Genomic DNA, 57331 nt, shown 5'->3' with positions numbered 1-57331 from the left:
TAATCCCAGATCACTGATAAGGGGTTGCAAATGGTGTGTCGATTCGGCAGCGGCATTTAAGGCAATCATAAAGTGGTATTTGTTTTCAGGAGTCTATTCAGTTTTTAATCTCAAATAGATTCACTGAACTGTTCCGGTTAAATAAAAAAAGCTATCTCGATAAAGATAGCTTTTTTTGATAAAATATTCTAGGTTTTCTTTAAATTCCTGTGTAATTGCTAGGAGTTATCTGCATTAATTCTGCTCTAACTGCGTCAGAAACTTCTAAAGTTGCAATGAAATTATGAATCGCATTTTTATCAATTGCTTCATTAGTTCTTGTTAAACCTTTTAGAGCTTCGTATGGGTTTGGATAAGCTTCACGACGTAAGATTGTTTGAATAGCTTCTGCCACAACTGCCCAGTTTTTTTCTAAGTCTTCAGCAAACTTGCTTTCGTTTAAAAGTAATTTGTTTAAACCTTTAAGAGTAGCTTCAAAAGCAATAATAGTATGTCCAACCGGTACACCAACATTACGCAAAACTGTACTGTCAGTTAAATCACGCTGTAATCTTGAAATTGGAAGTTTAGCCGCTAAATGTTCGAAAATAGCATTAGCAATTCCTAAGTTTCCTTCAGAATTTTCAAAATCAATTGGGTTTACTTTATGAGGCATTGCAGATGAACCAATTTCTCCTGCTTTGATTTTTTGTTTAAAATAATCCATTGAAACATACGTCCAGATATCACGGTCTAAATCGATAATGATATTGTTGATCCTTTTTAAACCATCAAAAAAAGCAGCAAAATGATCGTAATGCTCAATTTGAGTTGTTGGAAAAGAGTGGTGTAAGCCTAAATCAGTTTCAACAAATTTATCACCAAATTTTTTCCAGTCAATCTGCGGGTATGCAACATGGTGTGCATTAAAGTTTCCGGTTGCACCGCCAAATTTAGCAGCAAACGGAATATTGAATAACAAACGCATCTGCTCTTCTAAACGCTCTACAAAAACAAGAATTTCTTTTCCTAAACGAGTAGGAGAAGCCGGTTGTCCATGTGTACGGGCAAGCATCGGAATATCTTTCCATTCAACGCTTAATTCTTTTAGTTTAGCAATTAAAGCTACTAAAGACGGCATATAAACTTGTTCAAAAGCTTCTTTTGTAGAAAGAGGAATTGCAGTATTGTTAATATCCTGAGATGTTAATCCGAAGTGAATGAACTCTTTGTATTGAGACAAACCTAATTTTTCGAAAGCATCTTTAATAAAGTATTCAACCGCTTTTACGTCGTGGTTGGTTACTTTTTCTGTTTCTTTAATCCAAAGCGCATCTTCAGTAGAGAAATTTTTGTAGATGTTTCTCAAACTGTCGAATAAATCTGAATTTACGCCAGAAAGCTGTGGTAAAGGAATTTCGCATAAAGCGATGAAATATTCAATTTCAACTAATACACGGTATTTTATTAAAGCTTCTTCAGAAAAGAAAGGTGCTAAATTTTGAGTTTTATTTCTATATCTTCCGTCAATTGGCGATATAGCATTCAATTCGTTTAGAGTAGTCATTGTTATGTTGTTTTTCGAAAGGTGCAAATATAAGTGATTGTTAAAACTTCTGAAAATTACTGAAGCTTTATTATGCCTTAACTTTCAATTTAAATCATGGTTTTGAAGATTTTATCCCAAAAAGTAAAATAAAATCCAAAATTATGAGCTTGATTCTTGTGATGATCGGAATGAAATTTTGTCGTAGAAATCCATTTTGTAAAATAACTTTTGTACCAAAACGCTGGAAAAAGATCTTTTTCGATATGACCAAATATGCCGTACATTAAATTCAGGAACAAATAAATTATAAGACTTATATAATTGAAAGGGAAAATAGAAATCAAAATGAGCCAGATAAAACCAAAACCGAAAGTTTCTACAGGATGAAGTACAAATAAACTGTAAACATTGGTATCGACATGGGTATGATGCAGTTTGTGAATTGGATGAAACCATTTTAAAGTATGTGCCAGATAATGAAAGCAGAACATAAAAAAGTCCATTAAAATAACCAGCAGTAAAGTGTCAAGAATAATAGAAATTATATTGTGAGAGAAATCAATTTTAATTATTTCTAATTGATACAATTCAAAACCCAGAACTGTAATTAATATGTTGCAAATGAGAGTAGATATAACCCATTTTTGATCTTGGCGGCTTAAAACAGTATTTTTAGGTTCAATTAGTTTTCCAATTAAAACAGCAATCAATAACAAACTTATATTTTCGAGAGAAAAAATAAGAAACTGAGCCAGGAAATGTAACTGACCTAATTGCTGTAATAGAGATTCTACATTCATGACAGATTTTCTAACTCAAACAATTTTGTTCTCATTTCTGCAACACCTTCTGTAGCAGTTTTAGCGATAACTTCAACTTTGTTTTGAATATTTGGGATAGAAATAGGTTTGGGGTCAATATAAAAAACCGGAGTAATACTGTATGTGTACGAAATTAAACCTGCAGCTGGATAAACCTGAAGCGAAGTTCCAATAACGGCAAAATAATCAGCATTTTCTACAATTGGGATGGCTTCTTCTAAAGCAGGAACCATTTCTCCAAACCAAACAATATGCGGACGTAATTGATGTCCGTTTTCATCAAAATCACCTGTAAACAAATCATCCTGCCAGTCTAAAATCAGATCAGGATTTCGGGTGCTTCTTACTTTTAATAATTCTCCATGTAAGTGCAGTACTTTTGTGCTTCCGGCACGTTCGTGCAAATCGTCGACATTTTGGGTGATAATATAAACATCAAAATCTTTTTCTAATTCAGCCAGAATCTGGTGGCCTAAGTTGGGCTGTACTTCTTTTAACTGCTGACGTCTTTTATTGTAAAAGTCCAAAACCAGATCCTGATTTTTTTGCCATCCTTCTGGAGTTGCTACTTCCATAACGTCATGTCCTTCCCATAAACCATCGCTGTCGCGGAATGTTTTAATACCGCTTTCGGCACTAATTCCGGCTCCGGTTAAAACCACAAGTTTCTTTTTCATTTTGAAATTTATTAAAAGATAAAAATAACAATTTCGAAAATGTAAGACATCTTTACAGCGTTCTTTTTTTAATAATTTCAGACATCATAAACCGTAATTCTACTTATTGTTTGGGCATTGCAAATTATCTAGTTTTAACGTCTCAATTAAGAAAAGAAATTTCTAAATGCTTTTAATACAATTTACAGGATTATCGGGTTCGGGAAAAACGACATTGGCAGAAAATGTTCGGCATTTATTAATTGAAAATAATTATAAAGTCGAAATCATTGATGGTGATGTTTACCGAAAAACAATCTGTAAAGATTTAGGGTTTTCTAAAGAAGACAGATGTGAAAATGTGAGACGTCTTTTTAATGTGGGACGAAATTTTGTTGAAGAAAATACCATTGTTCTCATGTCTGTCATAAATCCGTATGAAGATATTCGAAACGAATTGCGAAATCATGAGTTTGTAAGAACTGTATTTTTAGATTGTTCAGTCGATAATTTAATTGAAAGAGATCCAAAAGGATTGTACAGAAAAGCATTATTACCAGACGGAAATCAAGAAAAGATTAAAAACTTTACCGGCATAAGTGATGTTTTTGAAATCCCGCAAAAAGCCGATTTAATTCTTAAAACTGATTCTGAATCGGTGATGCTGTCTACTCATAAACTTTACGAATTTATAGTTTCTGCTATTTCGTAATCTGCATAAAAAAATCAAATTTATAATTTGTAAAATTTTGCTGATGTATTCGGCTTTTAAATTCTTATAAATTATATATTTACAAGACAAAAGCCACAATATCAAATTTAATCTTTAGAGTATATGAATCCTTCGTCAAGCCAGCTTCCGATTACTTTTTCAATAGATAAATTACAGCAAGAACTCGCCTTATGTGAGAGCGAATTGTGGACGCCGCATTTTAATACCCATCGTTACGAAGGAAACTGGACCAGTGTTGCTTTAAGATCACAGTCGGGTTTGGTAAACGATATTACTTCTTTTCCAAACAAAGAATATCAAAATACGCCGCTTTTGGACCACTGCGTTTATTTTAAAGAAATTATGGATTGGTTTCAATGCGAAAAAGAAGCTGTACGACTGCTTCGTTTGGGGCCGGACAGCGAAATAAAAGAACATGTTGATAATGATACGTCTTATGAAGATGGATTTTTTAGAATTCACATTCCTATAATAACCAATTCACAAGTCTTTTTTTATGTTGATCATAAATTGGTTCCTATGAAAATGGGGGAGTGCTGGTATGCTAATTTTCAACTGCCTCATAGTGTAGAAAATAAAAGTTCAGAACCAAGAATTCACCTAACGCTTGATTGTATTCGAAATGAATGGTCTGACAAATTGTTTGCCGAAATGGGTTTTGATATTCATGCTTCGACAAAAAAAGAATATTCAGAAGAAATGAAACGGCGAATGATTGAGGAGCTTTCCCTGCAAGAACCATCAGAAATAAATGCTAAAATTATTGCAAGTCTTCAATCAAAATAATCATCATTAAAATGGAAAATATAAATCATCCTCTTTTTAATTGGATTCCGTATAAGTTAATTGAAAAAGATAACCAAGTTTATTTTGAATGGCTTTATGTGTCTGATATAAAATTTGCAGAGCCTTTTTTTGATGAAACTATTTCCAAATGTAAAAGTCATCAATATAATTCTAAAATAATAAAAGCGGCAAGTTCTGTTGAGAACCTGATAGAATGGTCTCAGGAATTAGAATCGGTTGAATTAAAATCGCTGGTTTTTCATGTTTCCCGTTGTGGTTCGACTATGTTGAGCCAGTGTCTGGCAACTTCATCTGAAAATATTATGATTTCTGAAGGACCAATTTTTGACCAGATTTTAAGAAGCGATAATTTTGGTTTAGAGAAAAAAGCGGCTCTTTTAAAAGCAGTTCTAAAATTTCTGGGACAAAAAAGATTTCCGGAACAAAAGAATTTAATTTTAAAACTCGATGCCTGGCATATTTTTAATGCAGGATATTTAAGAACTATTTTTCCTGAAATTCCTTTTGCACTGCTTTACAGAAATCCCGTTGAGGTTTTAAAATCGCACCAAAAGTTAATGGGAATGCACATGGTTCCTAATTTAATTCCGCCCACCGTTTTTGGAATCACCGCTCAGGAAATGGAAGGGACAAATTTTCAGCAATATGGAGCTTTGGTCTTGGAAAAATATTTTAAGGGTTTTCTGGATTTTTATGAAACAGATGAAAATGTTACGCTTTTGAATTATAATGGAGGAATGGAAAGTGTTATCGAAAAATTCATATCGTTTATTCATGTCGATTATAGTCTTGATGAACGTCAAAAAATGTTTGAACGTTTACAAAAGCATTCTAAAGATGGAAATGTAGTTTTTAAAGGAGATTCTTTTAAAGAAGAAGCGCTGGAAGTTGATTTTGAAAAAGTTAACCGATTGTTTGAGAATTTAAATAATATACTTTTGGAGTACTCAGAACGTTGAAAATGCAAATCAATTTTCATTTTGTTTATTTCTAATGTATTTTTGCGCCAAATACATACAAAATGATTGATTTAGATTACCTGGCATTTCTTGAAGATATATTAACAGATAACCGAAAAGAGAAATTTCTAAAAGTATTAGAAAATCGTACGAAGCATTTTACCATTGCTGTCGAAGATGTTTACCAAATGCATAACACGAGTGCTGTAATGCGCAGTTGTGAAGTTTTTGGAATTCAGGAACTTAATATTATCGAACAGCGTTTTGGAAAAAGGATCGATAAAGAAATCGCTTTGGGTGCTCAAAAATGGGTTGACATAAACCGATTTGATACTGTCGACGGCTGTATTTCGTCTTTAAGAGATAAAGGATATCAAATTATTGCGACAACGCCGCACGAAAATGACTGCTTGATTCAGGATTTTGATATTTCAAAACCAAGTGCCTTATTTTTTGGAACTGAAAAAGATGGTCTTTCGCCGGAAATTCTTGAAAAAGCAGATGGTTTTCTTAAAATTCCAATGGTAGGGTTTACAGAGAGTTTGAACATTTCTGTTTCGGCTGCAATTATCATCCAAAACTTAACCAACAGATTACGAAATTCAGATATCAAATGGAAACTGTCTGATGAAGAAATACTGCAAAAACGTCTTGACTGGGCTAAAAATTCAATTAGAGATATTAAGAGAATCGAAGCACGTTATTATCAGGATAACCCAAGATAAATTGCAAGATAAAAATTAGCCGTAAATTCGAATTTATGAATTCGAATTTACGGCTAAAAAAACTTAGAACCGTAGTTCTTCAGTACCTTAGCACCTAAAAACTACAAAGTATAATTCAAATTAATGCTCCATCTGTAATTGGCTTCCATATTGCCATTTGAAAGATTCTGCTGAATAGGAAGCATTGCATTTATACCAATAGAAAAACGGTCTTTACCTGCTTCGATGCCAAATTTTCCAAACAAAATATCTCCGGCAGTATTGGGTAAATCTAAATTGTACTGTTTATTAGTCTGATAGACTTCTCCTGCAAGACCTGCCTGCGGCACAATCTGGAAATCATTTGCATTAAACAAATAAAAGAAAGTACCGGCATAATTAAACTGATCGCCGTATTGGTAATTTTTAGTGTTTTCTGTTTTTAAGATATAATTTACGGTTGTATTTAAACCAAGATTTTTATGTTTAATAACATATTCTGTTACTAAAGGAAAATCCCAGCTTCCGGTTCCTAATTGAAAACTCTGGTTTATAGTTCCCAGGTTGTTAATTTCTTTGAATTTTCCGGTTGGTATTTTAACTCCCCCGCCAACATTTAATTTATGAGTAAAAACGGTGCTGTCTTTTTTAGTTTCATAAACCGTATAAAGTCCCATAATTGTAATGTCTCCTAATCCTTCAATACTTTGCGTTCCGGCAGTTAATTCTCTTTCATGAAAATGATACGGAACCAAAGCCGAAATCTGAATTTTCTCAGTAATTGGAATTCTTGCCCAGGCCTGAATGGTATTAAAGTTTTCATCTATCCACGGAGAATTAGCAAAAATTCCGTCACGGCTTGTGTAGCTTTGTTTGAAGTATCTTAAACCTACAAAGTTGTTGTTTAGCATAGAACTGAAACCCATACTTCCGCCGCTTGCAGAACATCCGCAGGCATCACAGTCAAAATCTTCCATCATTTCTAAACGATGAAAAGTGAAAGCAGAAATACTGTCTTTTTCAGTAAAACTAAAGACTGAAAAGCCAGCCAAAAGAAAACATGTTACGATTAATTTTTTCATTTTAATTATTTTTTTGCCTCAGATTTTTGATATGATTAAGCTTTGTATTTTAATCTGTGAAATCTGCGACTGTATTTTTATTCTAATATTCAGCGAAACGTTTATCTGTCAAATACTGCGTATCAGTCAGTGTTTTCAAAAAAGCAATTATCTGCTGTTTTTCAGTTGCAGAAAGCGGGATTCCAAATTTTCCATTTTGTTTTAAAATAGGGTCTAATGTTGGAGAATCCTCAATACCGCTGGCATAATGATCCAGAACACCTTCGAGAGTTCCAAATCTTCCGTCGTGCATATACGGACCCGAAACTTCTACATTTCGTAAACTTGGCACTTTAAATTTATAATAGTCAGATGCAAGCTCTGTAACTTTATATCTTCCTACATCATTAACAGCCGGATTTACTGCTAAACCATTATTCCTAAATGAATTGTCGGTTTGTAAATCAGTAGCATGACACGAAGCGCATTTTGATTTAAATAAATCGTATCCTGCCTGTTCTTCACTTGTAAAAGTACCGCCGGCTTCGTTTCTTCTGTATTTGTCAAATTTTGAATTTGATGAAACAACCATAACCATAAACTGCGAAAGGGCTTTCAGCATATTTTCGGTTGTGATTGCGCCATCGTCAAAAGCCTGACTAAACAATTTTTGATATTCTTTATCAGCTTTCATCATTTTTAAAATGGCATTTAAATCGCCATTCATCTCAATAATACTTGTAAGCGGAATAATTGGCTGTAAATCTAAATGATCTGCTGCGCCATCGTACATAAAAATGTTTTGGTACGCTAAATTTTGAATTGACGGCGTATTTCTTGTTCCTTGTGCGTCGTTTACTCCGTGGCTTACGGTGTGTCCGTGATGCGTAAAAGCATTGGCTTGTATATGGCAGAAACCACAAGAAACAACTCCGTCTGAAGCTAAACGACCGTCATAGAATAATTTTTTTCCTAATTCGAATCCTTTTTCTGTAGGTGGATTTAGTTCGATGTTATAAGCCAGAGCAGGAAAGTTAGATGGTACTTTAAATTCTAAAGGTACATTTACATATTCTTCATCCTCATTATTAGAACAGCTCCATAACAACGGAATAATCAGCCATAGAAAATATTTTATTTTCAACATGATTTTTGAGTTTTTAAGAAGCACAAAAGTTCTGGTTTAGCCCTCCCGATGGCAATCGGGATACGCGGTATCCTTTTGTGTTTGCAGCAGCAAACGCAAAAGATAAAGCGGATAGCGGGAAGTGAGTTCTTAAGAACTATAACTTTTGTGCTTCTGAAAATAAATTTAGTCGTTATGTACGTGGTCTACTCTAAACATAGTATTGAAGTTTTGAGTAATTAAAGGTAAGTTTGCACCACCCATAATCATAGCGCCCATTCCGCCTGAGTTGTTGTCAGAAAGTTTGATTTTGTTTGTACCGTCGATAACTTTAGAAAGATCTGTAATGATGTGAACAGCAGGAGTAATGTTAGTACGAACCAAAGCTTTAGTAGGGAAATCTATAGTTACTTCAGTATAGTTGTAGTCAGTTCCAGTTTTTCCGGTATGAATCATAAATGGAGTTGCAGTTGTAACAGTAGGCGAAGTAAAAGTTCCTTCAAGAGCAAAGAATTTGTAACCTGCAGCCCAAGACCACATCATACCTGCAGCATCTGCCTGTGCAAGAAAATCTCCCTGACCAGCAGCTCCTAATTTCCATTGTTCTTCATCAACTCCAATTCCAAATTTTACTTTTACGTAATCTCCGGCAGGAATATCTGTTAGTTTAAACTGCTGTCCGGCTGCAGTAGATTCGTCAGCAATAAAATAGCTTTTGCTTTTTGGGTAAGTAAAAGTGCTTCCGTCAGCTTTTGTAAAAACTACATTGCTTACAATATATTTTACAAGGCTTATTTTTAATACTTCATTGTTAGAAGTTGTGTTTCCCTGAGTGTTTAAAATAAGGTCGTTTGTTCCGTAAGCGTTGTCAAATTTTAATGTAATATTTCCGTTTCCTGCTGCTTCTTCGTTGTCATCGCTTGAACAAGAAATTAATGATAGAGAGATTGCTGCAATAGCGAAAGCTTTGTATAGTATGTTTTTCATTTTAAGGATTTTTATATAAAAATTTAAATTTAAAGTATGCGTAAACGCTTTTTCATTGATTTTAAAACAATGAAAATTGATTTCAATAAAATTGAAATAAGAATTTAAAAAATTATATAAAAAGGGAAGGCGGATGAAAAGCCGCAATTGAAACAGAAACTGGTTTTTTGTCTAAAAACGAAAAGTTTCCGGTTGTTGTTTCAACAGGTGCAATTAATTTGTATTGTGCAGTTGTTGTATTTTGAATGTAAACAATCTCTGATTTCTCTTTTAGATTGTCCTGCATTTTCTTTTCGTTATCAGCGTATTTTTTTAAGCTTTTTTGAAGTTCACATCGACCGTTACATGTATTAAAAACCTGTTTGCGCTGCACACAGATAGTTTTTACAATTTCATCCTGATTGATTTTAAAAGAAGCGTAAACAAAGAAATTGCCAAAAGATGGCACCAGAAGGATACAAGAAAGTAATATGATAAAAAACTTCTTCAAAGGTTGATTTCGTTGTTTCGACTGCAAAAATACGTTATATTCATTTTAGAACGAATTTATTTTTAAGTTTTTTTTAGCGCTTTTTTTATTTTTTTTAATGTTTTGTAAATGAATGTAATTTGAATAAAAAAAACCGACAAGCTTTTGAAACTTGTCGGTTTTGAATATTTAATTTGATTATCAGTCTGAAAACTCCGACTGAAAACTGAATACTAAAAATTATTATTTAACAAGAACCCAAGTTCCTGCAGCGATAAGGCTTTCAGCTTTTTTAAATTTCATTGTTTCTGTTTTACCAGTTGCAACTTCCTGAACTGTAACAGTATCATTTCTGTTGATTTTTGGCATATCTCTAACGATAGTTTCTGTAACCTGACGCTGTTGTGTTTCTCCAGCTTCACGATTAATACTTTCGCTGTTTGGTATTTCGTCTTTACTTAATTGTAAATTTTCTTTTGGACGAGCTACTTCTCTTGCTTCGTGAATTTCAGGAACGTTTTGAGCAGGTAAATCACCTTTGAATAAGAATGAAATAACTTCTTTGTTAACGTTGTCAAGCATTCCTCTAAACAAGTTGAAAGCTTCTAATTTGTAAATAAGCAATGGATCTTTTTGCTCGTGAACGGCTAATTGAACAGATTGTTTCAATTCGTCCATTTTGCGTAAGTGTTTTTTCCAAGCTTCATCAACAATAGAAAGTGTGATGTTTTTCTCAAAATCAGCGATTAATTGAGCACCTTCGCTGTCATAAGCTTTTTTCAAATCTGTAACCACATTCAAAGTTTTGATTCCGTCTGTAAATGGAACTACAATTCTTTCAAAATGATTGTTTGGCTCTTCGTAAACTCCTTTGATAATTGGGAAAGCTTCTCTTGCGCTTCTTTCTGTTTTTTCAGTGTAGAAAGCTAAAGCTTCTTTGTATACTTTTCCAGTAATTTCGATGTCATTTAATTTTATGAAATCAGCTTCTGAAATTGGAGATGTGATTCCGAAATAACGAATTAAATCAAACTCATATCCTTTGAAATCATTTGTTACTTTACTGTTGCTTACGATTAATTCGCAAGTATCATAAAGCATATTCGCAATATCCAGTTTTAAACGCTCTCCAAACAATGCATGACGACGACGTTTGTAAACTACTTCACGCTGAGAGTTCATTACGTCATCATATTCTAATAAACGTTTACGAACACCAAAGTTATTTTCTTCTACTTTTTTCTGAGCACGTTCGATAGATTTAGTCATCATAGAATGCTGAATAACTTCACCTTCTTTTAATCCCATTCTGTCCATTACTTTCGCAACTCTTTCAGAACCGAATAAACGCATTAAGTTATCTTCAAGAGAAACGTAGAATTGAGAACTTCCCGGATCTCCCTGACGACCAGAACGACCACGTAACTGTCTGTCTACACGACGAGAATCATGACGCTCTGTACCCACGATTGCTAAACCTCCCGCAGCTTTTACTTCTGGAGATAATTTAATATCGGTACCACGACCAGCCATGTTTGTTGCAATTGTTACAACTCCGGCTTTACCAGCTTCTTCAACGATTTGTGCTTCTTGCTTATGCATTTTAGCATTCAATACGTTGTGTGTGATTCCTCTCATTTTAAGCATACGGCTTAATAATTCTGAAATCTCTACAGAAGTTGTTCCAATCAATACAGGTCTTCCAGCTTGCGATAATTCAGTAACATCTTCGATAACTGCGTTGAATTTTTCACGTGTTGTTTTGTAGATGTAATCTTCTTTATCAATTCTTGCAATGCCGCGGTTTGTCGGAATTTCAACAACATCTAATTTGTAAATCTGCCATAACTCTCCTGCTTCAGTAACCGCTGTACCCGTCATACCAGCCAGTTTGTTGTACATTCTAAAGTAGTTCTGTAATGTTACAGTAGCAAAAGTCTGCGTTGCAGCTTCGATTTTTACATTTTCTTTAGCTTCGATCGCTTGGTGAAGACCGTCTGAGTAACGACGTCCATCCATGATACGACCTGTCTGCTCATCGACAATCATAATTTTGTTGTCCATGATAACATACTCTACGTCTTTTTCGAATAAAGCATACGCTTTTAAAAGTTGAGTAAGAGTGTGGATACGCTCGCTTTTTACTCCAAAATCTTGGAATAATCTTTCTTTAGCTTCCGCTTCAGCGTCTTTGTCTAATTTTTGTTTTTCAATCGCAGCGATTTCTGTTCCAATGTCTGGTAAAACGAAGAAATCGGCATCAGTATCTCCAGAAAGGTATTTAATACCATTGTCTGTCAATTCTACCTGATTGTTTTTCTCTTCAATCACAAAGTATAAAGCTTCGTCAACTTTATGCATTTCGCGATTGTTGTCCTGCATATATTGATTTTCAGTTTTTTGAAGTAATTGTTTAATTCCTTCTTCACTTAAAAATTTAATTAATGCTTTATTTTTAGGTAAAGATCTGTAAGCTCTTAATAATAAGAAACCACCTTCTTTAGTATTTCCTTCTTTGATTAATTTTTTAGCTTCGGCTAAGAAACCATTTGCTAACTGACGCTGCTGTGCAACTAAGTTTTCAATTTTTGGTTTCAATTCGTTGAATTCGTGACGATCTCCTTGAGGAACTGGTCCAGAAATGATAAGCGGTGTTCTGGCATCATCAATTAATACAGAATCGACCTCGTCGACAATGGCAAAATTGTGTTTTCTCTGCACTAAATCGCTAGGAGAGTGTGCCATGTTATCTCTTAGGTAGTCAAAACCAAATTCGTTGTTGGTTCCGTAAGTGATATCTGCGTCGTAAGCTTTTTTTCTAGCCTCAGTACTTGGCTGGTGATTATCAATACAATCAACAGATAAACCGTGGAATTCGAATAAAGGTGCTTTCCACGTGCTGTCACGTTTTGCTAAGTAGTCATTCACTGTTACTAAGTGAACTCCGTTTCCAGTTAAGGCATTTAAGTAAAGAGGAAGTGTAGCAACTAAAGTTTTACCTTCTCCCGTTTGCATTTCGGCAACTTTACCTTCGTGCAGTACCATACCACCAATTAACTGAACATCGTAGTGAATCATGTCCCAAGTGATGTCTTTTCCGGCAGCATTCCATTTGTTTGCCCAAATAGATTTTTCTCCGTCAATAACGATATATGGTTTTGTTGCAGAAAACTCACGGTCTTTTGCAGTAGCCGTAACTTCGATATGAGCGTTTTCTTTGAAACGACGAGCCGTTTCTTTTACTACAGAAAACGCTTCCGGAAGAATTTCCAATAAAGTTTTTTCAGAGATTTCATAAGCTTCTTTTTCAAGAGCATCTATCGCATCATAAATATCTTCTCTTTTGTCGATATCTTCAATTTTTTCAACTTCGGCTTTAAGAGAAGCAATCTTAGCATCTTTATCTGCTCTTGCTTCTTTAATTCTTTCTTTAAAGTATGTTGTTCTTGCTCTTAATTCGTCGTGAGACAAACTCATTAAGCTCGATTCGAAAGTTTTAATTTTGTTTAGGTAAGGCTGCAGGGCTTTAACGTCTTTTTGAGACTTATCACCCACAAATACCTTAATGATGCTGTTTATGAAACTCATAATTTATTGTATTTCTATAATTATATAATGTGTATTTGAACCAAAAAAAAAGCCTCTGTGATGAGACTTTTTCCTTTGGTTTATTTTTTAATATTCATCCTCATTCCAAAGATAATCTTCGTCTGTTGGATAATCAGGCCAAATTTCTTCCATTGATTCATATATCTCCCCTTCATCTTCGATTGACTGAAGGTTCTCTACTACTTCTAATGGAGCACCAGCTCTAATAGCGTAGTCTATAAGTTCGTCTTTGTTAGCAGGCCATGGCGCATCACTTAAATAAGATGCTAATTCTAATGTCCAATACATCTGTTATCTGTTTAGTTTGTGCAAAAATAAATTTTTTACTGAAAAAGACAAGTAAAATTTGATTTATTTTAATAAAATTTAAGAACGTCTTTACTAGTATGCAGTTTTCAGTGCCAGTTTTCAGTTTAAAAACTGAAATTTGCTGCTAATTGCTATATTTTTTTAGTACTCAGTTTTTGTGTGAGTTTGCAGTCTGAAAACTGAAAACCGTGACTGTTTACTTACGCGGAATCCATTTCACTTCCTCCGCTTTAAGGTCTGAGGACAACTTTCGTGCCAAGACAAAAAGATAGTCAGAAAGTCGGTTTAAGTACATAATTGCGATTTCAGGAACGTGTTCATTATGACTTAAATGTACTGCCAAACGCTCTGCGCGACGGCATATACAGCGAGCTATATGACAATGTGACACGGTAGGATGACCGCCTGGTAAAACAAAATGTGTCATTTGCGGAAGGCTTTCTTCCATTTTGTCTATTTCATTTTCAAGCAATTCAATATCAGAATCAATTATTCCGAGATTTTTTAAACGAAGCTCTCCGTTTTTTAAAACTTCTTTTTCCTGCGGTGTTGCCAAAATGGCGCCTACAGTAAAAAGACGATCCTGAATTTCTATTAAAATAGTTTTATAATGCGAATCGATTTCCTGATCGCGAATTAATCCGATATAAGAATTAAGTTCATCAACAGTTCCGTAACTGTCAATTCTAATATGATCTTTAGGAACACGCGTGCCTCCAAAAAGTGCTGTTGTTCCTTTATCGCCTGTTTTGGTGTATACTTTCATTTTTTAAAGATGCTAAGGTTCTGAGATGCTAAGATTCTAAGGTTTCTCTACTTTTGAATTAACCTAAAATCTAGTTTTTCTTTTTCCGATTAAACAATTAACCAAATAAACGGTTAAACAGATCTACTCGTGTCACTTTCAATTAAACCGTCTCGTAAACGAATAACTCTGTGCGCATACGCAGCAATATCTTCTTCGTGGGTTACCAGAATAACAGTATTTCCTTGTGCATGAATATCTCCAAAAAGTTTCATGATTTCTACAGAGGTTTTACTGTCCAGGTTTCCTGTAGGTTCATCGGCTAAAATAATCGAAGGTTTGTTTACCAGGGCACGGGCAATGGCAACACGCTGGCGCTGACCTCCTGATAACTGATTGGGCTGGTGGTCCATTCTATCAGCAAGATTTACTTGTTTTAAAACCTCGGTGGCTCTTACATTTCTATCTGATTTTGAATATCCGGCATAAATCATTGGCAGTGCAACATTGTCCAGAGCTGTTGTTCTGGGTAAAAGATTGAAGGTTTGAAAAACAAAACCTATTTCTGTATTACGTATTCCGGCGAGTTCATCATCGCGCATTTGGCTGACATCTTTTCCGTTCAAAACATATCTTCCGGAAGTAGGCGTATCCAAACAACCCAATAAATTCATTAAAGTTGATTTTCCGGATCCCGAAGGCCCCATTAAAGCGACATATTCGCCTTTGTTGATTTCTAAATTAATTCCTTTTAAAACATATACAGTTTCATTGCCCAATATGAAATTTCGTCGTATGTCGGTTATTTTAATTAATGGATCTGCCATTTTATTTTACAATTTTGGATTTAAAAGTACAAAACACTTTTCAATAAAAATGATAAGTAGTTTAGAATTGGATTTTGTTACAAAAGCTTTTTTATAGATATGTGCCAAAAAGAATATGTTTTTTAAGCTATAAAATAGTTACATGATTTTGGTTGAGTTTTGTATAATTGTCATTATTTTAAGAGTTTTATAGTATTAAGATGTTTTTTAGTTTAAAAACGTGTTAATAATGTAAATTGTTCGGGTGGGTATTTGGTACATTTGATTAATTAATTAAAACAATCAACATTATGAGAAATATAAAAATAGCTGCGGCAGTTACATTATTAGTATTAGGATTAACATCGTGTAAAGATGAAAAACAAGAGAAAGCTCAAAAAACAATCGACTCTTATGTAGCCTACGTCGATTCTGTAAAAAATGTTTCAGCAGATAACTTAAAAGAAAACTGGAAAAATGTTGAAGCAGAATATGATAGAAAATCTCAAGAAGCTCAAACAGCGCTGGCAGATCTTAAGGATAATTCGGCTGCGACCGAAAAAATAAACGCCAGCAAAATTAAATATGAAGAGTTTAAAAATGAGATGACCACCGTTTTTGCCCCTCCGGCTCCAAGCCCAAAACAACAATTAAGAGATGCCTTATTTGGTGCTGGAAAAATTGGTGATGATATGAATTTCAGCTGGGTAAATGCTAAAAATATTCACAGCGTTTATCAGCAGTTCGTTCACACTGTAGAAAATAATAAAGATAAATATTCAAGAGAAGACTGGGATGAAGTTAAACTGATGTATGAAGCACTTGACAGCCGTAAAAATACAGTTGAAAAAGAAGGTCTTACAGCAGAAGATAACAGAAAAATTGCCGGTTTAAAAATCAAATTTGCACCAATGTATACTGTTAACAGAATGGGTGCTAAATCTGAAGAGAATAAAGAAGCTAAAAAATAAAGTTTAAATTTTTATTGAAATGAAAAAGACGATCAGAAATGATCGTCTTTTTTTTATGCTTTTAATGTAAACTTATACTTGTCGATTTTTATATACGATTTCATTCCGTTAGGAATGTTTCGTAGGTAGAAAGAATAGAGGTGGGCGCGATTTACGTTCTGTAGGAACGTTTGATACGCCAGATTTTAATAACCAAACGTTCCTACGGAACGTAAAACGATGAAAAAAATATAATTTTCTACCAATGAAATGTTCCTATGGAACAAAAAAATGTGTAAAATAAAATGATGCTGCTTTGACTTTTGCGACAGTTGCTTTTTATGTTTTAATGAAAGATAATTCTAAAATTTATTTGCCAATTAATTTTTCAAGTTTTGCCATCATTTCGTCTTTTTCTTTCAGCATACGCTCATATAAGGCAATTTTTTCATCATGCAATTGAATAATCTTTTCAATTGGATTGTAGTTGTTGATTATTAATCCAGTTGCGTAATCATGGGCATTGAACGTACTTGCAATAATATTTACTGCTTGCTCTTCATCAAAATTTTGAAAAGCTTCAATAGGAATTTTTAAAGAATTAGAGATTTGTTTCAGCAGATTGTCTTCAATTACCTCTTTTTGTTCGAGCATAGAAATTTTTTTCTGGTTCCAGTCTTCTCCCAAATCATAAGCGAGTGCTTCTTGTTTAATGCCAAGCATTTCTCTGAATCGCTTTACGTTTCTTCCCTGATGAATTTTCTGTTCCATAATGAGTGTCGTTTTTCTTGAGGTTCAAAGATAAACCTATCTGTACTAAAAAATCTGAATTTCAAAGATAAAAAAACATCTTATAAAACATCTTTTTTTGTCAGATATTATATCTAAATTTAGAATGGTTTATCTTAATTTGTTTTCTTAAATGTTCAAGTGAAAGGAAGTAATTTTATGCTCTAATTACAAAATGTTCTTTTTCCTGCTCGTATCTAAAAAATACAAATCCCCATTGAAAAGTATCGATTGTAACTTTTACTTTTGGGTGATTTTTGATAATCTCCCAAGCTTCTTCCATTTCTGGAGACCAATGAATGTCATCGAAAATCAAGACGGAATCGTTGTTTATTGTTGGAAGTAAAAGATTAAAATACTCTAAAGTTGCTTTTTTAGAATGATTGCCATCAAAATATATCAGATCGTAAATCTTAGAGTTGAGATTTTCTGAAATCAAAAAAGATTCAAATTCTGAAATTATGCTTTCGACATTTTTACAATCAAATTCATCTAATTGATTTTTGGCAGTACCTCCAGTCTGCGGGCAGCCTTCTATTGTAGTAACTTTTGCATTTGTGCTGCCAAGGGCAAGGGCAGAAGTTGCCAAACCCAGCGAAGTACCTATTTCTAGAATGTTTTGCGGCTTAAAATAATTCGTAACACGAAATAATAATTCGGCACGTTTTGGAGAAATTCCGGCAGTTGATGCGATTTTTGAAATCTGCCTTTTGTTTGATTTAAAAACTTTTGAACCAGCGCCAAAATCTGTTACTTCAATGAAATTTTTATTTTCAAGAAGTGAATTTCTGTAATTCGTTAGAATTTGATATTCTGGTTTTGGCTTTTTATCATAAAAACATTTCGTAAGTAAATTAAAAACAAAAGGCGAATGTACGCCGTGTTCGTTTGTAGAATGCCAAAGAAAATTTAAATACGATTTGATTTGAAACAACATGCGGGTTTAAAATATGATCTTAATTAACAGAAACTAAAGTAATTTCAAATATCAGTACGGCGCCTCCGGGAACAGTTTTGTTTCCATTGCTGCCGTATCCTAAATGAGCAGGTACAAAAAGCTGTATTTCGCCGCCTGATTTTAAAAGCGGAATTCCCTCTTTCCATCCCGGAATAAGAGTACGAAGCGAATATGAAACTCCTTCTGTACTTTCATCAAAAACTTTCCCATTAGTAAAATAACCTTTGTAAATAACGGTAATATTAGAATTTAATGTAGGATGTCCGTCGTTTTCATTTTCTTCTGTGTTTTCCCCTTCACCTGTGTTTTCTTCCTCGCCTGGATTTTCTCCTTCGCTTTCACTTGAACCTTCTTTGGTAATAATGTAGTATAAACCAGAATTTGTTCTTTGTGCAGTTAAATTATTCTGAGCTAAATAATCAACAATCTCTTTCTCATTTTCAGCAGTATAATCTTTGACTTCATCTTTGTCTTTAGAACAAGAAATAAAAAGTGTTAATGAAAGTAAAGCAGTTAAAAGTTGTTTCATATTTTATCTTTTTAAAGAGCTAATTTAATAAAATTAGTTTTCAGTCGCAGTTGCAGTTTTCAGTCTGTGTGTTAACTGCGACTGAAAACTAAATTATCCTTCAATCTTTGCAGAAAGTTCGAACCATCGTTCTTCTTTTAAATCAATTTTATTTATGATATTTTGAAGCTCGTTTGCTTTTTTCTCAATATCAGCATCGGCTACTTTTCCATCAGAGAATAACTGTTCGATTTTAGCTTTTTCAATTTCTAAATCTTTGATTTCTCTTTCAATTTTTTGATATTCTTTTTGTTCGTTAAAGCTTAAATTTCCGGTTGGGTTATTTTGTTTCCAGTCTTTCTTTTCAGCTTTGTTTTCTTCTTTTTGGGCAACATCGGCACTGTCTTCGTAAGCACGGAAATCAGAATAGTTTCCTGGGAAATTTTCGATTTCGCCTTGTCCTCTAAAAACAAATAAATGATCGACGATTTTATCCATAAAGTAACGGTCGTGCGAAACAACCAATAAACAGCCCGGATAATCTAAAAGGAAACTTTCCAGAACGTTAAGCGTTACAATATCTAAATCGTTTGTAGGCTCATCGAGAATTAAAAAATTTGGATTTTGAATTAAAACCGTACATAAATACAAACGTTTTAATTCGCCTCCGCTTAATTTTTCGACATAATCGTATTGCTTTTTAGCGTCAAAAAGAAAACGCTCTAACAATTGTGAAGCCGAAATAATTTTTCCTTTTGCAAGCGGAATATATTCTCCGTATTCCTTAATAATATCAATAACACGCTGTCCCGGTTTTGGATTAATTCCGGATTGTGTGTAATAACCAATTTTAATTGTATCTCCTTTTACAACACGTCCGCTGTCTGGCGGAATTGTACCCGTAAGCAGATTTAAGAAAGTCGATTTTCCGGTTCCGTTTTTACCAATAATCCCGATTCTTTCACCACGCTGAAAATCAAAACTAAAATTATCCAGAATAACACGGTCTTTGAATTTTTTAGAAAGTTTATGAAGCTCAATAATTTTGCTTCCCATTCTTTCCATATTAATTTCAAGTTCGACTTTATTTTCTTTACGTCGGCTTTGTGCTTTTTCTTTAATAATGTAAAAATCGTCCTGACGTGATTTAGATTTGGTTGTTCTCGCTTTTGGCTGGCGTCGCATCCATTCTAATTCTTTTACAAATAAGTTTTTAGCTTTGTCAATACTCGAATTTTCAGAAGCAATTCGCTCTTCTTTTTTCTCTAAATAGTAAGAGTAATTTCCTTTGTATTGGTATAATTTTCCGTTGTCTAATTCGATAATTTCATTACACACACGCTCTAAAAAGAAACGGTCGTGCGTTACCATAAATAAGGTAATATTTTCTTTGGCAAAATAGCTTTCAAGCCATTCGATCATTTCAAGATCTAAATGGTTGGTAGGCTCATCCAGAATCAATAAATCTGGACGATTGATCAATATGATAGCCAGTGAAAGACGTTTTTTTTGCCCTCCCGAAAGATTTTTTACTTTCAGTTTAAAATCTTCCAGTTTTAATTTAAAAAGAATCTGTTTGTACTGCGTTTCAAAATCCCATGCATTATGCTGATCCATTCCGTCAAAAGCTTTTTGGTAGGCTTCTTCATCATCTGGATTTTCTAATGCTTTTTCGTAAGCTTCAATTATTTTAAGCGTTTCATTATCTGAAGCGAAAATACTTTCTTCGATTGTAAGTTCATCCTGAAGGTTGTTATCCTGAGAAAGAAATGCCATTCTAATTCCTTTTCTTAAAACAACCTGTCCGGTATCTGGTTCGTCTAAGCCATTAATAATGCTCATAATGGTAGTTTTACCAGACCCATTTTTGGCAATAAAAGCAATTTTTTGATCTTTATTGATTCCAAAAGAAATGTTGTCAAAAAGGACTCTTTCGCCAAATGACTTCGATATATTTTCTACAGATAAGTAATTCACTTTGTAATTGTAAGTTATAAATTATGAGTTATGAGTGTTTTGAAAAACATAACTTTCTGCAAAAGTAAACTTTTATCTTACGATTTGCGAATTATTTATGGAGATACAAACTCAGGATTGAACTCAAATCTATATAATGAATTTGCTGCGGATTATTTAAAATGGGTTTCCGCACCAAAGATTCGTTTGTAATAAAATAATGAAGACCGTCTTTTGTCGCAATTCCTTCTATTTGGTGAAATGGAAGTTTAAGGTCGATTTTTCGTTTATTGCCGGATAAAAAATCATTGTTTTTAAAATCATATAAAAGATATAAAAAGGTTTTTCCGGTTTTTGAATAACCGCAGAGAGCGATGATTTTTTTATCTTCTAAATAAGTCGCGCCAGTTACTAAACCTTTTGTGTCTAAAGTGTTTTTGAATTTCGCAATATGATTTCCGGGTTGTTTGGGTAAAACATAAATATTGGTTTTAGACGATTTCCATTGTTTAGAAAACAAATAAATACTGTCTTTAGAAACTATAAAAGCTTCACAGTCAAAATCAGTAGTGTTTGGTTTTTGTGCTAATAAATCTGTCTGGTCAGAATAGGTGAATGAAATTTTTTCGATAATAGGATTCTGTGTTAAAAACGACTTTTTCTCGATTTTTAAAATATTTAAATCCGTTCGGTTTCCACTGTAGTTATTTCCAAAATCGCCAATGTATAGATGTGTACTGTCCTGCGAAATTTCTTCCCAGTCATGATTGGTAATATTTTCAAGAATGATTTTCTTTTTGATTTTTCCTAAAGAATCTAATCCGTAAATCGTTTTGTCATGATCGTCATTATGTGTCCACAATAAATTATCAAAAACAATTAATCCCGAAGTTTCTTTGACAGAATCGCTCAGCTTTATTGAATATTCAGGTTTTAACTTTAAATTTTTATAAACGCAGTTTCCGTCATTTTCTGTTGCATTTGGATTGTAGTTTTTAGAAACAGGGTCTGTACAGCCCGAAATTTGGGCCTGAATCGAAAAAACAGAAAAAAGAAAAAAGAATAGAATGCGCAATATTACCATATCTTAAATTTTGGTTAAAGCAAAAGTAAAATTTTTAAAGATTAGCTGAAAAAATAAGATTATTAATATAAATAAAATGTTATTTTGCACCTGTAAGTTTAGCTTTAAACTGAGTTTCCCCAAATATGAGAATTTTAGAAGAACTGTCAAGATTTAGAATGTCCAGATATTTCAAACTTTTGTTTGTATGCTGGGATGTCATTTTGTTAAATACTGCGATACTGCTTTCTTCTTTAGCCAGATTTGGAAGTTTAGACGAACTTTTAATAAAAGAAGAAAAAACAGTTTCTGTTCTGGCTAACTTAATTTGGATAGGACTATTGCTAAATAAGGATTCATACAGAATGATTCGTATTGAACGTATTGAATCTATTTTAAAACGAACCATTAGAAAAGTAGTTATTCATGCTTCGATAATTTCAATTATTGTAGTATATCTAAAATTCTCTGATCTTTCCAGACTTCGACTGTTATATTTCTATTTGTTCTTTTTTGTGATTTTATTGGTTTCCAGATATATTTCAATGAAACTTTTAAAAGAAATTAGAGCTAAAGGGTATAATTTTAGAAAAATTATTATCGTAGGGGCAAATGAAACGGGCGAAAGAATGCGAAAAATTTTGGCTAAAGATTTGACTTACGGCTATAAGTTTTTGGGTTTTTTTGATGAAAAAGCCGATCCTATTTTTTCAGATCAGGTAATTGGCGGTTTTGATGAAATTCAGGATTTTATAGTTCAAAAAGAAGTAGACGAAATGTACGTTGCCCTGCATATAGATGATATTGCGGTAATCAATAAACTGGTTAAAATCTGTGAACAAAATATGGTGAGAATTAAATTTGTTCCTGATTTTCAGTTGTACACAAAATCAAGTAAAGTCGAAATTACTTTTTATGAAAATACTCCGGTATTAATGCTCCGCCGAGAACCTTTAGAGTTTGTTACCAATAAATTGATAAAAAAAGCTTTTGATGTTTGTTTTGCTGGCTTGGTCATTTTGCTGATATTTCCGTGGCTTTTTCCAATTGTAATGCTGATTATAAAATTAGAATCGCCAGGTCCTGTTTTCTTTAGGCAAAAACGTTCAGGACGAGACAACAGACCTTTTATTTGTCTAAAATTCAGAAGCATGTATGTTAACGATCTTGCGCACAATAAGCAGGCAGGAAAAGGAGACAGCCGCGTAACAAAATTTGGAGCTTTTATTCGTAAAACCAGTATTGATGAACTGCCGCAGTTTTTTAATGTATTTTGGGGAGATATGTCAGTAGTTGGACCAAGGCCGCACATGATAAATCTGGCCAAAGAATACAGCGAATTGATTAATAATTATTTAGTTCGCCAGTTTGCAAAACCAGGTATTACCGGCTGGGCACAAGTCAACGGTTATCGAGGCGAGACAAAAGAACTTTCTGATATGGAAAATAGAGTAGAATATGATATTTGGTATATCGAAAACTGGAGTTTACTTCTCGATATCAAAATCATAGTGAGAACTGTAATAAACATTCTTAAAGGTGATGAAAACGCCTATTAGAATTTAAAAAACTGATTATTAGCAATAACTTCTTTTAAGTTTGAAGCCGCATCTATTTTGATTTTTTGATGCATAGATTCTATATGACTGCTGTGATGCACATCTGTTCCTGTAAAATCGTACATTCCTTTTTTTAATAAAAGTTCTGCAGTTTTGGCAATTTCACTTCCATAATAACCTACTGTCGCCAATAAATTAAGCTGAAATAAACAGCCAGATTTTTTCAGTTTTTCATATTCTGTAAAATTTTTATGAAAATAGGTATATCTTTCCGGATGTGCCAAAACCGGAATATAGCCGGCAAGCTGAATATCAAAAATAATTTTATATAAGTTGAAAGGCGCACTTAAATATGATATTTCAACCAATATATAATTGTCTTTTAAAGTGAGGAGTTTTTCTGTTTTTAGATGATTTTCAAACCAGTCATCCATAAAATATTCTGCAGCGGCTTTAAACGGAATAGGTATATTTTCTTCTTTTAATAAAACCTGAGTTTCGTTTAATTTCTCTAAAATATCCTGTTCAGAATTGTTCCAGACATAATGGTTAATATGCGGTGTAGTTACAAATTGAGAAATTCCCAATTCCTGAAAAGCTTTTGCCAGTTTAACCGTTTTTTTAATCGTCTTTGCACCGTCGTCAATTCCCGGAAGCAAATGCGAATGAATGTCGACATAATCGCCCGCTAAAAGATCTTTTAAAAAAGGTTTTGATTTAAAGAATGCTAACATGTGTGCAAAAGTAAAGAATTGATCTCGTTTTTATTTATGCTTAACAAAATACTTCAAAATAAAATAATGTAACAATGTAACAACATTTCAGAATTATATTATATTTGATAAAAAAGTAATATTTTATGAAAATTAAAGAGAATTTATATAATCAAAGGATTATTTCGATTGACGCTTTACGTGGAATTACCATTTTTGTAATGATATTTGTAAATGAGCTTGCAAGCATCCAAAATGTACCTCAATGGATGAAACACATGCCTGCAGATGCAGATGCGATGACCTTTGTCGATTTAGTTTTCCCTGCTTTTTTATTTATAGTTGGAATGTCAGTTCCATTTGCATTTAACGCCAGATTAATAAAAGGCGACAGTCCAAAAGTAATCTGGACTCATACCTTAAAACGTGCTTTAGCATTAATCATAATTGGTGTTTATATGGTTAATTCAAGTGAAGGTTACGACGCCTCAAAAATGATAATAACACCAGCTTTTTGGGGACTTTTAGCTTATTCAATGCCAATTCCTATCTGGAATAAATATCCAAAAGACTTTTCGGTTGTATTAAAATCCATTCTGCAATATGGCGGTATGGTGGTTTTAATTGCACTTTATTTTTTATATGTTCAGGAAGAAACAGGAAAAATAGGAATCACGCCAAAATGGTGGGGAATTCTGGGTTTAATAGGCTGGGCTTATCTTATTTCAGTAATTTACTATTGGCTGGTTTCGGGAAAATTATGGGCAATGATTGTTTTTCTGATAGTCTGCGTTGTCGGAAATTCAGCAAACCTGACCCCAGGTGTAAATATGCCGGAATGGCTGGGATTTATTGCAGGCCATTTAACCCATGCTACATTAGTATCAGCCGGAATCGTAATTTCGCTTTTGTTTTTTGATAGAAAAATCGAAAACAAAATCAATTGGCCGGTAATAGGTTTTATAATTTTGTTTTTTGCCGCTGGATTTTTTCTGCGTCAATATTATGGAATTTCAAAAATACATGGAACTCCTGCATGGACACTAATTTCTGCTGGAATCTGCACCGTTCTGTTTTACTTTTTGTATTGGTTAATGGAAGTTAAAAAACAAACTAAATGGAGTGAGTTTTTTATGCCTGCCGCAGCAAATCCGTTATTAATTTATATTCTGCCGGGTGTTATTTATTATTTCTGCAAAGTTGTCAATCTTCATATAATCCCAGGATATTTTAGAGAAGGCGTTCCTGGAATTCTTTGGTCTTTAGTGTTTTCGATTATAATGCTTTACGTAATGAAAATCTTTAATAGATTTAAAATTCAGCTTCATCTTTAATTTTTAGTCACAGTATTCAGTCTGAGACTGTAAACTGTAAACTGTGACTGAATACTGTAGACTGAGACTGAATACTATTCTATAACAACAGATTTTATCTCCAGACTCGCTCCCGAAACCGGATTATAATTCACAAAATTGAATTTACAGAGATTATGAATATTTAATGTTTTTCCGTTTGGATCACCGTCTTGTTTAAAATCCGTCCATGGGATTTTTATCGTTGTAAATTTTTTGGCAGAAACAGGTAAATCAACTCTGGGGTGCGAACCGCCATGAATGCAGCCAGTTCCTTCTGCGTTTCCTTCTCTTGCCTGGATTTTTATAAGATGAGAAGATTTGTAAGTAATACTGAGGTATTTTGAATTTTCAGACAAATTCGTCGGAGCGCCGTCGTTAGAATCTGCTTCTGTAATCATTACATTCAGTTCGATTTCTCCAATCGGATTATCTTTTGCAGTAACTTTTACAATTCCTTTTTCTTTTCGAATCCTGTTAATCGTTTCCTGATTTTCCAGGGCTGGACCGGCAATATACCAGGTTGAGGTTTTTACCAAATCAAGACCGGAATTCGAAGTTTTTTCTATAGCAGCGAAACCTAATATTCCAAACCATACAGTCAGGAAAAGAAAGAAACTTAAAAAAGCCAGAGTTTTGTTTTTCATCAAAAGAGAAATTGTTTACTGTATTCAAAAATAGAATTTTCTTTTTATTATTTTTAAAAGAACGTCTATTCTGAATAAAATTTTAAATTTGTAAGATATTGTTTTTGAAAAGCTTAAGATATGAAAAATGCAAAACTTCTATTGGGTTTCTTTTTCTTTTTTCAAATGCAAGTCTGCTATTGCCAAAACGATTCTATTTCGAGAAATAACAAAGACATTCTCGATGTTTTGTATAAGCTTTTTAATAAAAACGATTCATTACGAAAAAGCGAGGATAAAAAAATAGCATTTTCCCTGCTTCCAGTACCACTAGATGCCGATAAAAATACAGGTTTGGTCGTGTCGTTTTTAACTACCTTTTATCTTGGCGACAGCGACAAGACTAAAATGTCGCAGGTTTCATTTTCGCCTTATTTTAGTTTTACCAAACAATATGTTTTTCCTGTTCAAAGTTATATTTATACAAAAGATAACAAATGGAATTTTATAGGCGATTATCGATATATGATTTATCCGCAGGATACTTACGGTTTGGGCGGACATAATACAGATGAAAAAATGTCAACTCTGGATTATCAGCAATGGCGTTTTTATCAGTTTGCAACCCGAAAAGTAATTGGTAATTTCAGACTCGGACTGGGATTGCTGCTGGATAATTACCAAAACATTTCCGAAGACTCTTATATAGATGAAGTAACAGATTATGTTAAATATATGAATGGCGATTTTTCAGATGAAACTTCTTTTGGGGCTGCCATTCAGGGACTTTATGATTCCAGAGAAAACAATGTAAATCCGGAACAAGGTTTGTATGTTGAGGCAGATTACCGAATTAATACAAGCGGTGTGGAAGGAAAAAAGTGGAATTCAATTTATTTTGATGCCCGTAAATACCATTCTTTTCATAAGTACAAACATCGGGTTTTAGCTTATCGTGCCTTTTATTGGTCTACTTTTGGCGGAAAACCTCATTATTTAGATCTGCCAAGTATTGGCTGGGATCGCGATGGCAGAACCGGACGCGGATTTACCCGAAACAGGTTTCGAAGTAATGCCCTGATTTATTTTGAAACGGAATACCGAACTGATATTTCAAAAAACGGATTCTGGGGTGCCGTATTTTTTACCAATATTTCCTCGGTTTCAAAATTAGAAACGTATCAGTTTAAAAAGTGGAATCCGGCAATTGGAACGGGATTACGCATTAAATGGAACAAGAAAAACAATAGTAATTTAGTTCTAGATTACGGAATTAGTAAAAACGACTGGTCATTGCGGTTAGGTTTAGCCGAAAATTTCTAACTTTCCCCAAAATCAAATTTTAAATTTTCAATGCAATTATCGGTTGTTATTCTTAATTATAATGTGCGTTACTTTCTAGAACAATGTGTTTTAAGTGTTCAGGAAGCCATTTCTGGTCTTGATGCCGAAATTATTGTTGTCGATAATAATTCGTCTGATGACAGTTGTTTGATGATGAAAACAAGATTCCCCGAAGTTAAATTAATTGAAAACAAAGAAAATTTCGGTTTTCCAAAAGGAAACAATATTGCCGTTAATCAGGCAGGAGGGAAATATATCTGCATTTTAAATCCTGATACTGTCGTTGCTGAAGATACATTTACTAAAATTTTGGCTTTCGCCGAAGAAAAACAAGATCTGGGAATTGTCGGCTGTAAATTAATTGACGGAACCGGAAGTTTTCTGCCCGAAAGTAAACGCGGTATTCCAACGCCTTGGGTTGCTTTTACAAAGATTTTCGGATTATATAAAATATTTCCAAAATCAAATCTCTTTAATCGTTATTATGCCCAGCATTTAAACGAAAACCAAACCGGTAAAGTTGAAATTTTGGTGGGAGCATTTATGCTTTTAGAGAAAGATTTATACCAAAAATTAAATGGTTTTGATGAAAACTGTTTTATGTATGCCGATGATATCGATTTGTCTTACCGTACGCTTGAGATGAAAAGAAATAACTATTATTTTCATGAAACCACCGTTTTACATTATAAAGGAGAAAGCACGGTAAAAGACGAGTTGTATATGAAACGCTTTCAGGATGCGATGAACTTTTTCTATCAAAAGCATTTTAAAAAATCATGGTTTTTTAGTTTTTTCATCAAAATAGGAACATGGTTTTTCTCTTTTGTAAAAATGTTTCAGGGAAAACCAAAAGAAAAACCGCTGCCGGAAAGTTATATTTTGTACTCCGAAAATACGAATTTGACTAAAAAACTGGCTTCGATTTTAGAAAATAAAGTTCGATTTTTAGATTTCAAAAAAGAAAAAATGGTAAATTCGTCCCTGATTTTAAAGGGCAAAAAGGCAGAGATCATTTTGGATAATCACTATGTTTCATTCAAAAAATGTATCAATATCATAGAAACTCTTAAAGATAAGAACATTACTTTTAAGATTTTACCTAAAAAGGCAAGTTATATTATTGGAAGTAATTCAAGAAATGACAGGGGGCAAATCATTAAAATTGAGTAAAAATTATATTAAGTGTAATTTATATTTAAAAATTTCAGTAATTTCGCAATCAGAAAATCAAAATCACCCTTTAGAATAATAATATGGCAAGATTTGAATTAAAGCTTCCAAAAATGGGAGAGAGCGTCGCTGAGGCAACCATTACTAACTGGTTGAAAGAAGTGGGAGACAAAATTGAAGCTGATGAAGCTGTACTGGAAATTGCAACTGATAAAGTTGACAGCGAAGTGCCAAGTGAAGTATCAGGAATTTTAGTTGAACAATTATTTGGCAAAGATGATTTAGTTCAGGTAGGGCAGACTATTGCAATTATCGAAACAGAAGGTGGTGATGCGCCTGCAGTAACTCCAGTTGTCGAAGTTTCTGTACCTGCAGAAGCAGTAGAAATAGAAAAAACTATCGAAGCAGTAAAAGAAACCGTAACTGCTCCGCAGGATTTTGCAGGATCAGATAAATTCTTTTCTCCTCTGGTAAAAAATATTGCAAAAGAAGAAGGTATTTCTGTTGCAGAACTAGATAGTATTCAAGGTTCAGGAAAAGATGGCCGAGTAACAAAAGATGATATTTTTAAATATATAGAAGACCGCAAGTCAGGGGTTGTGCAAGCTCCAAAAGCAGTTGAAGAAGCTCCAAAAGCAGTGGTTGAAACACCAAAGGCTGTTGTTGAAACTCCAAAAGCAGAACCAGTCGCTCAAAAAAGCCAGCAGGCTGTTCCGGTTTCTGTAAACGGTGGTGACGAAATTGTGGAAATGGACAGAATGCGTAAACTGATTTCAGGTTACATGACAGCTTCTGTACAAACTTCGGCTCACGTTCAATCTTTTATTGAGGTTGACGTAACCAACATTGTAAAATGGAGAGATAAAGTTAAAACCGCTTTCGAAAAAAGAGAAGGTGAAAAATTGACTTTTACACCAATTATGATGGAAGCAGTTGCAAAAGCGTTAAAAGATTTCCCTGGAATGAATATTTCTGTTGATGGTGATTATATCATCAAAAAGAAAAACATCAATTTAGGAATGGCAGCAGCATTGCCAAACGGAAATTTAATTGTTCCTGTAATTAAAAATGCAGATCAGTTAAACCTTGTTGGAATGGCAAAAGCAGTTAACGATTTAGGAAACCGTGCAAAAGCAGGAAAACTAAAACCAGATGATACACAAGGCGGAACTTACACTGTTACAAATGTTGGAACTTTTGGAAGTGTTTTTGGAACGCCTATTATTAATCAGCCACAGGTTGGAATTTTAGCTCTTGGTGCGATTCGTAAAGTTCCTGCGGTTATCGAAACTCCAGAAGGAGATTTTATCGGAATCCGTCAAAAAATGTTCCTGTCTCACTCTTACGATCATAGAGTGGTAGATGGCGCATTAGGAGGAAGTTTTGTGAAAAGAGTAGCAGAATATTTAGAAGCTTTTGATGTAGAAAGAGATTTCTAGTCGATTTAAAATAAAATTTGAAAACCCGAAAAATTTAAAAGTTTTTCGGGTTTTTTCGTTTATAAAAAATGGAGAAAAACAACTCGTTTTGGTTTGATTTTAAACTCAAAACCAACAAAAAAAGCCAATTTTGGTCAAAAAAATAAGAATTTGCTCAGGAACTTTGGCTTTAAAAAATTACATTTGTAATCTTATAAAAATTAAAAATGGAATTAAAACTTAACAAACCAATCTGCTTTTTTGACCTTGAAACAACTGGAATTGATATCGGTAAAGATCGAATAGTAGAAATTTCGATATTTAAAGTTTTTCCAAACGGAAATAAAGAAAGTAAAACCTGGCTGGTTAATCCAACAATTCCAATTCCTCCACAAACTACGGCGGTTCACGGCATTACTGATGAAAAGGTAGCCAACGAACCAACCTTTGCCGAACTTGCTCCGCTGGTTCATAATATGATAAAAGACAGCGATCTTGCAGGTTTTAATTCAGATCGTTTTGATATTCCGCTGCTGGCAGAAGAACTGCTTCGTGCCGGAGTTGATTTTGATATGAAAAATAAAGTTTCGGTAGATGTTCAGACTATTTTTCATAAAATGGAAGAGCGTACATTAAGTGCGGCTTTAAAGTTTTACTGCGGAAAAAGTCTTGATAATGCACACTCTGCAGAAGCGGATACAATGGCAACTTACGAAATTTTAAAAGCGCAGTTAGATCGTTATCCGGAATTAGAAAACGATATGAAATCATTGTCTGAGTTTACAACTCGTAAACGAATTGCTGATTTTGCCGGAATGATCGCTTTTGATAATGATGATGAAGAAATCTTTACTTTCGGAAAACACAAAGGGGCAAAAGTTGAAAAAGTACTGGAAACAGAGCCTGGATATTTCAGCTGGATTCAAAACGCCGATTTTCCTTTGTACACCAAAAAAGTTCTGACAGGGATTAAATTGAGAAAATTAAATACAAAATAAGATTCTGAGTTACTGAGCTTCTATGGTTCTAAGTTTTTTTTCCTTAGCAGCTCAGTAACTTGGTATCTCAGTACCTTTAAAAAAAATGAAAATCATTTGTATCGGTAGAAATTATACCAATCATATAGAGGAATTAAAAAACGAGCGTCCGGATGAACCTGTGGTTTTTATGAAACCGGATTCGGCAGTTTTATTGAAACAGCATCCGTTTGTAATTCCCGAATTTTCTGAAGAAGTTCATCACGAATTAGAAATAATTGTGAAAATTAACAAAGTAGGAAAGTATATTGAACCTAAGTTTGCGAACAAATATTATGATGATATCAGTGTAGGTATCGATTTTACTGCCAGGGATTTACAGGATAAATTGAAAGCCAAAGGACTGCCTTGGGAAAAAGCAAAAGCATTTGACGGCTCTGCGGTAATTGGAGATTTTTTACCAAAAAGTGATTTTGTTTCGTTAGAAAATCTTACGTTTGAGCTCAAAAAAAATTCTGAAATCGTTCAAAAAGGAAATACAAGTTTGATGCTTTGGAAAATTGATGAACTGATTTCGTATGTATCGCAGTTTTTTACGTTAAAAATTGGAGATATTATTTTTACAGGAACACCAGCAGGTGTTGGGCCGGTAAAACCAAATGATGTTTTGGAAGGCTTTTTAGAAGATAAAAAATTATTCAGAATACAAGTAAAATAATGGCTTTAAAGTACAATCTTTCGAAAGTGTATGCGCTTTCAGACAATGACCCCGAATTTGTAAACGAAATTCTTAAACTATTTGTTACAGAAGTTCCTGAAGATTTAAAACAAATCAAAGAAGGAATTAAGAAAAAGGATCATAAGTATGCTTATTCGTATGCGCACAAAATCAAACCTACATTAGATTTAATGGGACTGAATGTGGCATTTGAAGAAATTCTGCAAGTCGAAGCGTGGACAAAAGCAGAAGGAAAGAAAAAAGATATTATCGAAACTTTTAAAAGTATAAAAGTTCAGGTAAAAGACGCGATCAAAGAAATAAAAAAAGACTTTGATCTGTAAAATTTAATAATCCCGCTTTTTAACCAAAGGCGGGTTGTTTTCTCTGTTTACGATTTTACTTCACATATAAACAAAGGTTTCTTTGTTTCCTGCCTCAAATCATTTCCGCAATCCTACTTCATAAATAAACTTATAACTTTATAAGTAAAACTTTTAATACTATGAAAGCAACAATAGTTACCATTGGAGATGAAATTTTAATTGGTCAAATTGTAGATACAAATTCAAATTTTATAGCCAAAGAGCTGGATAGAATTGGTGTCGAAACGTATGAAATGATTTCGATAAGCGATGATAAACAGCATATTTTAAACACTTTTGCACAATTACAGAATAAAGTAGATGTTGTAATTGTAACAGGCGGTCTTGGGCCGACAAAAGATGATGTTACCAAAAAAACTTTCTGCGAATATTTTGATGATGAACTGGTGGTAAATCCAGAAGTTTTGGCTCACGTAACAGAACTTATCGAAGGATTTTATAAAAGACCAATTTCGCAGTTAAATAAAGATCAGGCGCTTGTTCCGTCAAAATGCACCGTTCTTCATAATAAAATGGGAACAGCTCCGGGAATGTGGATGAAAAAGGAAAACACAGTGTTTGTTTCACTTCCGGGAGTTCCGTATGAAATGAAATATCTGGTAGAAAACGAAATAATCCCAAAAATTGTAAAAGAATATAAACGCCCATATATAATTCATAAAACCATTTTAACGTACGGTCAGGGCGAAAGTTTAGTCGCAGAACGTATTGAAAACTGGGAAAACAACCTGCCTGAATTTATAAAACTGGCTTATCTGCCAAATCCGGGAAGAGTCCGCCTTCGTATGACTGCCCGCGGAACAGATAAAGAGGTGCTTGAAAAAGCAATAGAAGAAAATGTTCAGTCGCTTGATGCTATAATTCATGATATTATAGTAGGTTACGAAGAAAATGAAACCATCGAAACTGTAGTAGGGAAACTGCTTGCCAAACAAAATAAAACCGTTTCGACAGCAGAAAGCTGTACAGGAGGAAAAGTTGCGTCGCTTTTGGCATCTGTTCAGGGCGCTTCTGCATATTTTAAAGGAAGTGTTGTTTCGTATGCAACAGAAGCAAAGGTTAATGTTTTGGGAGTTTCGCAGGATTTAATAGACCAGTTTTCGGTAGTAAGTGCTGAGGTTGCGGCTGCTATGGCTTTGAATGTGAAAAACATACTAAAAACAGACTATGCAATTGCGACAACCGGAAATGCTGGTCCGTCAAAAGGTGACTCAGAAGCTGAAATTGGAACTGTTTTTATTGCTTTGGCAACACCAAACGGAGTAATTACAGAAGAATTTAACTTTGGACAACCGCGTGAAAAAGTGATAGATAGGGCGACTATTAAGAGTTTAGAAATATTACAGAAAGAAATTTTAAAAATTGTGCAATAATTTTTTGCTACAATGGTTTATTTTTCTTTTCTTTGCACCCTGATTTTGAATAACGATAAAAGATAAGTATAATGTCAAGAGTTTGTGACCTTACAGGTAAAAGAGCGATGGTAGGAAATAACGTTTCTCACGCTATGAACAAAACTAAGAGAAAGTTTTCTGTAAACTTAGTTAAAAAGCGTTTTTATCTTCCAGAAGAAGATAGATGGATTACTCTTAGAGTAGCAGCATCTACGATAAAAACAATTAATAAAAATGGAATCACTGCTGTTTTGAAAAAAGCACAGTCAGAAGGATTTATCAAATAATCTTTTCCTAAATAAATATATAGCAAGATGGCAAAGAAAGGTAATAGAATCCAAGTAATTTTAGAATGTACTGAGCACAAGACTTCTGGTGTTCCAGGAACTTCTAGATATATTACAACTAAGAACAAAAAAAATACTCCAGACAGATTAGAGATTAAAAAATTTAATCCAATCTTAAAAAGAGTAACTGTTCATAAAGAAATTAAGTAATAATTAGAGATTTTGTAAATCTCAATGGTTGTTTGCCATTTGAGTTTTATAAAAACTTCAAATAACATTTGAATCATGGCAAAGAAAACCGTAGCATCGTTACAAACATCTTCTAAGAGATTATCAAAAGCCATCAAAATGGTAAAATCTCCAAAAACTGGTGCATATATATTCGTAGAATCTATTATGGCTCCTGAATTAGTTGATGAATTCTTGAAAAAGAAATAATTACAAATACAATATATAGAAAAGCTACTTTCTTTCGGAAGTAGCTTTTTTATTTTTATATTTGTTTAAAATTTTATAGAAACACCACAAATTGTGTTTTTTTTAAACATTTGTTCCCGCCATACTCTTTATCTTTACCTGTCTAAAAAAAGCCAGGCAAAGGATATCGATCCTGTCGGGGTTAGATTAAAAACAATACGCGTTCTATAAACATCAGGATTGTTTCAAAACTCAAGAACAATCTAAAACTAACAATAAATTAAAAATGAGTTTTTTTAAAAAATTATTCTCTACCGAAAAAAAAGAGACTTTAGATAAAGGTCTTGAAAAAACAAAAACTACTTTTTTCTCTAAGTTAAGCAAAGCTGTTGCAGGAAAATCTAAAGTCGATGATGACGTTTTAGACAATCTTGAAGAAGTTTTGGTAGGTTCAGATGTTGGAGTAAACACCACGCTGAAAATTATCGAAAGAATCGAAAAACGCGTTGCCGAAGACAAATATTTAGGAACAGATGAATTAAATCAAATTCTTCGTGATGAAATTGGCGGTTTATTGTCTGAAACCAATACAGGTGAAGCAACAGAATTTGAAATTCCAAAAGATAAAAAACCTTATGTTTTAATGGTTGTTGGAGTAAATGGTGTTGGGAAAACGACCACAATTGGCAAACTGGCTTATCAGTTCAAAAAAGCAGGTTATAAAGTTGTTTTAGGTGCAGCCGATACTTTCCGTGCCGCTGCGATAGATCAGCTGCAAGTTTGGGCAGATCGTGTAAATGTTCCAATTGTAAGACAAAATATGGGAAGTGATCCCGCTTCTGTAGCTTTTGATACCCTGCAGTCTGCCGTAGCTCAAAATGCAGATGTTGTAATTATTGATACTGCTGGACGTTTGCATAATAAAATCAATTTAATGAATGAGCTTTCTAAAGTAAAACGTGTTATGCAAAAAGTAGTTGCAGATGCGCCTCATGATGTACTTTTGGTTTTAGATGGTTCAACAGGTCAAAATGCTTTTGAACAGGCAAAACAATTTACTGCCGCGACAGAAGTAACTTCACTTGCAGTTACAAAATTAGACGGAACAGCAAAAGGCGGTGTTGTAATTGGTATTTCTGACCAGTTTCAAATTCCGGTAAAATATATTGGTGTAGGCGAAGGAATTGAAGACTTACAAGTCTTTAATAAATATGAATTCGTTGACAGTTTCTTTAAATAATTTATAATGAGTTTAGAATCTTTTAAAAATATTACACCGCTTACTTTTTATTTTGTGAGTGTTGTGTGTTTTGTTTTAGCAAATGTTACCAGAGATAAAAGCCTTTCTTTTTACTATATTTTATTAGTTTTGGGAGTTGTTTTTTTCTTTATGGGAATTTTAAAAAGACTTAAAACGAAGCGATAAAACATTATGTTTAAAAAAAAATCCGAGGATATTTTAGTTTGATAAAGTATTCTCGGATTTTTTATTTGCTTTTATTTGTATAAAGCACTGATTTTCTCCCAGAGGACTTTGTCAAAATCAGATAATGCAAGGTTTTCATCATCTGCTGCGTCTCCCATTCGAATGACAACCATATTTTTGCTTGGAATTACATAGATTTTTTGATCGTTTTTTCCTAAAGCCATAAACATATCGCTTGGTCCTGTTGGAATTATGCTTCCCTGAAAAGTAAGTTGTGACTGTGGTAAATGATAAGAACTTTTTCCGTTTAGCCACCACAAATAGCCGTATCCTAGATTAATATTTTGAGAAGTGGTTGTTGCTTCGTTAAAATAAGCTTCGTTTAAAATAATATTGTTTTCCCATTTTCCTTTATTCAGCATTAATAATCCAAAACGTGCCATGCTTCTTGTTGTGCTCGTATAAACGCTGTTTACGCCAAGCTGAACCCAAGTTCCATTCATTCCTATTTTGTCTCTTAATTTAGCGTTGAAATAATTCCCCCAGGTTTGTCCGCTTGCTTTTGCCACAACATCCTGCAGTTCTACATATACATTATGGTAGGCCCAGCGTGTTCCTGCATCGGCTTTGTATTTTAAAGAGGCAGGATCAACATCATCTGTGCTGTCATCAAGTCCAGATGTCATTGTGAGTAAATGTTTGCAGGTAATTAAATTTTCCTGTGCTAATGTTTCACTGGTCCATCCGGTTCCTAAATACTGTGAAACCTTATTGTTGATATTAAGCAGATTTTCCTGCTGTGCAATTCCGGTAACTGTCGAAGTTAACGTTTTTCCGGCGCTCGCCCAGTACCAGTTTGTTGAGGCGCTATGTCCGTTAAAATAATTTTCCAGAACAATTCGTCCATTTACTAAAATAATAAACGATTTAGAATGCTTAAGTTCCAGATAATCTAAAAGCGGCTGTACGGCGTTCTGATTCCATTTTAAGTCGGCGATTGATTTTGTTTCCCAGACAGTTCCTGTTAATGGAGGAAAGTACATGGTTTCTGCCGAGTCTGGATTTTGCTCTGGTTCGGCTGAATCTTTGCTGCAGCTTATTAAAAATAGGGCTGTCAGTAATGTGCAGATGGTTTTGGTCATGGTTTATGTTTTTGGTTTAGGGCTTTGACCAAAAATATGTAAAATAGTTTAATGGGTTTTATGATCTTTTTGTTTCTTTTAAATGATATAAAGTTACCTTTGTAATTCACTAAATTTCTTTTGAAAACGGAAGCCACAGCCCTGATGGGAGCGGTATCCTTTTTTGGGCTTCTTTAGCCGGGAAAAGATATAGCAGACAGCAGGATCAGCTCCTTATTAATATTATAATTATTATGAAAAACACTTTTATGATTTTGGTTTTATCGCTTTTGTTTGTAAGCTGTAAACAGGAAATAAAACCGGCAGATATTGCAAAACTAAACGGATATTGGGAAATTGAAAAAGTGGTTTTTGATAAAGGTGAAGATAAGGTTTACGGCATGAACGAGAATTTTGATTATTTCCAGATTAAAGGCAATAAAGGAACGCGTACAAAAGTAATGGCGCAGCTTGACGGCACTTTTTTGACAACAGATACTTTTGAAAATGTTTCGGTTCGATTTACAGACAAAGGAACTTTTCTGGATTACAAAACAGATTACGCAAAATGGAGTGAGGAATTGATTTCGATTTCAGACGAAACTTTTGTGGTAAAAAATGATCAGAACAAAGAATATCATTATAAAAAAACAGGACCAGTAAATATTTTAAACGATGGCAAAAAGACTAAATAACGAAAGTACGATTGGGGCTGTTTTGCAACAGATTATTCAGGTGAATAAATTACAGCCTGGAATGGATCAAATTGATGTGCGTGAGGCTTGGAGACAACTAATGGGAAATGGCGTGAATACATACACCAGAAATGTTGTTTTAAAAGGAAGTACGCTTTATGTTGAACTTGGTTCGGCTGTTCTAAGAGAAGAGTTAAGTCACGGAAAATCAAAAATCGTTAAAATGATTAATGAAGAATTAGGACGTGATGTTGTGAGGGATGTAGTATTACGCTGATTTTTTAGTCGCAGTTTTCAGTGACAGTTTTCAGTCTTGATCTATTATAGGGAATAAAAAAAATCCTGTTTGTATAACAAACAGGATTTTTTTTATGATTTACAATCACTGAATTCTGTGACTGTGACTGAAAACTAATTATTAGAATTGCTCTCTTCCGGCAAAGTGGAATGCACTTTCGATAGCAGCATTTTCGTCGCTGTCTGAACCGTGAACTGCATTTTCTCCAATAGAAGTTGCGTATGCTTTACGAATAGTTCCTTCAGCAGCTTCAGCTGGATTTGTAGCTCCAATTAAAGTTCTGAAATCTTCTACTGCGTTGTCTTTTTCTAAAATTGCAGCAACAATTGGTCCGCGTGACATGAATTCAACTAATTCTCCGTAGAAAGGTCTTTCTGCGTGAACTGCGTAGAATGCTTTAGCATCAGCTACAGTTAATTGAGTTAATTTTAATGAAACGATTTTGAAACCACCATTAGTGATCATTGCTAAGATATTTCCGATGTGTCCGTTTGCAACAGCATCTGGCTTAATCATTGTAAAAGTTCTATTTGTTGCCATTTTCTATTTTATTAAATTTTGTGCAAAAGTAGACTTTTTTTGTGAATTGATTTTAATTAATTCGTAATTAAAACACGTTAGAATGATGTTTTAACCAAAAAAAAGACGCACAACTGTGCGCCTCTACATATATGATGAAAATTTTAAACTTTGAATATTAATTTGTTTCTGTAGAATATCCACAAAATAAAGGTCCAGATGCACACGTAAACTAATGCGCCTGCGAGTGAAGCAGTCATTGGATTGTTGAAAAACGGTGCAATGCAAAAGCTGTACAGATAATTTAATAAGTTGATTTTTTCTGAAGGATTATGCGGGTTTTGAAACTCGATCATTACTAATGCCTGTGGAATAATCTGAGAAGTAAAGAAAACAATCATTGGATTTACACCCCAGATTAAAAATGGTTTGAATCCTTTTTTATAATCTGCAATATCGATGGTGTAATATAAAATTGTCAGGAATACTGTTGCCAATCCTGTTGTATATAAAACATAGCTGCTAGTCCAAAGCGACTTATTAATTGGAAAAACCAAATCCCACATTAATCCAAAAAATATAAGAATCGTTCCTGCAATTCCCATTTTCTGGGCTTTTAGAATTTTAGTTGTATCACGCTGTAAAACCTGTCCGATTAGTAAACCAATAATTCCGTTTACGATTGATGGAAGTGTACTTAAAATTCCCTCCGGATCCCAGGTTATGGTACCGCGGTACATGTGGCCTTTTAACAAAACGCTGTCAAGCCAGGAAGCCAGATTGGTCCCTTTTTCAAGATTGGCTTCGCCGATTCCGGGAACAGGAATTAAAGTCATGATTGCCCAATAACCCAATAATAAAACAATTCCGGTTATGATCTGGGTTCTTTGAGAGGTTTTTAAATACAAAAGCGAAACTACAAAATACACAATTGCAATTCGCTGCAAAACTCCCGGAAGTCTTACATCATGATAGGCTTCGATACCACTGTAAGCTAAAAACAGATAAATAAACAGAATCGAAAATGCCAGAATGTTTTTGACTTTTGAACTAAAACTTCCCATTAAGGCATAACCTACAGCAATGGTTATTGCCAGTCTGCCTATTAAAAGCGGAATACCTTCGAGTCCAAATAGCTGGATTTTTCCAAAAAAGTTAAAGAAAATCCCCAAACAAAGCATTCGTAAAGAACGAACTAAGATTTTATTGAATGTTGTGCTGTCATAAAATTTATCAGGCATTGCAAGCGGAACAGCAACTCCCATGATGAAAATGAAAAACGGAAATACTAAATCAGTTGGGGTGCAGCCGTGCCATTCGGCGTGTAATAATGGCGGATAAACATTTCCCCAGTCACCGGGATTGTTTACGATTGTCATTAATAAAATTGTTAGTCCACGAAAGACATCTAGCGAAATTAAGCGTTCTTTTACCATTGGTTTTGGGTAAATTGGTTAGTTAATAATTTTAAAAATCGCTATTTGGTTTGAAGAATAATAATTTAGAGAGATAGGTGGTTATTTGGTTCTCAGCATTATTACTTTATTTTTTTAAATTGTTATAATGTTAAAATTCATTTCTAAAGGTTTCAGTTTCTGTAATAAAAGCGGTACTAATTGTTCGCCTTTTTCCAGATAAAATTCAGAAAAATTACTTTGACGTTCCTGCAGACTGTTATTTGGGAACAGTTCGCATTGTAAATCAATAACGCGCTGCAATTGATCGCTCAGGTTTCTTTTTTGCGCTTTTAATAAACGTTTTTCAAGATTTTCCAGACCTTTTGTTTGTTTTACTTCTTGTGCTTTTACAGCTCCAGAAAACGATTTGTCGGTTTGAGCTGCTAATTCGTAAAGATATTGAAATTGGGTTTTCAATATTTCTTTTTGAGGTGTCAAGTCAATTGGAAATGCAGAAATTTTATGTGTAATCGCGTTTACTAAATTTTCTTGTTTGGTAAAAAGGTCTTTCCAGCTTAAGTTTAACTGGTCTGCTTTTTTAGCTTGTTTTTCTGTTGCCAAAAGAACAGAGTTACGAACTAAAATCATCGGAAAAGTGATGTTTACGGCATCAAAAAATGATTTCAATTCCAGCCAATAAGCAATTTCTCCGCCTCCGCCAATGTAACATAAATTAGGCAGGATTATTTCCTGATAAAGCGGACGCATAATCACATTTGGACTGAATTTTTCAGGATGATTTTCTAATTCAGAAAGAATTTGATCTTTAGAAAACGAGATTTTTGTATTGTTTACAAAATATTTATCTTCTTCAAAAATGATTCTTTCGCGCAGATTGTCTTCAATATAAAACAAATTAATCTCACGCGGATTTACCTGAACGGTATATTCTTTTAATTGTTCAATTGTTTCCTGAACAGCTTTGTATGAAGTCTGTTTTTCTAATTCTTCCTTGGCATACGGAATAAAAGCACGTTTTAAATCAGCATCGTCAGCATCTATAATTACTAAACCATAATTAGCAAATAAGCTGTTGGCTAAAAATCGGGTTGCATCAGCCAGATTATCGTGTTTTAAATAAGTGTCTTCAAAAAGCTTTTTTAAAGTATTGGCATTCGTACTCGAACCTAATTCTAAGGAATAAATATCTAAAAACTCAGCTAGACCTTCAGTTGAAAGTCGGCCAACCGGACCATTACTTTCTTTATTCCATCTGAATTTTTTTCCTTTAAAATTAAAATAATTGATTTCTTCAAAATCATGATCTTCTGTTGCCATCCAATAAACGGGAACAAAATTATAAGATGGATATTTCGATTTTAATTCTTTGGTAAGATTAATGGTCGAAATGATTTTGTATAAGAAATACAAAGGCCCGCTAAATAAGTTTAACTGATGCCCTGTTGTTATTGTAAAAGTATTTTCGAGTGCTAAAAGCTCAATGTTTTGTTTGGTCGAATCCGAGATTTCGATGTTTTGATATTGCTTTTTTAAGGTATTAACTAATGCAATTCGGTTATGGTTATCAAAATTCGAAGCTTTTTCGGCAATTTGTTTTTCGAAATTTTCCAATGTTGGAAAATGGTTGTACAGCGTTTTTAATTCTGATTTTTGATCTAAATAATCTTGTATCAATTTAGAAAAATATCCAGAGGTTTGATAGCTGATACAGTCGGTAGGCATAATTTTAAATTTATTTTTGACAGCTGTAAATTTAATGAAAATATACAGTTAAAAACGGTTTTAACGATTGCTTATGATTTGATTTTTACTTTTTATTTTAAAGTTCCTAAAATCAGTATTTTAAATTCGAATAAATTAATATTCTTTAAAATGTAAAATATATCAAATTTGTTAAAAATACAGAAGTGTTTTGAAACTAATTGTTCTAAACGTGAAATATTAATAATGAAACTATATTTTTGTAATCAAAAAAAAGATATATCTATTTTACATGGAAACTAACCCGAAAAAGAAGAACTCATTAAAACATGTTCTTTTTGGTTCTTTAATTGGAACTACAATTGAATTTTTTGATTTTTATATTTATGCCAATGCTGCAGTATTGGTTTTCCCGCAATTATTTTTTCCGGGTTCAGATTCGACTATGGCGACTCTGGAATCGTTAGCTACTTTTTCAATAGCGTTTTTGTCTCGTCCGTTAGGTTCAGCTTTTTTTGGACATTACGGCGATAAAATCGGGCGTAAATTTACTTTGGTTGCTGCCTTATTAACAATGGGTATTTCGACCGTAACAATAGGTTTCTTGCCAAGTTATGCCAGTATTGGTGTTGCTGCTCCTTTGTTATTAATGCTCTGCCGATTCGGGCAAGGCGTTGGTTTAGGAGGAGAATGGGGCGGAGCCGTTTTATTGGCAATAGAAAATGCACCGCCGCACAAACGTGCCTGGTACGGAATGTTCCCGCAATTGGGTGCTCCAATTGGATTATTGCTTTCGGGCGGGACTTTTTTATTATTGACTGATTCCATGAGCAATGAAGATTTTATGGATTACGGGTGGAGAATTCCGTTTATTGCCAGCGCTCTTTTGGTAATCGTAGGATTTTATATTCGAACAAAAATAACAGAAACACCTTCTTTTGAAAATGCTAAAAAGCATGAAGAGGAAGTAAAAGTTCCTTTTTTAGAATTAGTAAAATCGTATAAAAACCAATTGATTTTTGGAACGTTTGCTGCAATTACAACTTTCCTGGTTTTTTATTTAATGACTGTGTTTACATTGAGCTGGGCAACTTCAGACTTAGGAATTGTTAAAAGAGACGGATTATTAATTCAGTTATTCTCAGTATTGTTTTTTGCCATTTTTATTCCGGTTTCGGCTGTTGTGGCAGATAAAATAGGACGTCGTAAAATGCTTATTCTGGCTACGGCTGCAATTGCTGTTTTTGGATTTTTCTTTTCATTCTTTTTAAGCACAGGAAATATTGCCTTAGTAACAACTTTTGCCTGTATAGGAATGGCTTTAATGGGCTTTACTTATGGACCTTTAGGAACATTTTTATCGGAGTTGTTTCCAACAAACGTTCGTTATTCTGGTGCCTCTTTAACTTTTAATATGGCAGGAATACTGGGAGCGGCTTTTGCACCAATGATTGCCATTTGGCTGGCAAAGAAATACGATGTGAGCTATGTAGGGTTCTATTTAGTTACGGCCGCGCTTATTTCTCTAATTTCATTTTTAGTAATAAGTAAAGACGAACATAAGTTTTAAATTTTTTAAAGATTTAGATAAAATCCGCAATCTTGAAAATTATCAGGACTGCGGATTTTTTGATAAAAAAAAATAAACTTAAAACGGCTTTAAAATCTTTACCATAAAAGTCTCTAAAGAACTCGTATTTTTGCAAAAAATAAATTCCTTTGAAAACGAAACTTTTTGTAATTACGCCTCCATTTACACAACTGAATACTCCGTATCCGGCAACGGCGTATATAAAAGGTTTCCTGAATACTAAAAATATCGAATCGGTTCAGGCAGATTTGGGTATTGATGTTATTTTAGAATTGTTTTCGAAAAAAGGACTTTATGATTTGTTTCAGGTTTCAGGTTTCAAGTTTGAAGTTTTGAACGCTGAAATTTCAGATAATTCTAAAAGAATTTTTGCTTTACAAGACGAATACATCAAAACAATCGATTCTGTAATTCAGTTTCTGCAGGGAAAAAACCCAACTTTGGCTTTACAGATTTGTCAGGAAGATTTCCTGCCGGAAGCTTCTCGTTTTGCACAGCTGGAAGAACTCGATTGGGCTTTTGGAACAATGGGAACTCAGGATAAAGCAAAACACCTTGCGACATTATATCTCGAAGATATTTCGGATTTTATTGTAGAATGTGTCGACGAAAATTTTGGCTTCAGCCGATATGCCGAACGTTTAGGACGAAGTGCCAATTCGTTTGATGAATTGTATAACGAGCTTCAAAAAGAACCAACTTATATTGATTCGATTTTAATTTCTATTTTGAAAAAGAAAATCGAAGAAGTACAACCAACTTTTTTCTTAATTTCTGTTCCTTTTCCGGGGAATTTATACAGCGCTTTCCGATCTGCACAATGGGTAAAACAAAATCATCCCGAAGTTAAAATTTCAATGGGAGGCGGTTTTCCAAATACTGAACTGCGTTCACTTTCAGACAAACGTGTTTTTGAATTTTTCGATTTTATTACTTTAGATGATGGCGAAGTTCCAATTGAAGAACTTGTTGATAATTTGTCATCACGAGCGGAGTCCAAGGAAGAGAAGCGTTATAAAAGAACTTTTCTTTTAGAAAATGGAGAAGTAGTTTATAAAAATAATTCTTTAAAACACGATTACAAACAATCTCAGGTTGGAACTCCAGATTACTCTGATCTGCCTTTGGATAAATACATTTCGGTTATTGAAATTGTAAATCCGATGCATAGAATGTGGAGTGACGGGCGTTGGAATAAACTTACGATGGCGCACGGCTGTTATTGGGGAAAATGTACTTTCTGTGATATTTCCTTAGATTATATAAAAGTTTACGAGCCAGTTGCGGCAAGTCTGCTTTGCGATCGAATGGAAGAATTAATAGAACAGACAGGACAAAACGGATTTCATTTTGTTGATGAAGCGGCACCGCCGGCATTGATGCGTGCTTTGGCGCTGGAAATTCTAAAAAGGAAACTGGCCGTAACTTGGTGGACGAACATTCGTTTCGAAAAAAGCTTTTCAAAAGATTTATGTTTGTTGCTGAAAGCTTCTGGCTGTATTGCCGTTTCAGGTGGTTTAGAAGTTGCTTCAGACCGATTATTGAAATTAATTGATAAAGGTGTAACGGTAGAACAAGTCGCAAAAGTAACAAGAAACTTTACCGAAGCCGGAATTATGGTTCATGCGTATTTAATGTACGGGTATCCAACACAAACCATTCAGGAAACAATTGACAGTCTTGAAATGGTTCGTCAGTTATTTGAGGCGGGAGTTTTGCAGTCTGGATTTTGGCATCAGTTTGCATTAACGGCTCATAGTCCGGTTGGTTTGTATCCGGAACAATTTGGTGTGACCAAAAAAACAGAACTAATAGGCACTTTTGCCAATAATGATATTGAATATACAGATTCAACAGGAATCAATCATGATAAATTTAGTTTTGGATTAAAGAAATCGCTTTTTAATTTCATGCACGGAATTTGTTTTGACTATGAATTACAAGATTGGTTCGACTTTAAAATTCCAAAAACTAAAATCCATCCTGATTTTATTTTTAATGCACTCGAAGAACAAAATGATTTTAATACCAAACCAAATGCAAAAGTAGTCTGGCTTGGCGGAAAACCTTTTGCAGAGCTTTTTACAAAATCGAAAAAAGGAAGAAGCTGGGAAATGATGTCCCTGACTTTTCATGATAAAAAAGAAAGTTTTACTGTTCAAACCAGCAAAGAAGAAGGCGAATGGCTGACATCGATTTTATCTAAAATTTCAATTTCTAACACAAAAAACTACACTTTTCAGGAAGTGAAAAATGATTTTGAAACTTCGCTGGACGATTTTGAATTGTTTTGGTATTCTAAACCTGTAAATACACTGCGAGAATTTGGACTCCTTGTTTTATAAATATTCAACGCTGGTTCCGTCACTTGGAATTGCAGTTTTATATAAAAGATTATTTTCTGTCAAAGCTCTTCTCAATTCTTCTCGGGTTGTAGGACAGTGATTTAGAGCTTCCAGGTGATTTGCAAAAACCTTTCCGGGTGCGAGAGTTGCAAATTTCAAAATATCATTCATACGCATTAACAATGGCTGGCCAATGTCTAATCTGGCAGTACCGCAGGCAACGGTTGCAATGTCTGGTTTTAATTCTATCAATACTTTTTGTACATCATCAGTAAAAATAGTGTCTGAACTTATATAAATTGACTTTTCGTTGGTAAGCTCAACGTAAAAACCCATTACATTTCCCATTAATTTTGCTATAAAACCGTAGCCGTGAAGGGCAGGAATACCAATAATTCTTCCTCCTAAAAAAGGCTGAGGTTCCCAGTAATTTAAAGTCTGCATAATATTTAGACCTCTTAATGAAAGAGATTTTTCATCTTTTGCACTGCAGATAACCGGAATACTTTTTCTTCGCAAAAATACTTCGCCCGCCTTATCAATATGATCTGGGTGTAAATGTGTTATCAGGCAGTGAGTTACTCTGCTCAAAATTTCTCTGCTGTTTTTTGGCAAAGCTACCAGCGGATTCCTCTTAGGTTTGTAACGAAAAATTGTGAAAGGTGCAATTGTTTTTCTTTTTCCTAACATTGGATCAACCAGAATAACATGCTCTTCTGTTTCAATAACCAATGTGGCATTTCGCAAATGATGTATTTTCATATCTGGGAAAATTAGAACTTAAAAATACAAAGTTTTTTGAAAATTGTTTTACAGATTTTTCTTTATTTTTAACAGAATTGTTATTATTTATTCAATAGAAAAGCGAAACCCAATTCCGTGGAGGTTTTCAATCGAAATACCTTTTTCATTGGCTAAAATTTTGCGCAGACGCGAAATAAAAACATCAAGGCTTCTTCCCATAAAATAATCATCTGTACCCCAAAGTGCAGTTAAGATTTGTTCTCTTTTTAAAACCAGATTTTTATTGTCTATAAAAAGTTTCAGCAATTCGGCTTCGCGTTGTGTAAGGCCCACTTTTTCTTCTTCATTAAAAAGAATAAAATTTTTGGTATCAAATTGATATTTCCCAATTTCATATACAGATTTTTCTACTTTATTGTTTTTCTGTGAACGTTTCAGGAAAACTTCAATCTTTAAAATTAATTCTTCAATGCTGAAAGGCTTTACTAAATAATCATCGGCGCCAAGACGAAGTCCTTTTATGCGGTCCTCTTTTAAAGTTTTAGCCGAAAGAAAAATAATAGGCACATCATTATCAATTTTTCTTACTTCTTCGGCCAGTTCAAAACCGTCCATTTTTGGCATCATAATGTCAAAAATGCAAATATCAAAATCTTCATTTTTAAATGTTTCCAAACCAGATTTTCCATTGGTGCAGTGAATAACTTCATAATTATTCTGTTCCAGATTATCTTTGGTTAAAAATGCCAGAGTTTCATCGTCTTCTGTGTAAAGTATTTTGAAGTTTTTCATTTTTTATAAGGAATTAACAAAGTTATAGTAACTCCGTTTTCAGAATTATTTTCAGCTTTTATTTTCCAGTTCTGCAGGCTGCAGATTTCTTTAACATAGTATAATCCAAGTCCAAAACCATTTACTTCATTACTCTTTTCGTTTTGAACGCGATAAAATTTATCAAATATAAAGGATATTTTTTTAGAAGAAATACCAATTCCATTATCAATAAATTCTAATTTTAAAGTCGAATTTTCTTCTGAAATTCTAATCGTAATCTCAGGTTTTTTATTGCAGTATTTTATCGCATTATCTAAAAGGTTGTAAATCAAATTAGCAAAATGAAAAACATCAGTTTCTAATATATATTCTTTTGATGAACTTTCAATTTGAATAACGGCTTCAGGGCATTTTAACTGGATATTTTCGATAGCTTCTTCGATTATCGGAACAATTATAACACTTTCTTTTTTTAATTCTAACGGAGTATGATCTGATTTGGCAACGTTTAGAATTTTTTCTACATGATGATTTAGTTTGTGGCTTTGATTAATAATGATTTCTGTATAAGTGTACAGTTTCTTATCATCTTTAATCGGGCTTTGTTCGCTTAAATATTTTGAAGCAATTAAAATAGAAGACAAAGGAGTTTTAAACTCATGCGTCATATTATTGATAAAATCACGCTGTAATTCTGAATATTTTTTTTGCTGTAAAAGAGTAAAAATCGAATAAACGTAAATCAACAAAATCAAGATTAAAGCAATCGAAAGGATAAACCAAAACCGCATTGAACTGAATAAATAAGTGGTTTCGTTAGGAAAACGCACTGCGAAATAATAAACCAGATTTTTATGTTTAGGAAAATAGACAGTTTTTTTACACTCAGATTTTTTTTTGTGCGATAAAGAAATGTAATCACCATAAATCATTTCGTCGCTCTGGCAATTGTACATAGCGTATTCAAAATCTGTCGTGATATTCATTTTTTTGAATTCAGTCAGGAGATAAAATTCTAGAATATCAGGCTCAAACTCATTGTCGACATTTACTATATAATAATCGTTGGCAATTTTTTGCACAGGATTTTGTGCCGGAAGTTCATGATTGGTTCCTTCATATAATTTTTTTGCAACTTCCAGAAGTGCAATATGTGCTTTTTGACTCAGCTTTTTTTGTTCAATTGTAAAAGCTTCTTTAGTCCAAAGCAATTGTGCCACCAAAATACTTATTATGGCGACAAGTCCTAGAACTATAATACTATTGAGTTTATTTATTTTCAAGAAAACAGACTTTAGAAAGTGTAATATTAATCAAAAATATACTTAAAAAAAGCGATTAACAAGTCGTTAACAAACATTTGAAAGCGGTTAACAGCGATTCGATTTTGTCTGAATTACCTTTGAAATATGAAATCGAACTTTAAACCATTTAATATATTTAACTATGAAAATCATCAAAATCTCAATGCTTGCTTTGGCTTTAGGGCTAATGTCTTTTTCGGCAATTGCTCCGGTGCAGTCAATTGTAAATGAAAAAGAAATTGAAGGAACAACAGCTTCAACAATTGTTTGGAAAGCCGAAACAATTGATGTTGGACAAATTCCGCAGGGAACTCCAAAAGCGATTGTTTATGAATTTAAAAATACAGGAAAAACTTCTGTAGTAATTACACAAGTTCAGGGTTCATGCGGTTGTACAGCAACAGATTACATCAAAGAACCAATTTTACCTGGAAAATCTGCAAAGGTTACAGCAACTTACAATGCAGCAAACAAAGGTGCTTTTACAAAAACAGTTACAGTAACAACTAGTGCCGAAACTGCTCCAAAAATCCTTACTCTAAAAGGTACAGTTATCTAAAAAATTTTAAATAGGTTGGTTATATCGTGGCAGCTCCAAATATGTAATGTATTTGGAGCTTTTTTTGTCTTAATTTAATGTTTTTTTATTTTTTGAGGAGCTTTGTTTTTATCAAAACTTTTCTACTTTTATCAAAAAAAATAGTATGAAAATTTGGTGTTCATTTATCGCTTTTGTGTTTCTGTTTTTAGCAGTTTCCTGTAAAGGAGATAAAAAAGAAGAAAATCAAAAGAAAGAAAAAGCAGTTGTCCCTGAACTCAGGCTTACGATAGATACAACGGCTATTGCAAGTTTTTATGAGACTTACCCGAAATTGAAAAATTTTGAAGAGCAGGTTAAATCCTTATATAAAAAGAAAAACGCCACACAATTATGGCTTGATAATAAAGGTGTAGTGGAGTTTGGAAATACTTTGTTTAATAAATACAAAGGATTAGAAAACGAAGGGTTAAAAGCAAATTTTCCGTACAAAGAAATCAATGCTGTTTTTGAAGGAAATGCTGATAATAAACTTTCAAAAGTGAATACAGATTTAATGATTACAAATTTGTATTTCTACTATGCCGAAAAAGTATACAGGGGATTTGATGAAAAAACTTCGATTTCATTAGAATGGCTTCTGCCAAGAAAAAAACTAAATTATCAGGTTTTCTCAGATTCTATTTTTGAAAAATCGACTATAAACGACGATAAGAAAAGTAAAATGTTCAGCCAGTATTACAAACTGCGCGATGCTCTTAAACGTTATAGAGAAATAGAAAAAAATGGAGGCTGGAAAACCATAGAAATTGATGATGCTTATAAGAGTTTAAAACTTGGAGATTCATCTCCAATTGTTTCTCAAATAAGAGAAAGACTTTTTATTACTCAGGATATTAAAGAAGACAATAAAAGTGCAGTCTGCGATTCTACTTTAATAAAAGGATTAAAAAGTTATGAACTGCATCATGGTTTTGCACCAAAAAATACGATTCTTCCAGAACATATTACCGATTTGAATATTCCGGTTTCAGACCGTATTAAAACCATTATTGTAAATATGGAACGCTGCCGATGGATTGATCCTAAACTTGAAAAAGGACAGCAGTATATCGAAGTAAATATTCCTGAATTTAAATTATATCTTATCCGCGACAGACAAATTGCATTTACTTCTCCGGTTGTGGTTGGAAAAGCGATGACCAAAACGGTTATTTTCAGCGGAACAATGAGTAATATTGTTTTCAGTCCGTACTGGAATGTGCCTCCAAGTATTATTGCTAAAGAGATAAAACCCGGAATGGCTAAAAATAAAAACTATCTGGCTCAGAAAAACCTTGAATGGAACAATGGCGCCGTTCGTCAGCTTCCAGGGAAAAATAATTCACTTGGTTTAGTGAAATTTTTGTTTCCAAATTCAAGCAATATTTATCTGCACGATACGCCGTCAAAAAGTTTGTTTGAGAGAGAAAGCAGAGCCTTTAGCCACGGATGCGTGCGTGTAGCAAAACCTCGTGAACTGGCAATTGAAATATTAAAAGAAGATCCAAAATGGACGGAAGCCCGAATTGATAAAGCCATGCATGCAGGAAAAGAAAGCTGGTACACTATAAAGAAAAAATTCCCAGTTTATATAGGATATTTTACTGCATGGGTAGACCGCGAAGGCAATTTAAATTTTTATAAAGACATTTATCAAAGAGATGAAAGTCTGCTTAAATTATTGACAGAAGAATAAAAAGATTTAAACTCCAATTTTGAAATTCCAAATTTTCAAAAAAAGTTTATTGTCTACTGCCACGGATTAAAGGATTTAAGAGATTATAAAATTTCTGTGTTAATCTGTTTAATTTGTGGCTGAAAAATTATTCAGGTAAAACATTAATACATTTATAAAAACGTTTGGTATAATGTTCTGTGTCTAATGCGGTAATAGTTACTTTTTGTGCTTTTCCTGATGAAGCATGAATGAATTTAGAATGCATTCCGTCAGCTTCACAGATTATTCCCAAATGGCCTATAACTGTTCTGTCTTTATATCCGTAAAAAACTAAAATATCTCCAACTTTAAAATCTTCAGGTTTTAAGGCAGTTCCTAAGTTTTTGTAACTGCCGGAACTTCTTGGCAGATTCATGCCAAAATTTTTAAAAACATAACTCACAAAACCAGAACAGTCAAATCCTTTTTTAGGATCACTGCTGGCATATTTATAAGGCGTATCTAAATACTTTTTAGCATATTCGATGATAGAATCTCTATTGATTTCGGTTTGAATTTTTCGATTATCAATTAAAGTCTGCTTTTCGCTCTTTTTTACGGTAAAAGAAGAAAATAGCGTAATAGATAATAAAGCTGTGAAAAGATATGACCTCATTTTTTTGTAAGTAAGAAAATATTGAATCGATAAAGATAGACTCTAAATTTTGTAAATCAAAAGAATACCTCGTTACTAATTGTAAGAATTAACAGTTTTAACAAATGAAATGATGTGTTTATGTGGTGTTTTTTTATTGCTTTTTGACGTTTTAGTATCTTTTTTGAAACAGTATTTGAAATATATTTGTGAATTGCATTTATATTTTAACAAATAAATTATGTTTCTCAAAAAAAGAGCTCTTTTAATTTTGTTTTTGTTGAATTCAATTATTTCAACCTCACAAATTCAAAATTCAGCAAAAACTTTTTTATACGAAGGCCGAATAGATAAACTTCAAAATGATAACGTCATTTTAATTGGAACTGCTTCTTCTGTAACTTTTAATTTTACAGGAAACGAATGTTCAATTTCACTTCAAAGCGTAGATTCTTATGAACATCATAATTATGTTCAGTTGGTTTTGGATGGAAAATATATTGGAAAAATCAGAATTGAAAAAGGGGCAGCACAGTCATTTCCAATAAAAGTAACTTCAAATAAAAAAGAACATCGTTTAGAAATTTATAAAAATACTGAAGCGCACAGCGGTGGTATTTTATTTACCGGAACAACAGCAAAACTGACTGCAATTTCTTTTAAAAAGAAAAAGAAAATCGAATTCATTGGAGATTCTATTACCTGCGGCGCCGCAAGTGATCCGTCTGATGTTCCTTGTGATAAAGGTGAATATTTAGATCATCATAATGGTTATTATGCTTATGGACCAACACTTTCAAGAGCAATTGGAGCAGCATATTTAATGAGCTCAGTTTCGGGAATTGGAATGTACAGAAACTGGAATGATGAAAACAAAGATGAAGTCATAATGCCGGACGCTTATCCGAATTTATATTTAACCAAAGATTCTTCAAAACCTAAATACGATTTTGCTTTTCAGCCTGATATTATCAGTATTGCTTTAGGAACAAATGATTTTTCGGACGGAGACGGCAAAAAAGAACGTCTGCCTTTTAATGCTTCTAAATATGTTTCAAATTACATCAATTTTATAAAAATGCTGTACGAGCATAATCCAAATGTGCAGATTGTCATTACAAACAGTCCAATGGTTAACGGCGAAAAAGGAGTAGTTTTTGAAGAGTGCCTCAAAAAAGTAAAAAATGCTTTTGCAGAAGATAAAAACCACAAAGCAATCCAGATTTTTAAATTTAAACCTATGACGCCAAAAGGCTGTACAGGTCATCCAGATGTTGCCGATCATAAAGTTCTGGCAGATGAATATGGACCATTTTTAAAAAAGCTTTTAAATGAAAAATAATCTACTATTTGTTTTCTTTTTAATGATTTGTGTTTCAGTAAAGGCAAATATTACGCTTCCTAATATTTTTGGAGATAATATGGTTTTACAGCGCAATTCTGAAGTTAAAATCTGGGGCTGGGCAAATCCAAAAGAAGAAATTAAACTAGTTTCGGGCTGGAACAATCAGGAATATAAAACCGTTGCCAATAATCAGGCGAAATGGGAACTGACTATTAAAACTCCTGAGGCGGGCGGACCTTATACAATTTCGATTAAAGGATATAATGAAGTTGTACTTAAAAATATTTTAATTGGAGAAGTCTGGGTTTGTTCCGGACAGTCGAATATGGAAATGTCGGCCAGCTGGGGAATCGAGAATGGCGATGAAGAAGTAAAAAATGCCGCAAATTCGAATATTCGATTTTTTACGGTTTCAAAATCGACTGCCGTAACTCCGCAGAATAATGTATTGGGGAATTGGGTCGAATCGACTCCGGAAACCATGAAGTATTTCAGTGCCGTTGGTTATTTTTTTGCCAAACGTTTGCGCGAAGATTTAAAAAATGTTCCAATTGGATTGATTTCTTCAAACTGGGGCGGAACTCCAGCCGAAATCTGGATGCCGGAAGAAGTCGTTCAAAATGATCCAGTTTTATTAGAAAATGCTAAGAAGTTAAATGAACAAGAATATGGACCACATCAGCCGGGACGTGCCTATAATGCTATGATTGCTCCAATAACAGGATTTAAAATTGCAGGAACAATCTGGTATCAGGGCGAATCGAATGTGGGTTCTTTGGTTTACGATAAAACGCTTTCAGCTTTGATTGCTTCATGGAGAAAAGCCTGGAATGATGAATTCCCTTTTTATTTTGTTCAGATTGCACCTTATAAAAACGGAACAAATAATTTCTCGAACGTAACGGTTAGAAATTCTCAAAGAAAAATTTTAAAAGAAGTTCCAAAAACAGGAATGGTTTTGACTTCTGACATTTCAGATACGATTGATATTCATCCAAAAAACAAAAAGTCGGTTGGAATTCGTCTGGCAGATCTGGCTTTGGCGGAAACGTACAAAACAAATCATAATTTGGTTAACGGACCGCTTTTTAAAGAAATTAAAACAAATAAAAATAAAGTGACAGTCTCTTTTGATTACGCTGACGGATTATATTTTAAAAACAAAATTTCAAATCAATTTGAAGTTGCGGCAACTGATGGAGTTTTTTATCCAGCCGAAGCTTCAATTAAAAATAACGAGGTGATTTTGACAAGTAAAAAAGTATTTAATCCGGTAAAAGTGAGGTTTGCCTGGGGAAATACAATTCAGCCAGATTTGTTTAATAAAGCCAATCTGCCAGCTTCTTGTTTTACGTCAGAATTTTAGAATGTAGATTTTAGATTTTTTGCCCGCGGATTTTACTGATTGAACAGGTTAGCGCAGGTTTTTTGTTTGCTTTTGTCAGGCTGAGCGGAGTCGAAGCCCCGCAAAGAGAGACACAATAAGTAGTTAGACAAAGATTGGCGACATTCTGTGTGGAGCTAGTTGTGTGTCCTTCGACTCCGCTCAGGATGACAAGATTGTGTGTAGAAAGTGGAAAGCCAAAAAAGTTCTCAATAAACCGTTCGCGTGAGGGATAGAAGTGAAAAGCCCACAGCCTGACGAAGGAAGTGCGAGGACTTGAAACGGATAGCCCGACCCGGAGGGACACGCCCAAAACGTTAACCTTAGAATCTTAGTATCTCAGCACCTTAGAAGCTTAAAAAAAACTAACTAACCATGAAAAATAAAAAAATAATAATTATTGGGGTTTTGTCCCTGTTTACTGTTGGAAATATGAATGCACAAAAAAAGCCGTATTTGGATAAAAACAAAACTATTGAGCAAAGAATTGATTTGCTTTTGCCTTTGATGACTTTGGAGGAGAAAGTGGGGCAGATGAACCAATATAACGGTTTTTGGGACGTAACGGGACCAGCTCCAAAAGGCGGAACAGCTGAATTAAAATACGAACATTTAAGAAAAGGATTAGTCGGTTCAATGTTAACAGTTCGCGGTGTAAAAGAAGTTCGTGCCGTGCAGAAGATTGCAGTTGAAGAAACGCGTTTGGGAATTCCGTTAATTATTGGTTTTGATGTAATACATGGTTATAAAACGTTAAGTCCAATTCCGTTAGCAGAAGCGGCAAGTTGGGATTTAGAAGCAATTAAAAAGTCGGCTGCAATTGCGGCAGATGAAGCTTCGGCATCTGGAATTAACTGGACATTTGGACCAAATGTAGATGTGGCAAATGATGCGCGCTGGGGACGTGTGATGGAAGGCGCGGGAGAAGATCCGTATTTAGGAAGTAAAGTTGGTTACGCAAGGGTAAAAGGTTTTCAAGGAGAAACTGTTGCTGATTTGGCTAAAGTAAATACAATTGCGGCTTGTGCGAAACACTTTGCAGCGTATGGTTATGTTGAAGCTGGTTTGGAATACAACATCGTTGATATTAGTAATTCTAAATTGTACAATTCAGTTTTGCCTCCTTTTGAAGCGACGGTTGAAGCTGGAGTTCGCACGTTTATGAATTCGTTTAATACTTTGAATGGTGTTCCTGCAACGGGAAATGCTTTCTTGCAAAGAGATATTTTAAAAGGAAAATGGAAGTTTGATGGTTTTGTAATTTCTGATTATGCTTCGATTCGCGAAATGATTGCACACGGTTATGCAAAAGACGAAGCTGATGCAACGGCAAAAGCGGTAATTGCAGGTTCTGATATGGATATGGAATCGTATTTATATGTGGCAAAACTGGTTGATTTGGTAAAATCTGGAAAAGTAAAAGAAGCTTTGGTTGATGATGCTGTTCGCAGAATTTTGCGTGTGAAATTTGAATTGGGATTATTTGATGACCCGTACCGATATTGTGATGAAAAACGCGAAAAAGAAGTTGTTGGAAGTAAAGTCAATAACGAAGGCGTTTTGGATATGGCAAAGAAATCTATCGTTTTATTGAAGAACGAAAATAATCTGCTTCCGTTAAAGAAATCAGGGCAGAAAATCGCTTTGATTGGTGCTTTGGCAAATGATAAAAACAGTCCGTTGGGAAGCTGGAGAATTGCGGCTTCTGATGATACTGCTGTTTCGGTTTTAGAAGGAATGCAGCAATATAAAGACAATCAGCTGACTTTTGAAAAAGGAGTTGATTTACTAAAACAAAAAGCGACTTTCTTAACTGAAACAGTTTTTAACACAACAGACAAAAGCGGATTTGAAGCGGCTAAAAAAGTAGCAAAAAATGCCGATGTTGTGGTTATGGTTTTAGGTGAATACGGTTTCCAGAGCGGTGAGGGAAGAAGCCGTACTGATTTAAACCTGCCTGGTTTGCAACAAGAATTATTAGAAGAAATTTATAAAGTAAATCCAAACGTGGTTTTGGTTTTAAATAATGGTCGTCCGTTGAGTATTCCGTGGGCAGCAGAAAATGTTCCGGCAATTGTAGAAGCTTGGCATTTAGGAACGCAGACTGGAAATGCTGTTGCACAAGTTTTATACGGAGATTATAACCCAAGCGGAAAACTGCCAATGTCGTTTCCTAGAAATGTAGGTCAGGTTCCAATTTACTATAACAAATACAGTACAGGAAGACCAATTGACAGTGATAAAAATGTTTTTTGGTCGCATTATATGGATGTGGAGAAAACGCCTCAGTTTCCGTTTGGTTTTGGATTGAGTTACACGACTTTTGATTATAAAAACCTGAAACTAAATAAAACATCTTTTGCAAAAGGAGAAAAGGTTCAGGTAAGCGTTGAGGTTACCAACTCAGGGAATTATGATGGAAAAGAAGTGGTGCAATTGTATATTCACGATGAATATGCAAGTATCGTTCGTCCAATAAAAGAACTAAAAGGTTTCGAATTGGTTAACCTGAAAAAAGGTGAAACTAAAACGGTAACTTTTACTTTAACGGATAAAGAACTTGGTTTTTATAATAACGAAGGAACTTATTTAGTAGAACCGGGAACTTTTAAAATTATAGTTGGAGGAAGCTCTGATAAAGGTTTGCAAAGTGGTTTTGAGATAAAAGAATAGTTTTTTTGAGGTTAAAAGGGGCAAAGGGACAAAGTTTCAAAGTTTTTTTGAATAGCCCCTAGCTTCAGCTAAGGTAATTAAGATTTGAATAGAAAAAGGCTTTAGCCAAACTAACGACAGTTTGGCTAAAGCCTTTTTTGATATTTGCTATTTTCACGTCCAGCTAAAGCTGGACGCAATTCAATCTTAAATATAAAAAAAATAAACTTTGCGATTTAGCGTCTTTGCGAGATTGAATTTAATAAATCTCTAAAATCATTAATTCATCATTTAATACAAATGATTCAATGATTTCTTTTTTTGAAATTAAAAGTTCAGCTATTTGTTTTGTGTTTTTATTAAAGGTTTTTAAAATAATTACTTTTGGAGGAACTCCTTTAAGAAGTAATAATTTTTCAAAATCATCATCATGCGTGAGAATAGTAAAACTGTTTTTTCTAGCATAATCCCAAATTTCTAAATCTTTTGCAGGTTGATTTACGGGAATATCTTTAGAATGAAAACAACCTGAGAAATCATTCTCGATAAGTTTGGTTATTCTCCAAGATATATTGGCATCTAAAAGAAGTTTCATTATGCCGCAATTATTTTTGTAATATTCTCTCTATTGGCAGCAAAAGCTAAAGCAGCAAGAATGTGTTCTTTATTTAATTCTGGGAAGTCTTCAATAATTTCTTCAAAAGACATTCCTATAGACAACCACGAAAGAATATCTGATACACAAATTCTAGTTCCTGTTATTGTAGGTTTACCAAATCTGATATCTGGATTTATTGAAATTAAATTTTGCCAATTATTATTCATAATTTTAAATTTTAAACAAATTTACAAAATTAAAAATGAATTAGATTTCTAATTTTCTCTCGCAGATTTAGCAGATTCGGCAGATTTTTTTTATCTCCTAAATTGGCTAAATCTGCGGCAGATTTTTGTATTTTTAAAATCTATTAAAACTCCAACTTTTAAATTAAAACAATGAAATATAACAGATGCGGGAAAAGTGGATTGCTTCTTCCAGAGATTTCTTTAGGATTGTGGCATAACTTCGGTTCGGTTGATAATTTTGAAAATGCAGAAAGTATCGCTATTGAAGCTTTTGATAAAGGAATTACTCATTTTGATTTAGCGAATAATTACGGGCCGGTTCCAGGATCGGCTGAGGAAAACTTTGGGAAAATCTTGTGGCATAACTT

At 33.8% G+C, this 57331-nt stretch carries 58 protein-coding genes (2 of these 58 only partly in view); 29 read left to right on the top strand and 29 right to left on the bottom strand.

The window, feature by feature from the left end:
- The 4 genes from FJOH_RS25910 to FJOH_RS25895 all read right to left on the bottom strand — a co-directional run.
- Positions 1-69, bottom strand: the beginning of a protein-coding gene (locus tag FJOH_RS25910) for a cation:proton antiporter domain-containing protein (RefSeq protein WP_012026978.1). 2169 nt of this gene lie to the left of the window's left edge; the window shows 69 of its 2238 coding nt (coding positions 1-69); its start codon is at positions 67-69; its stop codon lies off the left edge, out of view.
- Positions 70-199: 130 nt separating this feature from the next.
- Entirely contained in the window at positions 200-1546 is a 1347-nt protein-coding gene (gene purB / locus FJOH_RS25905) for an adenylosuccinate lyase (RefSeq protein WP_012026977.1), read from the bottom strand.
- Between the two features lie 89 nt (positions 1547-1635).
- A complete protein-coding gene (locus tag FJOH_RS25900) occupies positions 1636-2328 on the bottom strand; it encodes a sterol desaturase family protein (protein WP_012026976.1) in 693 nt (230 codons plus the stop codon).
- Positions 2325-3026, bottom strand: coding sequence for an SIR2 family NAD-dependent protein deacylase (locus FJOH_RS25895; protein WP_012026975.1), 702 nt, complete (start codon positions 3024-3026; stop codon positions 2325-2327). Before FJOH_RS25895 ends, FJOH_RS25900 begins: the two co-directional genes overlap by 4 nt.
- Positions 3027-3192: 166 nt before the next feature.
- Here FJOH_RS25895 and cysC point away from each other — a divergent pair, with 166 nt between their 5' ends.
- The 4 genes from cysC to FJOH_RS25875 all read left to right on the top strand — a co-directional run bounded on the left by cysC (position 3193) and on the right by FJOH_RS25875 (position 6229).
- Positions 3193-3717 carry an adenylyl-sulfate kinase gene (gene cysC / locus FJOH_RS25890; protein WP_012026974.1) on the top strand — a complete coding sequence of 175 codons (525 nt, stop codon included), beginning with the start codon at positions 3193-3195 and terminating at the stop codon, positions 3715-3717.
- 123 nt (positions 3718-3840) lie between these two features.
- Positions 3841-4524: an aspartyl/asparaginyl beta-hydroxylase domain-containing protein gene (locus FJOH_RS25885; RefSeq protein ID WP_012026973.1), complete on the top strand. Its 684-nt coding sequence runs from the start codon at positions 3841-3843 to the stop codon at positions 4522-4524.
- 11 nt (positions 4525-4535) lie between these two features.
- The gene (locus tag FJOH_RS25880; RefSeq protein ID WP_012026972.1) at positions 4536-5504 is read left to right on the top strand and encodes a sulfotransferase family protein; all 969 of its coding nucleotides are present in this window, start codon (positions 4536-4538) and stop codon (positions 5502-5504) included.
- A gap of 62 nt (positions 5505-5566) precedes the next feature.
- On the top strand, positions 5567-6229 hold the full coding sequence (locus tag FJOH_RS25875; protein WP_012026971.1) for a TrmH family RNA methyltransferase: 663 nt from the start codon (positions 5567-5569) through the stop codon (positions 6227-6229).
- Positions 6230-6330: 101 nt separating this feature from the next.
- Here the strand turns inward: FJOH_RS25875 and FJOH_RS25870 are convergent, their stop codons facing one another.
- The 8 genes from FJOH_RS25870 to FJOH_RS25835 all read right to left on the bottom strand — a co-directional run bounded on the left by FJOH_RS25870 (position 6331) and on the right by FJOH_RS25835 (position 15341).
- Entirely contained in the window at positions 6331-7290 is a 960-nt protein-coding gene (locus tag FJOH_RS25870) for a transporter family protein (protein ID WP_012026970.1), read from the bottom strand.
- Between the two features lie 82 nt (positions 7291-7372).
- Entirely contained in the window at positions 7373-8416 is a 1044-nt protein-coding gene (locus FJOH_RS25865) for a cytochrome-c peroxidase (RefSeq protein ID WP_012026969.1), read from the bottom strand.
- A 165-nt stretch (positions 8417-8581) separates the two neighbouring features.
- Positions 8582-9382 (bottom strand): MbnP family protein, encoded by an 801-nt coding sequence (locus FJOH_RS25860; protein ID WP_012026968.1) that lies wholly within the window; start codon positions 9380-9382, stop codon positions 8582-8584.
- Positions 9383-9494: 112 nt separating this feature from the next.
- Complete coding sequence (locus FJOH_RS25855) at positions 9495-9872, bottom strand: hypothetical protein (protein WP_235023032.1); 378 nt, start codon at positions 9870-9872, stop codon at positions 9495-9497.
- 222 nt (positions 9873-10094) lie between these two features.
- Positions 10095-13439, bottom strand: coding sequence for a preprotein translocase subunit SecA (gene secA / locus FJOH_RS25850; protein WP_012026966.1), 3345 nt, complete (start codon positions 13437-13439; stop codon positions 10095-10097).
- A gap of 87 nt (positions 13440-13526) precedes the next feature.
- Positions 13527-13748, bottom strand: a complete 222-nt coding sequence (locus FJOH_RS25845; RefSeq protein ID WP_007138072.1) for a DUF2795 domain-containing protein — start codon at positions 13746-13748, stop codon at positions 13527-13529.
- 217 nt (positions 13749-13965) lie between these two features.
- Positions 13966-14535, bottom strand: a complete 570-nt coding sequence (locus tag FJOH_RS25840; RefSeq protein ID WP_012026965.1) for a cob(I)yrinic acid a,c-diamide adenosyltransferase — start codon at positions 14533-14535, stop codon at positions 13966-13968.
- A 113-nt stretch (positions 14536-14648) separates the two neighbouring features.
- Complete coding sequence (locus FJOH_RS25835; protein WP_012026964.1) at positions 14649-15341, bottom strand: ABC transporter ATP-binding protein; 693 nt, start codon at positions 15339-15341, stop codon at positions 14649-14651.
- Between the two features lie 290 nt (positions 15342-15631).
- Here FJOH_RS25835 and FJOH_RS25830 point away from each other — a divergent pair, with 290 nt between their 5' ends.
- On the top strand, positions 15632-16291 hold the full coding sequence (locus FJOH_RS25830; RefSeq protein ID WP_012026963.1) for a DUF6565 domain-containing protein: 660 nt from the start codon (positions 15632-15634) through the stop codon (positions 16289-16291).
- Positions 16292-16639: 348 nt separating this feature from the next.
- Here FJOH_RS25830 and FJOH_RS25825 read toward each other — a convergent pair whose 3' ends face one another.
- From FJOH_RS25825 to FJOH_RS25805, 5 genes are all read right to left on the bottom strand, one after another.
- Positions 16640-17041, bottom strand: a complete 402-nt coding sequence (locus FJOH_RS25825) for a helix-turn-helix domain-containing protein (RefSeq protein WP_012026962.1) — start codon at positions 17039-17041, stop codon at positions 16640-16642.
- A gap of 175 nt (positions 17042-17216) precedes the next feature.
- A complete protein-coding gene (locus FJOH_RS25820) occupies positions 17217-17996 on the bottom strand; it encodes an O-methyltransferase (RefSeq protein ID WP_012026961.1) in 780 nt (259 codons plus the stop codon).
- Positions 17997-18015: 19 nt separating this feature from the next.
- On the bottom strand, positions 18016-18546 hold the full coding sequence (locus FJOH_RS25815) for an FKBP-type peptidyl-prolyl cis-trans isomerase (protein WP_012026960.1): 531 nt from the start codon (positions 18544-18546) through the stop codon (positions 18016-18018).
- Positions 18547-18639: 93 nt separating this feature from the next.
- A complete protein-coding gene (locus FJOH_RS25810) occupies positions 18640-20502 on the bottom strand; it encodes an ABC-F family ATP-binding cassette domain-containing protein (RefSeq protein WP_012026959.1) in 1863 nt (620 codons plus the stop codon).
- A gap of 91 nt (positions 20503-20593) precedes the next feature.
- Positions 20594-21565 (bottom strand): hypothetical protein, encoded by a 972-nt coding sequence (locus tag FJOH_RS25805; protein WP_012026958.1) that lies wholly within the window; start codon positions 21563-21565, stop codon positions 20594-20596.
- Between the two features lie 125 nt (positions 21566-21690).
- Here FJOH_RS25805 and FJOH_RS25800 point away from each other — a divergent pair, with 125 nt between their 5' ends.
- Complete coding sequence (locus FJOH_RS25800) at positions 21691-23103, top strand: undecaprenyl-phosphate glucose phosphotransferase (RefSeq protein WP_012026957.1); 1413 nt, start codon at positions 21691-21693, stop codon at positions 23101-23103.
- Here the strand turns inward: FJOH_RS25800 and FJOH_RS25795 are convergent.
- Positions 23100-23837 (bottom strand): tyrosine-protein phosphatase, encoded by a 738-nt coding sequence (locus tag FJOH_RS25795; protein WP_012026956.1) that lies wholly within the window; start codon positions 23835-23837, stop codon positions 23100-23102. The genes FJOH_RS25800 and FJOH_RS25795 overlap by 4 nt on opposite strands.
- A gap of 125 nt (positions 23838-23962) precedes the next feature.
- Here FJOH_RS25795 and FJOH_RS25790 point away from each other — a divergent pair, with 125 nt between their 5' ends.
- Positions 23963-25150 carry a DUF5009 domain-containing protein gene (locus tag FJOH_RS25790; protein ID WP_012026955.1) on the top strand — a complete coding sequence of 396 codons (1188 nt, stop codon included), beginning with the start codon at positions 23963-23965 and terminating at the stop codon, positions 25148-25150.
- 74 nt (positions 25151-25224) lie between these two features.
- Here FJOH_RS25790 and FJOH_RS25785 read toward each other — a convergent pair whose 3' ends face one another.
- Positions 25225-25815 carry a hypothetical protein gene (locus tag FJOH_RS25785; RefSeq protein ID WP_012026954.1) on the bottom strand — a complete coding sequence of 197 codons (591 nt, stop codon included), beginning with the start codon at positions 25813-25815 and terminating at the stop codon, positions 25225-25227.
- 120 nt (positions 25816-25935) lie between these two features.
- Between FJOH_RS25785 and FJOH_RS25780 the strand changes: the two genes are divergently transcribed.
- From FJOH_RS25780 to FJOH_RS25730, 12 genes are all read left to right on the top strand, one after another.
- On the top strand, positions 25936-27117 hold the full coding sequence (locus FJOH_RS25780) for a BamA/TamA family outer membrane protein (RefSeq protein WP_235023033.1): 1182 nt from the start codon (positions 25936-25938) through the stop codon (positions 27115-27117).
- 30 nt (positions 27118-27147) lie between these two features.
- On the top strand, positions 27148-28311 hold the full coding sequence (locus FJOH_RS25775; RefSeq protein ID WP_012026952.1) for a glycosyltransferase family 2 protein: 1164 nt from the start codon (positions 27148-27150) through the stop codon (positions 28309-28311).
- Positions 28312-28394: 83 nt separating this feature from the next.
- A complete protein-coding gene (locus FJOH_RS25770; protein WP_012026951.1) occupies positions 28395-29750 on the top strand; it encodes a dihydrolipoamide acetyltransferase family protein in 1356 nt (451 codons plus the stop codon).
- A gap of 206 nt (positions 29751-29956) precedes the next feature.
- Positions 29957-30727, top strand: coding sequence for a 3'-5' exonuclease (locus FJOH_RS25765; protein ID WP_012026950.1), 771 nt, complete (start codon positions 29957-29959; stop codon positions 30725-30727).
- Between the two features lie 85 nt (positions 30728-30812).
- Positions 30813-31424, top strand: coding sequence for a fumarylacetoacetate hydrolase family protein (locus FJOH_RS25760; RefSeq protein WP_012026949.1), 612 nt, complete (start codon positions 30813-30815; stop codon positions 31422-31424).
- On the top strand, positions 31424-31768 hold the full coding sequence (locus tag FJOH_RS25755) for an Hpt domain-containing protein (RefSeq protein WP_012026948.1): 345 nt from the start codon (positions 31424-31426) through the stop codon (positions 31766-31768). The genes FJOH_RS25760 and FJOH_RS25755 overlap by 1 nt, the downstream gene beginning before the upstream one ends.
- Before the next feature lie 161 nt (positions 31769-31929).
- Entirely contained in the window at positions 31930-33183 is a 1254-nt protein-coding gene (locus FJOH_RS25750; RefSeq protein WP_012026947.1) for a CinA family nicotinamide mononucleotide deamidase-related protein, read from the top strand.
- 71 nt (positions 33184-33254) lie between these two features.
- Positions 33255-33491: a 50S ribosomal protein L28 gene (gene rpmB, locus FJOH_RS25745; RefSeq protein WP_008468080.1), complete on the top strand. Its 237-nt coding sequence runs from the start codon at positions 33255-33257 to the stop codon at positions 33489-33491.
- A 27-nt stretch (positions 33492-33518) separates the two neighbouring features.
- Positions 33519-33701: a 50S ribosomal protein L33 gene (gene rpmG, locus FJOH_RS25740; RefSeq protein WP_008253902.1), complete on the top strand. Its 183-nt coding sequence runs from the start codon at positions 33519-33521 to the stop codon at positions 33699-33701.
- Positions 33702-33776: 75 nt separating this feature from the next.
- A complete protein-coding gene (locus FJOH_RS26695) occupies positions 33777-33929 on the top strand; it encodes a DUF4295 domain-containing protein (protein ID WP_012026946.1) in 153 nt (50 codons plus the stop codon).
- Between the two features lie 265 nt (positions 33930-34194).
- Complete coding sequence (ftsY, locus tag FJOH_RS25735) at positions 34195-35148, top strand: signal recognition particle-docking protein FtsY (RefSeq protein WP_012026945.1); 954 nt, start codon at positions 34195-34197, stop codon at positions 35146-35148.
- 6 nt (positions 35149-35154) lie between these two features.
- Positions 35155-35334 carry a hypothetical protein gene (locus FJOH_RS25730; RefSeq protein ID WP_044048176.1) on the top strand — a complete coding sequence of 60 codons (180 nt, stop codon included), beginning with the start codon at positions 35155-35157 and terminating at the stop codon, positions 35332-35334.
- A gap of 71 nt (positions 35335-35405) precedes the next feature.
- Here FJOH_RS25730 and FJOH_RS25725 read toward each other — a convergent pair whose 3' ends face one another.
- Positions 35406-36476, bottom strand: coding sequence for a serine hydrolase domain-containing protein (locus FJOH_RS25725; protein WP_012026944.1), 1071 nt, complete (start codon positions 36474-36476; stop codon positions 35406-35408).
- A gap of 233 nt (positions 36477-36709) precedes the next feature.
- Between FJOH_RS25725 and FJOH_RS25720 the strand changes: the two genes are divergently transcribed.
- Together FJOH_RS25720 and FJOH_RS25715 are read left to right on the top strand one after the other, a co-directional pair.
- On the top strand, positions 36710-37150 hold the full coding sequence (locus tag FJOH_RS25720) for a hypothetical protein (RefSeq protein ID WP_012026943.1): 441 nt from the start codon (positions 36710-36712) through the stop codon (positions 37148-37150).
- Positions 37131-37427, top strand: a complete 297-nt coding sequence (locus tag FJOH_RS25715) for a DUF721 domain-containing protein (protein WP_012026942.1) — start codon at positions 37131-37133, stop codon at positions 37425-37427. Before FJOH_RS25720 ends, FJOH_RS25715 begins: the two co-directional genes overlap by 20 nt.
- A gap of 141 nt (positions 37428-37568) precedes the next feature.
- Here FJOH_RS25715 and FJOH_RS25710 read toward each other — a convergent pair whose 3' ends face one another.
- From FJOH_RS25710 to bshC, 3 genes are all read right to left on the bottom strand, one after another.
- Complete coding sequence (locus FJOH_RS25710) at positions 37569-37988, bottom strand: nucleoside-diphosphate kinase (RefSeq protein ID WP_012026941.1); 420 nt, start codon at positions 37986-37988, stop codon at positions 37569-37571.
- A gap of 143 nt (positions 37989-38131) precedes the next feature.
- Positions 38132-39403 carry an acyltransferase family protein gene (locus FJOH_RS25705; protein ID WP_012026940.1) on the bottom strand — a complete coding sequence of 424 codons (1272 nt, stop codon included), beginning with the start codon at positions 39401-39403 and terminating at the stop codon, positions 38132-38134.
- Positions 39404-39517: 114 nt separating this feature from the next.
- On the bottom strand, positions 39518-41107 hold the full coding sequence (gene bshC, locus FJOH_RS25700) for a bacillithiol biosynthesis cysteine-adding enzyme BshC (protein ID WP_012026939.1): 1590 nt from the start codon (positions 41105-41107) through the stop codon (positions 39518-39520).
- 271 nt (positions 41108-41378) lie between these two features.
- Between bshC and FJOH_RS25695 the strand changes: the two genes are divergently transcribed.
- Complete coding sequence (locus tag FJOH_RS25695) at positions 41379-42656, top strand: MFS transporter (RefSeq protein ID WP_012026938.1); 1278 nt, start codon at positions 41379-41381, stop codon at positions 42654-42656.
- Positions 42657-42805: 149 nt separating this feature from the next.
- On the top strand, positions 42806-45022 hold the full coding sequence (locus FJOH_RS25690; RefSeq protein WP_012026937.1) for a B12-binding domain-containing radical SAM protein: 2217 nt from the start codon (positions 42806-42808) through the stop codon (positions 45020-45022).
- Here FJOH_RS25690 and FJOH_RS25685 read toward each other — a convergent pair.
- The 3 genes from FJOH_RS25685 to FJOH_RS25675 form a co-directional block, all read right to left on the bottom strand.
- Positions 45017-45784: an MBL fold metallo-hydrolase gene (locus tag FJOH_RS25685; protein ID WP_012026936.1), complete on the bottom strand. Its 768-nt coding sequence runs from the start codon at positions 45782-45784 to the stop codon at positions 45017-45019. The genes FJOH_RS25690 and FJOH_RS25685 overlap by 6 nt on opposite strands.
- An 87-nt stretch (positions 45785-45871) precedes the next feature.
- Positions 45872-46558 carry a response regulator transcription factor gene (locus FJOH_RS25680; RefSeq protein WP_012026935.1) on the bottom strand — a complete coding sequence of 229 codons (687 nt, stop codon included), beginning with the start codon at positions 46556-46558 and terminating at the stop codon, positions 45872-45874.
- On the bottom strand, positions 46555-47823 hold the full coding sequence (locus FJOH_RS25675) for a sensor histidine kinase (protein ID WP_012026934.1): 1269 nt from the start codon (positions 47821-47823) through the stop codon (positions 46555-46557). Before FJOH_RS25675 ends, FJOH_RS25680 begins: the two co-directional genes overlap by 4 nt.
- 163 nt (positions 47824-47986) lie before the next feature.
- On the opposite strand from FJOH_RS25675, the gene FJOH_RS25670 reads away from it, so the two are divergent.
- Positions 47987-48403 (top strand): DUF1573 domain-containing protein, encoded by a 417-nt coding sequence (locus FJOH_RS25670; protein ID WP_012026933.1) that lies wholly within the window; start codon positions 47987-47989, stop codon positions 48401-48403.
- Between the two features lie 145 nt (positions 48404-48548).
- The gene (locus FJOH_RS25665; RefSeq protein ID WP_012026932.1) at positions 48549-50120 is read left to right on the top strand and encodes a L,D-transpeptidase family protein; all 1572 of its coding nucleotides are present in this window, start codon (positions 48549-48551) and stop codon (positions 50118-50120) included.
- Positions 50121-50247: 127 nt separating this feature from the next.
- On the opposite strand, the gene FJOH_RS25660 is transcribed toward FJOH_RS25665, so the two are convergent.
- Positions 50248-50757 (bottom strand): C40 family peptidase, encoded by a 510-nt coding sequence (locus FJOH_RS25660; protein ID WP_012026931.1) that lies wholly within the window; start codon positions 50755-50757, stop codon positions 50248-50250.
- 220 nt (positions 50758-50977) lie between these two features.
- Here FJOH_RS25660 and FJOH_RS25655 point away from each other — a divergent pair, with 220 nt between their 5' ends.
- The 3 genes from FJOH_RS25655 to bglX all read left to right on the top strand — a co-directional run bounded on the left by FJOH_RS25655 (position 50978) and on the right by bglX (position 56138).
- A complete protein-coding gene (locus FJOH_RS25655) occupies positions 50978-52078 on the top strand; it encodes an SGNH/GDSL hydrolase family protein (protein ID WP_012026930.1) in 1101 nt (366 codons plus the stop codon).
- On the top strand, positions 52068-53447 hold the full coding sequence (locus FJOH_RS25650; RefSeq protein ID WP_012026929.1) for a sialate O-acetylesterase: 1380 nt from the start codon (positions 52068-52070) through the stop codon (positions 53445-53447). Before FJOH_RS25655 ends, FJOH_RS25650 begins: the two co-directional genes overlap by 11 nt.
- Before the next feature lie 393 nt (positions 53448-53840).
- Complete coding sequence (bglX, locus tag FJOH_RS25645; RefSeq protein ID WP_012026928.1) at positions 53841-56138, top strand: beta-glucosidase BglX; 2298 nt, start codon at positions 53841-53843, stop codon at positions 56136-56138.
- 238 nt (positions 56139-56376) lie between these two features.
- Here bglX and FJOH_RS25640 read toward each other — a convergent pair whose 3' ends face one another.
- Positions 56377-56712, bottom strand: coding sequence for a DUF5615 family PIN-like protein (locus tag FJOH_RS25640; protein WP_012026927.1), 336 nt, complete (start codon positions 56710-56712; stop codon positions 56377-56379).
- The gene (locus FJOH_RS25635) at positions 56712-56942 is read right to left on the bottom strand and encodes a DUF433 domain-containing protein (RefSeq protein WP_012026926.1); all 231 of its coding nucleotides are present in this window, start codon (positions 56940-56942) and stop codon (positions 56712-56714) included. The genes FJOH_RS25640 and FJOH_RS25635 overlap by 1 nt, the downstream gene beginning before the upstream one ends.
- A 171-nt stretch (positions 56943-57113) precedes the next feature.
- Between FJOH_RS25635 and mgrA the strand changes: the two genes are divergently transcribed.
- Positions 57114-57331: the 5' end (the start) of an L-glyceraldehyde 3-phosphate reductase gene (mgrA, locus tag FJOH_RS25630; protein ID WP_012026925.1), read on the top strand. The gene runs 739 nt beyond the window's last position; only the first 218 of its 957 coding nucleotides appear in the window; its start codon is at positions 57114-57116; its stop codon lies beyond the right edge, outside the window.

The organism is Flavobacterium johnsoniae UW101, from assembly GCF_000016645.1.
Lineage (GTDB): Bacteria > Bacteroidota > Bacteroidia > Flavobacteriales > Flavobacteriaceae > Flavobacterium > Flavobacterium johnsoniae.
The sequence above is the reverse complement of the archived record's forward strand: the minus strand, read 5'-3'. Positions and strand labels throughout refer to the sequence as shown.

Excerpts from the sequence above, each read along its gene's own strand:
- FJOH_RS25650 (WP_012026929.1), top strand. The coding sequence starts at position 52,068 with ATGAAAAATAATCTACTATTTGTTTTCTTTTTAATGATTTGTGTTTCA.
- FJOH_RS25670 (WP_012026933.1), top strand. The coding sequence starts at position 47,987 with ATGAAAATCATCAAAATCTCAATGCTTGCTTTGGCTTTAGGGCTAATG.
- FJOH_RS25715 (WP_012026942.1), top strand. The coding sequence starts at position 37,131 with ATGGCAAAAAGACTAAATAACGAAAGTACGATTGGGGCTGTTTTGCAA.
- FJOH_RS25830 (WP_012026963.1), top strand. The coding sequence starts at position 15,632 with ATGAGAAATATAAAAATAGCTGCGGCAGTTACATTATTAGTATTAGGA.
- ftsY (WP_012026945.1), top strand. The coding sequence starts at position 34,195 with ATGAGTTTTTTTAAAAAATTATTCTCTACCGAAAAAAAAGAGACTTTA.
- FJOH_RS25845 (WP_007138072.1), bottom strand. The coding sequence starts at position 13,748 with ATGTATTGGACATTAGAATTAGCATCTTATTTAAGTGATGCGCCATGG.
- FJOH_RS26695 (WP_012026946.1), top strand. The coding sequence starts at position 33,777 with ATGGCAAAGAAAACCGTAGCATCGTTACAAACATCTTCTAAGAGATTA.
- FJOH_RS25665 (WP_012026932.1), top strand. The coding sequence starts at position 48,549 with ATGAAAATTTGGTGTTCATTTATCGCTTTTGTGTTTCTGTTTTTAGCA.
- FJOH_RS25825 (WP_012026962.1), bottom strand. The coding sequence starts at position 17,041 with ATGGAACAGAAAATTCATCAGGGAAGAAACGTAAAGCGATTCAGAGAA.
- FJOH_RS25840 (WP_012026965.1), bottom strand. The coding sequence starts at position 14,535 with ATGAAAGTATACACCAAAACAGGCGATAAAGGAACAACAGCACTTTTT.
- FJOH_RS25710 (WP_012026941.1), bottom strand. The coding sequence starts at position 37,988 with ATGGCAACAAATAGAACTTTTACAATGATTAAGCCAGATGCTGTTGCA.
- rpmG (WP_008253902.1), top strand. The coding sequence starts at position 33,519 with ATGGCAAAGAAAGGTAATAGAATCCAAGTAATTTTAGAATGTACTGAG.
- FJOH_RS25695 (WP_012026938.1), top strand. The coding sequence starts at position 41,379 with ATGGAAACTAACCCGAAAAAGAAGAACTCATTAAAACATGTTCTTTTT.
- FJOH_RS25815 (WP_012026960.1), bottom strand. The coding sequence starts at position 18,546 with ATGAAACAACTTTTAACTGCTTTACTTTCATTAACACTTTTTATTTCT.
- FJOH_RS25770 (WP_012026951.1), top strand. The coding sequence starts at position 28,395 with ATGGCAAGATTTGAATTAAAGCTTCCAAAAATGGGAGAGAGCGTCGCT.
- FJOH_RS25720 (WP_012026943.1), top strand. The coding sequence starts at position 36,710 with ATGAAAAACACTTTTATGATTTTGGTTTTATCGCTTTTGTTTGTAAGC.
- FJOH_RS25820 (WP_012026961.1), bottom strand. The coding sequence starts at position 17,996 with ATGTTGTTTCAAATCAAATCGTATTTAAATTTTCTTTGGCATTCTACA.
- FJOH_RS25660 (WP_012026931.1), bottom strand. The coding sequence starts at position 50,757 with ATGAGGTCATATCTTTTCACAGCTTTATTATCTATTACGCTATTTTCT.
- FJOH_RS25685 (WP_012026936.1), bottom strand. The coding sequence starts at position 45,784 with ATGAAAATACATCATTTGCGAAATGCCACATTGGTTATTGAAACAGAA.
- FJOH_RS25765 (WP_012026950.1), top strand. The coding sequence starts at position 29,957 with ATGGAATTAAAACTTAACAAACCAATCTGCTTTTTTGACCTTGAAACA.
- FJOH_RS25805 (WP_012026958.1), bottom strand. The coding sequence starts at position 21,565 with ATGGTAATATTGCGCATTCTATTCTTTTTTCTTTTTTCTGTTTTTTCG.
- purB (WP_012026977.1), bottom strand. The coding sequence starts at position 1,546 with ATGACTACTCTAAACGAATTGAATGCTATATCGCCAATTGACGGAAGA.
- FJOH_RS25860 (WP_012026968.1), bottom strand. The coding sequence starts at position 9,382 with ATGAAAAACATACTATACAAAGCTTTCGCTATTGCAGCAATCTCTCTA.
- FJOH_RS25755 (WP_012026948.1), top strand. The coding sequence starts at position 31,424 with ATGGCTTTAAAGTACAATCTTTCGAAAGTGTATGCGCTTTCAGACAAT.
- FJOH_RS25785 (WP_012026954.1), bottom strand. The coding sequence starts at position 25,815 with ATGAAAAACAAAACTCTGGCTTTTTTAAGTTTCTTTCTTTTCCTGACT.
- FJOH_RS25750 (WP_012026947.1), top strand. The coding sequence starts at position 31,930 with ATGAAAGCAACAATAGTTACCATTGGAGATGAAATTTTAATTGGTCAA.
- FJOH_RS25730 (WP_044048176.1), top strand. The coding sequence starts at position 35,155 with ATGAGTTTAGAATCTTTTAAAAATATTACACCGCTTACTTTTTATTTT.
- FJOH_RS25875 (WP_012026971.1), top strand. The coding sequence starts at position 5,567 with ATGATTGATTTAGATTACCTGGCATTTCTTGAAGATATATTAACAGAT.
- FJOH_RS25880 (WP_012026972.1), top strand. The coding sequence starts at position 4,536 with ATGGAAAATATAAATCATCCTCTTTTTAATTGGATTCCGTATAAGTTA.
- FJOH_RS25795 (WP_012026956.1), bottom strand. The coding sequence starts at position 23,837 with ATGTTAGCATTCTTTAAATCAAAACCTTTTTTAAAAGATCTTTTAGCG.
- FJOH_RS25680 (WP_012026935.1), bottom strand. The coding sequence starts at position 46,558 with ATGAAAAACTTCAAAATACTTTACACAGAAGACGATGAAACTCTGGCA.
- FJOH_RS25865 (WP_012026969.1), bottom strand. The coding sequence starts at position 8,416 with ATGTTGAAAATAAAATATTTTCTATGGCTGATTATTCCGTTGTTATGG.
- FJOH_RS25885 (WP_012026973.1), top strand. The coding sequence starts at position 3,841 with ATGAATCCTTCGTCAAGCCAGCTTCCGATTACTTTTTCAATAGATAAA.
- FJOH_RS25635 (WP_012026926.1), bottom strand. The coding sequence starts at position 56,942 with ATGAATAATAATTGGCAAAATTTAATTTCAATAAATCCAGATATCAGA.
- FJOH_RS25760 (WP_012026949.1), top strand. The coding sequence starts at position 30,813 with ATGAAAATCATTTGTATCGGTAGAAATTATACCAATCATATAGAGGAA.
- FJOH_RS25780 (WP_235023033.1), top strand. The coding sequence starts at position 25,936 with ATGAAAAATGCAAAACTTCTATTGGGTTTCTTTTTCTTTTTTCAAATG.
- FJOH_RS25790 (WP_012026955.1), top strand. The coding sequence starts at position 23,963 with ATGAAAATTAAAGAGAATTTATATAATCAAAGGATTATTTCGATTGAC.
- secA (WP_012026966.1), bottom strand. The coding sequence starts at position 13,439 with ATGAGTTTCATAAACAGCATCATTAAGGTATTTGTGGGTGATAAGTCT.
- FJOH_RS25705 (WP_012026940.1), bottom strand. The coding sequence starts at position 39,403 with ATGGTAAAAGAACGCTTAATTTCGCTAGATGTCTTTCGTGGACTAACA.
- FJOH_RS25900 (WP_012026976.1), bottom strand. The coding sequence starts at position 2,328 with ATGAATGTAGAATCTCTATTACAGCAATTAGGTCAGTTACATTTCCTG.
- rpmB (WP_008468080.1), top strand. The coding sequence starts at position 33,255 with ATGTCAAGAGTTTGTGACCTTACAGGTAAAAGAGCGATGGTAGGAAAT.
- cysC (WP_012026974.1), top strand. The coding sequence starts at position 3,193 with ATGCTTTTAATACAATTTACAGGATTATCGGGTTCGGGAAAAACGACA.
- FJOH_RS25655 (WP_012026930.1), top strand. The coding sequence starts at position 50,978 with ATGTTTCTCAAAAAAAGAGCTCTTTTAATTTTGTTTTTGTTGAATTCA.
- FJOH_RS25870 (WP_012026970.1), bottom strand. The coding sequence starts at position 7,290 with ATGAAAAAATTAATCGTAACATGTTTTCTTTTGGCTGGCTTTTCAGTC.
- FJOH_RS25800 (WP_012026957.1), top strand. The coding sequence starts at position 21,691 with ATGAGAATTTTAGAAGAACTGTCAAGATTTAGAATGTCCAGATATTTC.
- FJOH_RS25895 (WP_012026975.1), bottom strand. The coding sequence starts at position 3,026 with ATGAAAAAGAAACTTGTGGTTTTAACCGGAGCCGGAATTAGTGCCGAA.
- bshC (WP_012026939.1), bottom strand. The coding sequence starts at position 41,107 with ATGCCTACCGACTGTATCAGCTATCAAACCTCTGGATATTTTTCTAAA.
- FJOH_RS25725 (WP_012026944.1), bottom strand. The coding sequence starts at position 36,476 with ATGACCAAAACCATCTGCACATTACTGACAGCCCTATTTTTAATAAGC.
- FJOH_RS25775 (WP_012026952.1), top strand. The coding sequence starts at position 27,148 with ATGCAATTATCGGTTGTTATTCTTAATTATAATGTGCGTTACTTTCTA.
- FJOH_RS25640 (WP_012026927.1), bottom strand. The coding sequence starts at position 56,712 with ATGAAACTTCTTTTAGATGCCAATATATCTTGGAGAATAACCAAACTT.
- FJOH_RS25835 (WP_012026964.1), bottom strand. The coding sequence starts at position 15,341 with ATGGCAGATCCATTAATTAAAATAACCGACATACGACGAAATTTCATA.
- bglX (WP_012026928.1), top strand. The coding sequence starts at position 53,841 with ATGAAAAATAAAAAAATAATAATTATTGGGGTTTTGTCCCTGTTTACT.